57 protein-coding genes (1 of these 57 cut by a window edge) are annotated in these 54577 nt (G+C 67.6%); 25 read left to right on the top strand and 32 right to left on the bottom strand.

Annotated features, from left to right (window positions below; all coding sequences use genetic code 11):
* Both uvrA and FBZ88_RS28895 read left to right on the top strand, forming a co-directional pair.
* Positions 1-1773, top strand: the 3' portion of a protein-coding gene (gene uvrA / locus FBZ88_RS28900) for an excinuclease ABC subunit UvrA (protein ID WP_145620444.1). It extends 1110 nt beyond the left edge of the window; 1773 of the gene's 2883 nt are visible here — the last part of the coding sequence; its start codon lies beyond the left edge, outside the window; its stop codon occupies positions 1771-1773.
* Positions 1770-2477: an alpha/beta fold hydrolase gene (locus FBZ88_RS28895; protein ID WP_145620442.1), complete on the top strand. Its 708-nt coding sequence runs from the start codon at positions 1770-1772 to the stop codon at positions 2475-2477. Before uvrA ends, FBZ88_RS28895 begins: the two co-directional genes overlap by 4 nt.
* 19 nt (positions 2478-2496) lie before the next feature.
* Here the strand turns inward: FBZ88_RS28895 and FBZ88_RS28890 are convergent, their stop codons facing one another.
* The 4 genes from FBZ88_RS28890 to FBZ88_RS28875 form a co-directional block, all read right to left on the bottom strand.
* The gene (locus tag FBZ88_RS28890; protein ID WP_145620441.1) at positions 2497-2877 is read right to left on the bottom strand and encodes a type II toxin-antitoxin system VapC family toxin; all 381 of its coding nucleotides are present in this window, start codon (positions 2875-2877) and stop codon (positions 2497-2499) included.
* 10 nt (positions 2878-2887) lie between these two features.
* A complete protein-coding gene (locus FBZ88_RS28885; RefSeq protein WP_211102842.1) occupies positions 2888-3148 on the bottom strand; it encodes an AbrB/MazE/SpoVT family DNA-binding domain-containing protein in 261 nt (86 codons plus the stop codon).
* A gap of 68 nt (positions 3149-3216) precedes the next feature.
* Positions 3217-3858: an NrsF family protein gene (locus FBZ88_RS28880; protein WP_145620439.1), complete on the bottom strand. Its 642-nt coding sequence runs from the start codon at positions 3856-3858 to the stop codon at positions 3217-3219.
* Entirely contained in the window at positions 3855-4439 is a 585-nt protein-coding gene (locus FBZ88_RS28875; protein WP_145620438.1) for a sigma-70 family RNA polymerase sigma factor, read from the bottom strand. The genes FBZ88_RS28880 and FBZ88_RS28875 overlap by 4 nt, the downstream gene beginning before the upstream one ends.
* Positions 4440-4602: 163 nt before the next feature.
* On the opposite strand from FBZ88_RS28875, the gene FBZ88_RS28870 reads away from it, so the two are divergent.
* Positions 4603-5376, top strand: a complete 774-nt coding sequence (locus FBZ88_RS28870) for an alpha/beta hydrolase (protein ID WP_145620437.1) — start codon at positions 4603-4605, stop codon at positions 5374-5376.
* 18 nt (positions 5377-5394) lie between these two features.
* Here the strand turns inward: FBZ88_RS28870 and FBZ88_RS28865 are convergent, their stop codons facing one another.
* The 4 genes from FBZ88_RS28865 to FBZ88_RS28850 form a co-directional block, all read right to left on the bottom strand.
* The gene (locus FBZ88_RS28865) at positions 5395-5625 is read right to left on the bottom strand and encodes a hypothetical protein (RefSeq protein ID WP_145620435.1); all 231 of its coding nucleotides are present in this window, start codon (positions 5623-5625) and stop codon (positions 5395-5397) included.
* A 72-nt stretch (positions 5626-5697) separates the two neighbouring features.
* Positions 5698-6384, bottom strand: a complete 687-nt coding sequence (gene plsY, locus FBZ88_RS28860) for a glycerol-3-phosphate 1-O-acyltransferase PlsY (RefSeq protein ID WP_246138905.1) — start codon at positions 6382-6384, stop codon at positions 5698-5700.
* Positions 6384-7682, bottom strand: coding sequence for a dihydroorotase (gene pyrC, locus FBZ88_RS28855; RefSeq protein WP_145620434.1), 1299 nt, complete (start codon positions 7680-7682; stop codon positions 6384-6386). The genes plsY and pyrC overlap by 1 nt, the downstream gene beginning before the upstream one ends.
* A 56-nt stretch (positions 7683-7738) precedes the next feature.
* Positions 7739-8677 carry an aspartate carbamoyltransferase catalytic subunit gene (locus FBZ88_RS28850; protein ID WP_145609962.1) on the bottom strand — a complete coding sequence of 313 codons (939 nt, stop codon included), beginning with the start codon at positions 8675-8677 and terminating at the stop codon, positions 7739-7741.
* Positions 8678-9163: 486 nt separating this feature from the next.
* Here FBZ88_RS28850 and FBZ88_RS28845 point away from each other — a divergent pair, with 486 nt between their 5' ends.
* Entirely contained in the window at positions 9164-10324 is a 1161-nt protein-coding gene (locus FBZ88_RS28845) for a hypothetical protein (RefSeq protein ID WP_145620433.1), read from the top strand.
* A gap of 32 nt (positions 10325-10356) precedes the next feature.
* Here FBZ88_RS28845 and gor read toward each other — a convergent pair whose 3' ends face one another.
* The gene (gene gor, locus FBZ88_RS28840; RefSeq protein WP_145620432.1) at positions 10357-11721 is read right to left on the bottom strand and encodes a glutathione-disulfide reductase; all 1365 of its coding nucleotides are present in this window, start codon (positions 11719-11721) and stop codon (positions 10357-10359) included.
* A 195-nt stretch (positions 11722-11916) separates the two neighbouring features.
* Between gor and FBZ88_RS28835 the strand changes: the two genes are divergently transcribed.
* Genes FBZ88_RS28835 through FBZ88_RS28825 form a run of 3 tightly spaced genes read left to right on the top strand, consistent with a single transcriptional unit; the run spans position 11917 to position 15077 of the window.
* Complete coding sequence (locus tag FBZ88_RS28835; RefSeq protein WP_145620431.1) at positions 11917-13026, top strand: branched-chain amino acid ABC transporter substrate-binding protein; 1110 nt, start codon at positions 11917-11919, stop codon at positions 13024-13026.
* Positions 13027-13065: 39 nt separating this feature from the next.
* Positions 13066-14181, top strand: a complete 1116-nt coding sequence (locus FBZ88_RS28830; protein ID WP_145620429.1) for a branched-chain amino acid ABC transporter substrate-binding protein — start codon at positions 13066-13068, stop codon at positions 14179-14181.
* Positions 14182-14210: 29 nt separating this feature from the next.
* Positions 14211-15077, top strand: a complete 867-nt coding sequence (locus tag FBZ88_RS28825) for a serine hydrolase domain-containing protein (RefSeq protein WP_246138906.1) — start codon at positions 14211-14213, stop codon at positions 15075-15077.
* Between the two features lie 46 nt (positions 15078-15123).
* Here FBZ88_RS28825 and FBZ88_RS28820 read toward each other — a convergent pair whose 3' ends face one another.
* Entirely contained in the window at positions 15124-15795 is a 672-nt protein-coding gene (locus FBZ88_RS28820) for an SCO family protein (RefSeq protein WP_186464651.1), read from the bottom strand.
* Positions 15796-15948: 153 nt separating this feature from the next.
* Between FBZ88_RS28820 and FBZ88_RS28815 the strand changes: the two genes are divergently transcribed.
* Positions 15949-16413, top strand: a complete 465-nt coding sequence (locus tag FBZ88_RS28815; protein WP_145620426.1) for a HEAT repeat domain-containing protein — start codon at positions 15949-15951, stop codon at positions 16411-16413.
* Between the two features lie 23 nt (positions 16414-16436).
* Here the strand turns inward: FBZ88_RS28815 and FBZ88_RS28810 are convergent, their stop codons facing one another.
* Complete coding sequence (locus tag FBZ88_RS28810) at positions 16437-16727, bottom strand: DUF1330 domain-containing protein (RefSeq protein ID WP_145609954.1); 291 nt, start codon at positions 16725-16727, stop codon at positions 16437-16439.
* A gap of 65 nt (positions 16728-16792) precedes the next feature.
* Between FBZ88_RS28810 and FBZ88_RS28805 the strand changes: the two genes are divergently transcribed.
* On the top strand, positions 16793-17284 hold the full coding sequence (locus FBZ88_RS28805; protein WP_186464650.1) for a MarR family winged helix-turn-helix transcriptional regulator: 492 nt from the start codon (positions 16793-16795) through the stop codon (positions 17282-17284).
* On the opposite strand, the gene scpB is transcribed toward FBZ88_RS28805, so the two are convergent.
* The 8 genes from scpB to dgt all read right to left on the bottom strand — a co-directional run bounded on the left by scpB (position 17281) and on the right by dgt (position 25348).
* A complete protein-coding gene (gene scpB / locus FBZ88_RS28800; protein ID WP_246138904.1) occupies positions 17281-17934 on the bottom strand; it encodes an SMC-Scp complex subunit ScpB in 654 nt (217 codons plus the stop codon). The genes FBZ88_RS28805 and scpB overlap by 4 nt on opposite strands.
* A complete protein-coding gene (locus FBZ88_RS28795; protein WP_145620423.1) occupies positions 17931-18782 on the bottom strand; it encodes a segregation and condensation protein A in 852 nt (283 codons plus the stop codon). Before FBZ88_RS28795 ends, scpB begins: the two co-directional genes overlap by 4 nt.
* Complete coding sequence (locus tag FBZ88_RS28790) at positions 18782-19474, bottom strand: site-2 protease family protein (protein ID WP_145620422.1); 693 nt, start codon at positions 19472-19474, stop codon at positions 18782-18784. The genes FBZ88_RS28795 and FBZ88_RS28790 overlap by 1 nt, the downstream gene beginning before the upstream one ends.
* Before the next feature lie 5 nt (positions 19475-19479).
* Positions 19480-20514 (bottom strand): beta-N-acetylhexosaminidase, encoded by a 1035-nt coding sequence (nagZ, locus tag FBZ88_RS28785; protein ID WP_145620420.1) that lies wholly within the window; start codon positions 20512-20514, stop codon positions 19480-19482.
* 13 nt (positions 20515-20527) lie between these two features.
* Positions 20528-21442 carry an SPOR domain-containing protein gene (locus FBZ88_RS28780; RefSeq protein ID WP_145620419.1) on the bottom strand — a complete coding sequence of 305 codons (915 nt, stop codon included), beginning with the start codon at positions 21440-21442 and terminating at the stop codon, positions 20528-20530.
* A gap of 4 nt (positions 21443-21446) precedes the next feature.
* Positions 21447-23201 (bottom strand): arginine--tRNA ligase, encoded by a 1755-nt coding sequence (gene argS, locus FBZ88_RS28775; RefSeq protein ID WP_145620417.1) that lies wholly within the window; start codon positions 23199-23201, stop codon positions 21447-21449.
* A 151-nt stretch (positions 23202-23352) separates the two neighbouring features.
* Positions 23353-23901, bottom strand: coding sequence for a DUF805 domain-containing protein (locus tag FBZ88_RS28770; protein ID WP_145620416.1), 549 nt, complete (start codon positions 23899-23901; stop codon positions 23353-23355).
* Between the two features lie 79 nt (positions 23902-23980).
* The gene (gene dgt, locus FBZ88_RS28765) at positions 23981-25348 is read right to left on the bottom strand and encodes a dGTP triphosphohydrolase (RefSeq protein ID WP_145620414.1); all 1368 of its coding nucleotides are present in this window, start codon (positions 25346-25348) and stop codon (positions 23981-23983) included.
* Positions 25349-25513: 165 nt separating this feature from the next.
* Here dgt and erpA point away from each other — a divergent pair, with 165 nt between their 5' ends.
* Positions 25514-25885, top strand: coding sequence for an iron-sulfur cluster insertion protein ErpA (gene erpA / locus FBZ88_RS28760; protein WP_145620412.1), 372 nt, complete (start codon positions 25514-25516; stop codon positions 25883-25885).
* A 199-nt stretch (positions 25886-26084) separates the two neighbouring features.
* Positions 26085-26858 carry an exodeoxyribonuclease III gene (gene xth / locus FBZ88_RS28755; protein ID WP_145620410.1) on the top strand — a complete coding sequence of 258 codons (774 nt, stop codon included), beginning with the start codon at positions 26085-26087 and terminating at the stop codon, positions 26856-26858.
* Positions 26859-26928: 70 nt separating this feature from the next.
* Here xth and FBZ88_RS28750 read toward each other — a convergent pair whose 3' ends face one another.
* Positions 26929-28029 (bottom strand): sterol desaturase family protein, encoded by a 1101-nt coding sequence (locus tag FBZ88_RS28750; protein WP_145620455.1) that lies wholly within the window; start codon positions 28027-28029, stop codon positions 26929-26931.
* Between the two features lie 285 nt (positions 28030-28314).
* On the opposite strand from FBZ88_RS28750, the gene FBZ88_RS28745 reads away from it, so the two are divergent.
* A complete protein-coding gene (locus FBZ88_RS28745; protein WP_145620409.1) occupies positions 28315-28875 on the top strand; it encodes an isochorismatase family protein in 561 nt (186 codons plus the stop codon).
* Positions 28872-29873: a GlxA family transcriptional regulator gene (locus tag FBZ88_RS28740; RefSeq protein ID WP_145620407.1), complete on the top strand. Its 1002-nt coding sequence runs from the start codon at positions 28872-28874 to the stop codon at positions 29871-29873. The genes FBZ88_RS28745 and FBZ88_RS28740 overlap by 4 nt, the downstream gene beginning before the upstream one ends.
* Positions 29874-29901: 28 nt before the next feature.
* Here the strand turns inward: FBZ88_RS28740 and FBZ88_RS28735 are convergent, their stop codons facing one another.
* The 6 genes from FBZ88_RS28735 to lptF all read right to left on the bottom strand — a co-directional run bounded on the left by FBZ88_RS28735 (position 29902) and on the right by lptF (position 36040).
* Positions 29902-30189, bottom strand: a complete 288-nt coding sequence (locus FBZ88_RS28735; protein WP_088873375.1) for a hypothetical protein — start codon at positions 30187-30189, stop codon at positions 29902-29904.
* Positions 30190-30354: 165 nt separating this feature from the next.
* Positions 30355-31203, bottom strand: a complete 849-nt coding sequence (gene rsmA / locus FBZ88_RS28730) for a 16S rRNA (adenine(1518)-N(6)/adenine(1519)-N(6))-dimethyltransferase RsmA (RefSeq protein WP_145620406.1) — start codon at positions 31201-31203, stop codon at positions 30355-30357.
* Between the two features lie 23 nt (positions 31204-31226).
* Complete coding sequence (gene pdxA, locus FBZ88_RS28725) at positions 31227-32249, bottom strand: 4-hydroxythreonine-4-phosphate dehydrogenase PdxA (RefSeq protein WP_145620405.1); 1023 nt, start codon at positions 32247-32249, stop codon at positions 31227-31229.
* 33 nt (positions 32250-32282) lie between these two features.
* Positions 32283-33635, bottom strand: a complete 1353-nt coding sequence (locus FBZ88_RS28720; RefSeq protein WP_145620403.1) for a peptidylprolyl isomerase — start codon at positions 33633-33635, stop codon at positions 32283-32285.
* A 130-nt stretch (positions 33636-33765) separates the two neighbouring features.
* Entirely contained in the window at positions 33766-34872 is a 1107-nt protein-coding gene (gene lptG, locus FBZ88_RS28715) for an LPS export ABC transporter permease LptG (RefSeq protein ID WP_145620402.1), read from the bottom strand.
* A gap of 4 nt (positions 34873-34876) precedes the next feature.
* A complete protein-coding gene (gene lptF, locus FBZ88_RS28710) occupies positions 34877-36040 on the bottom strand; it encodes an LPS export ABC transporter permease LptF (protein WP_145620400.1) in 1164 nt (387 codons plus the stop codon).
* Positions 36041-36439: 399 nt separating this feature from the next.
* On the opposite strand from lptF, the gene FBZ88_RS28705 reads away from it, so the two are divergent.
* The 9 genes from FBZ88_RS28705 (at position 36440) to FBZ88_RS28665 (ending at position 45828) form a co-directional block, all read left to right on the top strand.
* Positions 36440-37933, top strand: a complete 1494-nt coding sequence (locus FBZ88_RS28705) for a leucyl aminopeptidase (RefSeq protein WP_145620398.1) — start codon at positions 36440-36442, stop codon at positions 37931-37933.
* A 215-nt stretch (positions 37934-38148) separates the two neighbouring features.
* Complete coding sequence (locus FBZ88_RS28700) at positions 38149-38595, top strand: DNA polymerase III subunit chi (protein ID WP_145609935.1); 447 nt, start codon at positions 38149-38151, stop codon at positions 38593-38595.
* 92 nt (positions 38596-38687) lie between these two features.
* Positions 38688-39413: a response regulator transcription factor gene (locus FBZ88_RS28695; protein ID WP_145620397.1), complete on the top strand. Its 726-nt coding sequence runs from the start codon at positions 38688-38690 to the stop codon at positions 39411-39413.
* Positions 39410-40786, top strand: a complete 1377-nt coding sequence (locus tag FBZ88_RS28690) for an ATP-binding protein (protein WP_145620396.1) — start codon at positions 39410-39412, stop codon at positions 40784-40786. Before FBZ88_RS28695 ends, FBZ88_RS28690 begins: the two co-directional genes overlap by 4 nt.
* A 128-nt stretch (positions 40787-40914) precedes the next feature.
* Positions 40915-41631 (top strand): carbonic anhydrase, encoded by a 717-nt coding sequence (locus tag FBZ88_RS28685; protein WP_145620394.1) that lies wholly within the window; start codon positions 40915-40917, stop codon positions 41629-41631.
* A 9-nt stretch (positions 41632-41640) separates the two neighbouring features.
* On the top strand, positions 41641-43173 hold the full coding sequence (locus tag FBZ88_RS28680; RefSeq protein ID WP_145620393.1) for a SulP family inorganic anion transporter: 1533 nt from the start codon (positions 41641-41643) through the stop codon (positions 43171-43173).
* Positions 43174-43210: 37 nt separating this feature from the next.
* Positions 43211-43588: a hypothetical protein gene (locus tag FBZ88_RS28675; RefSeq protein ID WP_145620392.1), complete on the top strand. Its 378-nt coding sequence runs from the start codon at positions 43211-43213 to the stop codon at positions 43586-43588.
* Between the two features lie 272 nt (positions 43589-43860).
* Positions 43861-44541, top strand: a complete 681-nt coding sequence (locus tag FBZ88_RS28670; RefSeq protein ID WP_145620391.1) for an HPP family protein — start codon at positions 43861-43863, stop codon at positions 44539-44541.
* A 57-nt stretch (positions 44542-44598) separates the two neighbouring features.
* Positions 44599-45828 (top strand): PDDEXK family nuclease, encoded by a 1230-nt coding sequence (locus tag FBZ88_RS28665; protein WP_145620390.1) that lies wholly within the window; start codon positions 44599-44601, stop codon positions 45826-45828.
* On the opposite strand, the gene mltG is transcribed toward FBZ88_RS28665, so the two are convergent.
* The 6 genes from mltG to FBZ88_RS28635 form a co-directional block, all read right to left on the bottom strand.
* Positions 45825-46811: an endolytic transglycosylase MltG gene (gene mltG / locus FBZ88_RS28660; RefSeq protein ID WP_246138903.1), complete on the bottom strand. Its 987-nt coding sequence runs from the start codon at positions 46809-46811 to the stop codon at positions 45825-45827. The two genes, FBZ88_RS28665 and mltG, sit on opposite strands and share 4 nt — an antisense overlap.
* A 47-nt stretch (positions 46812-46858) precedes the next feature.
* Positions 46859-48130, bottom strand: coding sequence for a beta-ketoacyl-ACP synthase II (gene fabF, locus FBZ88_RS28655; RefSeq protein ID WP_145620388.1), 1272 nt, complete (start codon positions 48128-48130; stop codon positions 46859-46861).
* Positions 48131-48309: 179 nt separating this feature from the next.
* Positions 48310-48546 carry an acyl carrier protein gene (locus FBZ88_RS28650; RefSeq protein ID WP_004272228.1) on the bottom strand — a complete coding sequence of 79 codons (237 nt, stop codon included), beginning with the start codon at positions 48544-48546 and terminating at the stop codon, positions 48310-48312.
* 242 nt (positions 48547-48788) lie between these two features.
* Positions 48789-49526 (bottom strand): 3-oxoacyl-[acyl-carrier-protein] reductase, encoded by a 738-nt coding sequence (fabG, locus tag FBZ88_RS28645; protein ID WP_145620387.1) that lies wholly within the window; start codon positions 49524-49526, stop codon positions 48789-48791.
* Between the two features lie 37 nt (positions 49527-49563).
* Positions 49564-50502, bottom strand: a complete 939-nt coding sequence (fabD, locus tag FBZ88_RS28640; protein WP_145620386.1) for an ACP S-malonyltransferase — start codon at positions 50500-50502, stop codon at positions 49564-49566.
* A 206-nt stretch (positions 50503-50708) separates the two neighbouring features.
* Positions 50709-51689 (bottom strand): LysR family transcriptional regulator, encoded by a 981-nt coding sequence (locus tag FBZ88_RS28635; RefSeq protein WP_145620453.1) that lies wholly within the window; start codon positions 51687-51689, stop codon positions 50709-50711.
* 93 nt (positions 51690-51782) lie between these two features.
* Here FBZ88_RS28635 and FBZ88_RS28630 point away from each other — a divergent pair, with 93 nt between their 5' ends.
* The 3 genes from FBZ88_RS28630 to FBZ88_RS28620 all read left to right on the top strand — a co-directional run bounded on the left by FBZ88_RS28630 (position 51783) and on the right by FBZ88_RS28620 (position 54456).
* A complete protein-coding gene (locus tag FBZ88_RS28630) occupies positions 51783-52724 on the top strand; it encodes a DMT family transporter (RefSeq protein WP_145620385.1) in 942 nt (313 codons plus the stop codon).
* A 140-nt stretch (positions 52725-52864) separates the two neighbouring features.
* On the top strand, positions 52865-54199 hold the full coding sequence (locus FBZ88_RS30615) for a polymorphic toxin type 46 domain-containing protein (protein ID WP_211102840.1): 1335 nt from the start codon (positions 52865-52867) through the stop codon (positions 54197-54199).
* Entirely contained in the window at positions 54196-54456 is a 261-nt protein-coding gene (locus FBZ88_RS28620; protein WP_145620384.1) for an immunity protein Tsi6 family protein, read from the top strand. Before FBZ88_RS30615 ends, FBZ88_RS28620 begins: the two co-directional genes overlap by 4 nt.
* The last annotated feature ends 121 nt before the right edge of the window (positions 54457-54577 follow it).

Genomic DNA, 54577 nt, shown 5'->3' with positions numbered 1-54577 from the left:
AAGGCCTTCGAGGGCGTGGTGCGCAATCTGGAGCGCCGCTGGAAGGAGACGGAAAGCAACTTCATGCGGGAAGAGCTTTCCAAATACCAGTCGGCCCAGCCTTGCGAGGCCTGCGGCGGCGCGCGCCTGAAGCCGGAGGCGCTGGCCGTCAAGATCAACGGCCTGAACGTGGCCCAGGTCAGCCGCATGTCCATTCAGGAGGCGGGCGCCTGGTTCTTGGGTCTGGACGCGCACCTGACCCAGAAGCAGAAGGACATCGCCGGCCGCATCCTGAAAGAGATCAACGAGCGGTTGGGCTTCCTCAACAATGTCGGGCTGGAATACCTGGCCATGGACCGCGCCTCCGGCACCCTGTCGGGCGGCGAGAGCCAGCGCATCCGCCTGGCCTCCCAGATCGGCAGCGGCCTGACCGGCGTGCTCTATGTGCTGGACGAGCCATCCATCGGCCTGCATCAGCGCGACAACGACCGCCTGCTGGCCACGCTGAAGCGCCTGCGGGATCTCGGCAACACCGTGCTGGTGGTGGAGCATGACGAGGACGCCATCCGCACCGCCGACTATCTGGTCGACATGGGGCCTGGCGCCGGCGTCCATGGCGGCACCGTGGTGGCCGCCGGCACCCCGGCGGAGGTCATGGCCAACCCGGCCAGCGTCACCGGCGACTACCTGACCGGCCGGCGCCGCATCGCCCTGCCGGACCGCCGCCGCGCCGGCCACAAGGGCCAGTTCCTGGAGGTCATCGGCGCGCGCTCCAACAACCTGAAGGACGTGCACGCCCGCATCCCCATGGGCACCTTCACCTGCGTCACCGGCGTGTCGGGCGGCGGCAAGTCCACCCTGATCGTCGAGACGCTGTACAAGGCCCTGGCCAAGCGCCTGAACGGCGCGCGCGAGCATCCGGGCGCCCATGATGACATCCTGGGCCTGCAGCACCTGGACAAGATCATCGACATCGACCAGTCGCCCATCGGCCGCACGCCGCGGTCCAATCCCGCGACCTACACCGGCGCCTTCACGCCCATCCGTGACTGGTTCGCGGGGTTGCCGGAGGCCAAGGCTCGCGGCTACGGCGCGGGCCGCTTCAGCTTCAACGTCAAGGGCGGCCGCTGCGAGGCCTGCCAGGGCGACGGCGTCATCAAGATCGAGATGCATTTCCTGCCCGACGTCTACGTCACCTGCGACGTCTGTCACGGCAAGCGCTACAACCGCGAGACGCTGGAGGTCCTGTACAAGGACAAGAGCATCGCCGACGTGCTGGACATGACGGTGGAGGAGGCCGCCGGCTTCTTCCAGGCCGTCCCCGCGATCCGTGACCGCATGGAAACGCTGAACGAGGTCGGGCTGGGCTATATCCATGTCGGCCAGGCGGCGACGACCCTGTCGGGCGGTGAGGCCCAGCGCGTAAAGCTGGCCAAGGAACTGTCCCGCCGCGCCACCGGCCGCACCCTGTACATCCTGGACGAACCCACGACCGGCCTGCACTTCGAGGACGTGCGCAAGCTGTTGGAGGTGCTGCACGCCCTGGTGGACCAGGGCAATACCGTGCTGGTGATCGAGCACAATCTGGAGGTCATCAAGACCGCCGACTGGATCATCGACATGGGGCCGGAGGGCGGCGCCGGCGGCGGCCGCATCGTGGCCGAGGGCACGCCAGAGCATGTAGCCAGGGTGCCGGAAAGCCACACCGGCTACTACCTGAAGCCCTACCTGTCAGAGGTCCCCCCTGCGGTGGAGGCCGTGGTGCCCAAGAAGCGCAAGGCCAAGGGGGCATGACGCCCATCGTCCTGATCCCCGGCCTGCTGTGCACGGCGGAGGTGTTCGCCCCGCAGGTCGCGGCGCTGTGGCCCCATGGCCCAATCACCGTGGCCAACACCCTGGCGGGGGAGACGATGGCGGACATGGCGGCCGCCATCCTGGCCCAGGCCCCGCCCCGCTTTGCCTTGGCGGGCCTGTCCATGGGTGGCTACGTCGCCCTGGAGATCGTGCGCCAGGCGCCGGAACGGGTGGTGAAGCTGGCGCTGATCAGCACCCAGGCGCTGCCCGATACACCGGAGCAGTCAGAGCAGCGCCGGACCTTTGTCGCCCTGGCGCGCAAGGCCAAGTTCGCCACCGTGCTGCGCCATGCCACGGCCACCATACTGCATCCCGACCGCCGGGATGATGCGGACCTGGCGGCGGTGAACCTGCGCATGGGCCTGACGGTCGGGGTGGAGGGGTTGGCGCGCCAGACGGCGGCCATCATCGGCCGCCCCGACAGCCGCCCCACCCTGCCTACCATCCATGTGCCCACCCTGGTGCTGGTGGGGGATAGCGACCCCCTGATGCCGCCGGAGCGGTCTCATGACATGGCCGCCGCCATCCCCGGCGCCCGGCTGGTGGTCGTGCCCCAGTGCGGCCACGCCTCCACCCTGGAACAGCCGGCGGCGGTGAACCAGGCGCTGGTGGAGTGGATGGCTGATGAAGTGGATGGGGGCTGAAGTCTAGACAGCGCGAGTTCTATAATAAAGTCGCTTTCGATAGCGACGCGAATGTCCGGTCGAATGTCATCAACGTGTCGGCGCGCGCTGCATCGGCTTCCGCCAAGATGACACCATCGGCAAAATCACCACCTTGGCTCAGCAATGAGAGGCCGGTTTCCAATGCAGGTCGGTTCACCTGGACGTTCCTAGCCTCGGTCACCGTCCGTAGGGCTGCTGCGATTTCGTGATCGCCATACCGATAAAGCCGTCTCAAAACCCATACCGTCTCGCACAATACCTGTAGGGGAATGATCAGTGTTTCCGCACCTTCGATGGCGACTGCCGCCTTTTGGGCCTGCGCCTCGTCATCCCAGGTCAGATAGCGGACCAGCACATTGGTATCGATAGCGACCTTCACGCCTTGGCGCTCATGCTTTGACGGCGCGACCGGCCTCCGCCTCGATCGCCTCCTGCATTTCCTCCAGCGAAATCACGCGCTGTCCTGGCCGTTGGAGCATGCCGCGTGCACGGACAATACTGGGACGTAACGCGGCCGGCTGAAGTTCAATACGTCCGTTAGGCAGAAAAACGACGCCGACCTTTTGGCCGGGGCCGAGGCCGAGATGGTCAAGCACAGCCTGTTTCAGCGTGACTTGGCCCTTGGCGGTAATGGTCAGTTCCAATGCCATGGCACCCATCATCAGTAAGGCTACAGCTACCTTACATTAGTCTCTCTGTAGACTTTGACAAGGGCCCCCTACCACCGCAATGCCATCCGCCCCGCCACGGCGCCCACCGCCGCCATGATGGCGATGGCGGCGCTGTACCACAGCAGCACGAAGGTGCCGGCGTCGTTCTCGCAGGCCAGGGCGTAGGCCATCGCGCCCAGAGCCCCGGCCAGGCCACCAGCCACGGCGGCGGCGCGCACCGGCTCCGTGGGCGCGCCGTGGCGCAACAGCAGGATCAGGGCGGCCAGGGCCGGCAGGGAGGCCGCGATGATGATGCTCATGCACGTCACCACGGAATAGGTGTGCAGGCCCAGGTAGGAGAGGCCGGAGCGGTCGGTGGCTGCCCGGAAAGTCATGATCAGGAAACCGGGCAGCAAAGGGGCCAGGCGCGGTAGTCCCCGACCCGGCGCCGCCGACCGCAGCACCAGCCAGGCGCCGGCCAGTGCCAAGGCGCCGGTGCCGGCCACCTTGAACAGGAAGGGCGCCTGCGTCGCCGCCGTGCCAATGTCCGGCCGCACCCCCGCCAAGGCCAGAACCACGGCGATGGCGATGGCCAGCGACAGGGTCAGCGCCAGGACCAGCACGGCGGGGAAGGCCTCCATGCGCAAGCCGGAACGGCGCCCCGCCTGCCCCGACAGTTGCGCGATCAAGGTCTCGGTCGAGCGGTTCATGGCTTCCTCCCTCTCTCATTCCCAGCGGGCGGATCGGCGGCGTTCCACAGGGCCTTCAGGGCGCGGTGGAACAGCACGCGGACGGAGCCTTCGCTGAGGTCCAGCCGCCGGGCCGTGGCCTGGGGTGAGAGCCCCTCCACGGCCAGGGCCCGTACCACGCCGCGCTGGCCGGCCGGCAACTGGGCGATGTGACGATCCACGTCCACCAGGGCGCGCTCCCGCTCCTCCTCCGGCGCCGCCAGGGCGTCGGCCAGGTCGTCGATGGTGAGGTCGGCGGTGCCCGACGCCTCCCGCCGCAGCTTGCGGGCAGCGTCCAGGAACTTGTAGCGGGCGATGCCGTGCAGCCAGGGCATGAGGGGCCGGCCAGGGTCCCAGGTGTGCCGCTTGGTATGCAGGCCGATCAGGATTTCCTGCACGATGTCTTCCGTCTCCGCCGTGCCCAGGCCGAAGCGGCCCAGGCGGTTATGGACCACCCGCCGGAACAGCGTCGCCGCCTCGGCCAGGAAGCGCTGATAGGCGGCGGCATCGCCACGCCGTTCCGCGCGCATCGCCGCCGCCCACCGGTCTTCCAACGGGTCCATATCCATCCTTCGCCAGCGGGGGCCAGGTTGTTACGCGGCGGCTCGAAAAAAGATTCTCAAAAAATTTCGCGGGCGCTGTTACGCCCAGGGCCGGGCCGCCGAAGACAGGAAAGAAGCCGCTGCGCTTCCCCTCCCTGTCCGATCCCATGCTAGGAGACCCGCCATGTTTCGCAAGCTGTCCTTTGTTGCCGCCCTCGCCCTGACCGCGGCCACCGTCGCCCTGCCCGCGGCCGCCGCCACGACCCCGGCAGCCCCGGCCCCGGTCCATAACGTCGTGCTGGTGCACGGCGCCTGGGCCGATGGATCCAGTTGGAATGAGGTCATCAAGATCCTGCAGGCGAAGGGACTACATGTCACGGCCGTGCAGAACCCGCTGACCTCATTAGCTGAGTCGGATGCCGCCACCCGCGCCGTACTGGCGCAACAGGACGGTCCGACCGTGCTGGTGGCCCATTCCTGGGGCGGCACGGTGATCAGCGACGTGGGCACCGACCCCAAGGTCACGGCCCTGGTCTATGTCGCCGCCCGGGCCCCGGACGCGAACGAGGATTTCGTGGCCCTGTCGGCCAAGTTCCCCACCATGCCCGTGCGGGCGGAGGTGCAGAACCATGACGGCATGACCGTCATCTCGGAGAAGGGCTTCCTGGACTACTTCGCCAACGGTGTCGCCCCGGCGCAGGCCAAGGCGCTGTACGCCGAACAGGGCCCGACGGCCGCCAGCATCTTCGCCGGTCGCACCACTGCCGCCGCCTGGCATGACAAGCCCAGCTACTATGCCGTGTCCAAGCAGGACCTGACCATCTCTCCCGACCTGGAGCGTTTCCTGGCCAAGCGCATGAACGCGGACACCATCGAGGTCGATGGCGGCCATCTGACCCTGGTGTCGCACGCGCAGGAAATCGCCGGCCTGATCCTGAAGGCGGCCGGCCAGAGCTGAGACATGGACGCCGCGAGGCTAGCGGCTGTGATGCCCCGGCGCATCCGGCCGCTTCCTCGGGGACTCACGTTCTTCTTCCCGCTTGTCCACCGCCGGGGCGCCTTCAGGCTGAGGCACCTCGTGCGGGATGGGCGGGAAGATGTCCGGCGTGGGGGAGCGCGCCTCTTCGATCGCCTCCACCACCTCTTCCAGGATGATGTTGCCCAGGATACTGCCGGTATCGGCGTCCTTGTCCGTCTTCTTGCTCATCACCGTTCCTCCTCAAGGGGACACCCTTGACATAAGGATGGGCGTCCCGGGGTTCAAAGGGGCTGAGCTGGGTCAGCCTTCCTTCTTTTTCCCCTGCCCAATGCGGGGTTCCGTCCCTGCCAGCAGACGGCGGATGTTGGCGTGGTGGCGAATCCACACCAGCACGGCGATGGCCAGCGCCAGGGCGGCTTCCGCCCCGCCGGCGCCGAAGTCGGCGGCGTCCGGCCACACCGCCGGCAGGAACCAGGCGACCAGCGGCGCCAAGGCCAAGGCCACCAAGGCGGAAAGGGAGGAGATGCGGAACAGGACGGCCATCAGCAACCAGGTCAGGCAGGCGATGACGCCCACCGGCCAGCAGGTGGCCAGCAGCACGCCCAGGGCGGTCGCGACCCCCTTGCCGCCCTTGAAGCCCAGCCACACCGGGAAGGTGTGGCCCAGCATGGCCCCACCGCCCGCCACCAGGGCGGCCAAGTGCGGCGCGTCGGGCGACGGCAGGAAGCTCATGGCCAGGCAGTGGGCGATGCCCACGGCGATGGCGCCCTTGCCGCTGTCCAGCACCAGGGTGGCGGCGGCCAAGGGCTTGTTGCCCGTGCGCAGAACGTTGGTGGCGCCGATGTTGCCGGAGCCGATCTTGCGGATGTCGCCATAGCCGCCGAGATAGGCCAGCACCAGGCCGAAGGGGATGGAGCCCAGCAGATAGCCGCCAGCCAGCGCCAGCAGCAAGGGCATCAGGGGCAGCGCCGCCGTGTCCATGGGCATCAGGCCGCCAGGTTGAAGACGGTGCGGCCGTCCACCAGGGTGCGCAGCACGCGGCCCTGCACCGGGTGCTTGTCGAAGCAGCTGTTCTTGGATTTGCTGTGCAACGCCTCCGCATCCACGCGCCAGGGCCGTTCGGCATCGAAGATGACCAGATCGGCGGCGGCACCGGTGCGCAGGCGGCCCAGATTCAGGCCCAGCACGGCGGCCGGCTTGATCGTGACGGTGGCCAGGGCGTCCAGCAGGCTCAAGTGTCCCTTGTGCACCAGATCCAGCGTCAGGGGCAGCAGCGTCTCCAGGCCCACCGAACCGAAAGCCGCCTGGGCAAAGGGCACACGCTTGGCGTCCTGGTTCCAGGGCAGATGGTCGCTGGTGATGCAGTCGATGGTGCCGTCGGCCAGCCCTTCCACGATCGCCTGGCGGTCGTCCTCGGTACGCAGCGGCGGCGACAGCTTGAAGAAGGTGCGGTAGTCGCCGACGTCCCGCTCCGTCAGGGTGAAGTACGGCGGGGCGGTGTCGCAGGTGACCTTCAGGCCCTTGCGCTTGGCGGCACGGATGACGGCCACGGATTCGGCGGTGGAAATGTCTGCGGCGTGGTAGCGGCCGCCCGTGGCCTCCACCAGGCGCAGGTCACGCTCCAGCATGATGACCTCGGCCACGGCGGGAATGCCGGACAGGCCCAGCCGGGTGGCGATCTCGCCCGAATTCATGGCACCGGTGGCCAGCCGCGGTTCCTGCGGGTGCTGCAGGATGGGGCGGCCCCAGATGCTGGCGTAGGCCAGCGCCCGCTGCATGACCAGGGCGTCGGCCACCGCCTTGCCGCCGTCGGTGAAGCCCACGGCACCGGCCTCGGCCAGCAGGCCCATCTCCGTCAGTTCCTTGCCGCCCAGGTCGCGGGTGACGCCGGCATAGGCGAAAACCTTCACCAGCTTCACTTCCCGCGCGCGGCGGGCGATGAATTCCAGGCCCGCCACATCGTCGATGACCGGGTCGGTGTCGGGCAGGCAGGCCAGGGCGGTGACGCCGCCGGCCGCCGCCGCCTGGCTGGCGGTCTTCAGCGTCTCATTATCCTCGTGCCCCGGCTCACCCACCTGGGCGCGCAGGTCGACCAGGCCGGGGGCGACGCAGGCGCCTTCCGCGTCGATGATCTCGATACCCTCCGGCACACCATCCCGGAACAGGCCGGGGCCGTGGTCGGCGATCTTGCCCCCGTCGATCAGCAGGGAACCGCGCTGGTCCAGGCGGCTGTCCGGATCCAGCAGGCGGGCGTTCAGGATGGCGGTGCGGGCGTGTGTGGCCATGGGGATGGTCCCGGAAGGTCGAGAGGCGGTGAGGCGGGGCGGAGACGGGGGACGCGTCAGGCCGGGTCGTTGCGGCCATGCCGGGTCAGGAGATCCAGGCAGGCCATGCGCACGGCCACCCCCAGCTCCACCTGTTGCAGGATGACGCTGCGGTTGATGTCGTCGGCCACCAGGCTGTCGATCTCCACGCCGCGGTTCATCGGACCGGGATGCATGATCAGGGCATCCGGCTTGGCCGCCGCCAGCTTCTCATAATCCAGGCCGAAGAAGCGGTAGTACTCCCGCACCGAGGGCACGAACTGGCCCTGCATGCGCTCCAGTTGCAGGCGCAGCATCATGACGATGTCGGCGTCCTTCAGGCCGGTGGCCATGTCGTGGTGCACCTCCACGCTCAATTCGCCGATGGCGCGGGGCAGCAGGGTGGGCGGCGCCACCACGCGCACGCGGGCCCCCATGATGTTCAGGAGCTGTATGTTGGACCGCGCGACGCGGCTGTGCAGGATGTCGCCGCAGATGGTCACCGTCAGGCCATCCAGCCGCCCCTTGTTGCGGCGGATGGTCAGCGCGTCCAGCAGCGCTTGGGTCGGATGCTCGTGCGCGCCGTCGCCGCCGGAGATAACGGCACAGTTCACCTTGTCGGCCAGCAGCTTCACCGCGCCCGACTCCGGATGGCGCACCACCAGCACGTCCAGGTGCATGGCGTTCAGCGTGGTGGCGGTGTCCAGCAGGGTCTCGCCCTTCTTCACGCTGGAGCCGTCGACCGACATATTGATGGCGTCGCCCCCCAGCCGCTTGGCCGCCAGCTCGAAGCTGGTGCGGGTGCGGGTGGAGTTCTCGAAGAACAGGTTCACCACGGTCTTGCCGCGCAGCACGTCCGACTTCTTGTTGGGGCTGCGGTTCTGTTCGACGTAGGTGTCGGCCAGATCCAGGATGGTGTTGATCTGGGCCTGGCTCAGGCCTTCGATGCCAAGCAGGTGCCGGTGCGGAAAGCGCATGGGATCCCTAGGGCGGTCAGAGGGGGACGGATACGCCCCCCGTACGGGTGGCGCCGCCGTATCGGGGCCGGACTATGGCCCCGCCGCCGCCCGCAGGCAAGAACGGGATGGCTGCCCGGCGGCGGACGCGGGGCGCGACCGCGTGGCGGCTTGGCCATTGTCTTTGATCACCGGCCCGTTCGTCCACATGAGGCGTCCCTTCCCCTATGGAAAATGATGAATTGTGACGAATAGTTATATTGGATTTGATGTAATTATTGCCGTCGACACTAAAAATGGAGCAAACGCATGCCCCACTCGCCTCGCCCCTCCAGTTAGTACTTTACTAGTACTCAATTGGATTTATGCTGATCGACGGGAACAGGATGGCAGCCCTGCTCCGCCCCTTCTCATCGGCCGTCCAATTCGGGTGACGGACCGCATTACGGCTTTCAGGACGACCATATGCCGCTTGCAGTCCACGATGCGTCGCCAGGCGCCGACCCCATGGCTTCGCCGCCGCCCCCCGCCCTGTCCCGGGTTATGCCGCTGCGCCCGCTCACGCTGGAGCCGCCCCGCGCCGACGGCATCTCCCACGCCGCCGCCGATCGTCCCGTTCGTGACACCGCGGCCTGGTCGGATGAAACCGACGCCTTGCATCTACTGCCGCTGCACCTGCTGCCCTTGACCGTCAGCGGGTTGAAGCGCGCGCGCCTGGTGAAGACGGCGCGGCTGGAAACGATGGTGGAACTCTTCCGCGACGCCCGCGCCGGCACCGGCCTGATCCAGATCGAGGGCCTGGGGCGGGAGTTCGCGGCCGACAAGATGTCGCTGGATCGCGACATGGCCCTGCTGCTGAAGCTGGGCGCCGTAGCGTCGTTCGATGTCTATTCCCTGCGCATCGAGCTGCGAGCCCTGGGCATCGCGGTCGATGAGCACCAGCATTTGGTGCTGTCCCCGGAAAAGCAGGAAGAGCTGACCCAATACATGCAGGGATTCACCCGCCCCCTGCTGCGCCGCGTCTATGGCGAGCAGGCGGCGCGAGTGGAGAACATGGGCGACCTGACCGCCCTGCTCTCCAGCCCCGACCGGGCGGAGACGCTGGCCAACCTGCGCCACATCGCCGGGCGGCTGGGCCTGAAGCTGACCGAGATTCCCGAATTCCTTGCGCAGTATGGCGACATCTTCCTGTCGGTCGCCTATTTCCGCAGCTGCCGCGACGGCGCCCATGCCCTGCTGGAGGAGTTCGGCCGCTGGCTGGTGGATCTGAAACGCGCGCCCCTGGTGCAAAGCGACAGCGCCGCCCAGCGCCTGATCACCACGGTGGATACCAGCCTGGACATCATCATGGCCCAGCTGGAGGGATGCTTCCGCAGCTTCGACCGCATGACGCGACAGCTGTGGGACGACCTGTCCGCCGAAGGCTTCCAGGCCATGCGGCGTGAGATCGAGGCACATCACACCAGCGTCGGCGCCCTATGCTGCGGCCTGGCGGTGAAACTGGGCGGCTGGAAGCGCGCCTTCCCCACCGCCGGCCGGGGCGCCCCGGGGCAGAAGCTGGACTGGCTGCGGCAGGAAATGGTGCCGGGCCTGGCCCAGCTGGTGGAAACCGGCCTGGCCGCCAACGGCCGGCGTGTGCCCGTGGCGGCTCAGGCCCGCCCGGCCTGAGGTCAGGCCGGGTCACGACGCTGCGCCGTCCCTCAAACCGGGTCCGGCACCTTGGTCCGCAGGGTCACATACTCCTCCGCCGCCGTCGGGTGCAGGCCGATGGTGCTGTCGAACACGGCCTTGGTGGCGCCGGCGTTCATGGCCACGGCCACGCCCTGGATCATCTCCGGCGTATCGTCGCCCACCAGGTGGCAGCCCACCACCCGGTCGCTGGCGCGTTCCACCACCAGCTTCATCAGCATGCGCTGGTCCCGGCCGGAGATGGTGTGCTTCATGGGCTTGAAGTTGGTGCGGTAGATGTCCACCGCCGGATAGACGGCGCGGGCCTGTTCCTCCGTCATGCCGCAAGTGGCGACAGGGGGGATGGAGAAAACGGCGGTCGGGATGTTGTGGTAGTTCACGCTGCGCGGCTTGTTGCCGTACAGGGTGTCGGCCAGCACATGACCCTCCGCCGTGGCGACTGGCGTCAGGTTCACGCGGTCGGTCACGTCGCCCAGGGCATAGATGTTGGGCACGGTGGTGCGATACTGGTCGTCCACCTTGATGGCACCGCGCTCGTTCAGTTCCACGCCCACGCGCTCCAAGCCCAGGCCGCGCACATTGGGACGGCGTCCGGTGGCGTAAAGCACGGCGTCCAGTTCCAGGGTGGTGCCATCCGACAAGGTGGCGACCAGGCAGCGGCCTGCCTTCTCCAGGCGCTCGATGGTGGTGCCGGGGCGCAGATCGACGCCGGCCTTGACCATCTCCGCGCCGAGGAAATCCCGCACATCCTCGTCAAAGCCGCGCAGCAGCTTGTCGCCCCGATAGATTTGCGTGGTGCGGGACCCCAGACCGTTGAACACGCCAGCGAATTCCGTGGCGATATAGCCCGCGCCGACGATGGCGATGTGCTCGGGGCGCTTGTCCAGGTGGAACACCTCGTTGGAGGTGATGGCATAGTCGCGCACACCGGGCTTCTCCGGCAGCTCCGGCCAGCCGCCGGTGGCGATCAGGATGCGCTCCGCCGTGACGCGCTTGCCGCCCACGTCCACCGTGTGCTCATCCACGATGGTGGCGCGCGCCTCGAATATGGTGGCGCCGGAATTCTCCAGCAGGCGGCGGTAGATGCCATTCAGGCGGGTGATCTCCGCATCCTTGTTGGCGATCAGGCGTTGCCAGTCATGGTCCCGCACTTCGACGTCCCAGCCATAGCCGGCGGCATCCTGAAAACCGGCGGAGTACTGGGCGGCGTAGACCAGGAACTTCTTGGGCACGCAGCCGACATTCACGCAGGTGCCGCCCAGGTACCGTTCCTCCGCCACCGCCACGCGGGCGCCGTAACCGGCCGCGATTCGGCTGGCGCGCACCCCGCCGGAGCCGGCGCCGATGGTGAAAAGGTCGTAGTCATAGGCGGCCATGGCCGAATTCCCTGTGCTGGAAAGGGGGGATAGGACGAACGGGTGTGCCCAGATGTCGTATCTTTTCCCATTCCGCGCAAGGGATGGCGATGCGCTGGAATTGTGGCGCCGGACGCGTGCTACCCTCGGTTCCGAACCGGGCGGGTCCATCGTTGGCATGGGGGCCGCCGGCATCGGGAATGGGGGAATGGTGGCATGGTGCGCATGAAGGTCCGCGTCGCGGCGATCGCGATCATGGTGGCGGCTGGCCTGGGGGCGGGCGCCGCCCACGCCGAGATCAAGCTGGGGCTGGCCGGCCCGCTGACCGGTCCTAACGCCGTGGTGGGTGAGCAGATGCGCCGCGGCACGGAACAGGCAATCGCCGACATCAACGCCAAGGGCGGCGTGCTGGGCGAGAAGCTGGTGCTGTCCAAAGGCGACGACGCCAGCAATCCCAGCCAGGGGGTGTCCGTGGCCAACAAGCTGGTGACCGAGGGCGTGGTCGCCGTGTTCGGCCATTACAACTCCGCCGTCTCCATCGCCGCCGCCAAGGTCTATGCCGAGGAAGGCGTCATCCAGATCTCCCCCAACTCCACCAACCCGCGCCTGACGGAGATGGGCTACGCCACCACCTTCCGCACCTGCGGGCGTGACGACCAGCAGGGCCAGGTGGCGGCCGCCTACATCGCGCGCGTTTTCCCCAAGGCCCGCATCGCCATCGTCCAGGACCAGACGACCTACGGCAAGGGCCTGGCCGATGCCACGCGCGACGCCTTGAACAAGCTGGGCAAGAAGGAAGTGCTGTATGAGGCGGTGACCGTGGGCGACCGCGACATGTCCGCCATCATCACCCGCATGAAAGACGCCCAGATCGACGTGGTGTTCTTCGGCGGCGTCCACACCGAGGGGGGCCTGCTGGTGCGCCAGATGGCCGACAAGGGCCTGAAGGCCCAGTTCGTGGGCGGCGACGGCATCATCTCCAACGAGTTCTGGGGCATCACCGGGCCCAGCGGCAACGGCGTGCTGAACACCTTCGGCCCTGATTACCGGCTGCGGCCCCAAGCCGCCGACGTGGTGAAGAAGTTCCGCGATGGCGGATACGAGCCCGAGGCCTACACCCTTTATTCCTACGCCGCCGTGCAGGCCTGGGCACAGGCCGCGACGGAGGCGAAGACCACCGATCCCACCAAGGTGGCGGCCGTCCTGCACAAATCCACCTTCCAGACTGTGATCGGCCCCCTGGCCTTCGATGCAAAAGGAGATCGCACCACTGCTGATTACACAGTTTACCAGTGGCGCGATGGATCCTATACCGAGGTCAAGTAGTGTGAATTAGCTTTCCCTCGGTTCAGGAATCACAGTTCGATGCGTGTCCCTTCCTTCGTGCGTGCCGCCGTCTTCGCCCTGCCCCTGCTGTCGATCAGCCTTCCCGCCCTGGCGGATATCAAGATCGGTGTCGGCGTCCCCTTGAGCGGCCGCCTGGCCGCCGTGGGTACCCAGCTGCGCCGGGGCGCGGACCAGGCCGTGGCCGACATCAACGCCAAGGGCGGCGTGCTGGGCCAGAAGCTGGTGGTGGATGCGGTGGATGACGGGGGGGAGCCGACGCAGTCGGTCGCCGCCGCCAACCGCCTGGTGACGGACCGCGTCGCCATGGTCATGGGCCACATGACCACCGGCACCACCATGCCGGCCGCCCAGGTCTATGCCGATGAGGGCGTCATCGTCATCACCCCCAGCTCCACCAGTCCGGAGCTGACGGCCCAGGGGTGGGACACCCTGTTCCGCACCTGCGGCCGCGACGACCAGCAAGGCCAAGTCATCGGCGCCTATCTCGCCGAGCATTACAAGGGCGGCAAGATCGCCATCGTCGATGACCAGACCACCTACGGAAAGGGCCTGGCCGACGCCGTGCGCGCCACGCTGAAGGCCAAGGGTGTGGCCGTGGCCCTGAACGGCACCCTGACGGCCGGCGAGAAAGACTTCAGCAGCATGGTCACCCGCCTGAAGTCGGCGGACGTGGACGCTGTGTTCTACGGTGGCCTGTATCCCGAGGCCGGGTTGCTGGTGCGCCAGTCGCGCACCGCCGGCCTGAAGGCGGCTTTCCTGGCCGGCGACACCCTGGCCAGCGATGAATTCTGGACCACCGCCGGTGCCATGGGCGAAGGGGTCATGATGGCCTACAACGCCGATGTGCGGCAAAGCCCGGCCGCCAAGGAGGCGCTGGACAGTTTCCGCAAGAACGGTGGGGAGCCCAACATCTTCTCGCTCTACTCCTACGCCGCCGTCCAGGTCTGGGCCCAGGCCGCCGCCAAGGCGGGCAGCGCCGATCCCAAGAAGGTGGCGGCCGTCCTGCACAGCGGCCAGGAGTTCATGACCGCCGTCGGTCCCGTCTCCTACGACGCCAAGGGCGACCGCAAGCAGAACGACTACGTCATCTACGCCTGGCACAACGGCGCCTACGCCCCGCTGGCCAAGCCGTAAATCCAGCGCAGAAAGCCAGGGTGGACAACATGGAGTCTGTTGCCCTTGTCGATGCGGATGGAACCGTCACGGTAAGCGGCACACTGGATCCCGTGCCGTGGTGGAGCGTCACCAAAACCGTCCTGGCGATTGCGGCATTGCGCCTGGTTGAGGATGGCTCGCTTTCCTTGAATGGAAAAGTCGCCGGAGAGCCGTACACATTGGCGCACCTCCTGCGGCACGAGGCCGGGCTTCCCGACTATGGTGGTCTGGCCCGTTATCATGAGGATGTCCAGGCCGGCAAATCGCCATGGCCGGTCGGGCGCCTACTCCAGGCCCTCGATGTGAAGCGACCACGCTACCAACCTGGAAACGGCTGGGCATATTCGAACATCGGCTATCTTAAGGTACGGCAATTGATTGAGGAGGCTACCGGCCTATCTCTGGCCGACGCCCTCGATCGTCTGGTGTTCACGCCGGCGGGATTGACGACGGCGCGGTTGGCCACCCAACCGGCGGATCTGCACGACGTTGAGATGGGGCCCGCCAGGGCGGATTATCATCCGGGTTGGGTCTATCATGGCCTCGTCACTGGAACCGTCGCGGATGCGGCCAGACTGCTGAAGGGTTTAGCGGCGGGCGGCCTGCTGCGACCCGCAACATTTGCGTCGATGCTTGACCATCGCGCCCTTCCGGAACACCGGAATGAGATTTTCAAGGACCCGGCGTACGGGCTCGGCCTCATGTTGACCGCGGGTACGCCGCTGGACCACCCCATAGGACACCGGGGGGCCGGTCCCGGCAGCACTGTCGCGGCCTACGCCTACGGTCAAAGGGCGTGCGCCATCTGGCATGCATCGACCCAGAATCCCGACTTGGTGGTCGATATGGTCTTCCGGCGCCTGACACAGGGATAAAAGGTTCCCCGGCCGGTTTGGCCGACTGAACCGGGACGGGTGGGGCTCAGTCAGCCGCCACCGGCAACCCCAGCGCGTGCCGCACCTTGCCCTCCGCCGTGGTGGGCGGTTCGAAGGGGTTGATGGTGCTTCTAAGGTGGCCGTTGGGGTCCATCAGGAAAATGGCCGCGTTGTGGTCCATGCCGTAGTCCGCCGGGTGGGCGTCGGGGGCCAAGGGCGTGCCGTCGGTCGAGACCTTGCGGTATTCCACCTTGTAGCTGGCGGCGGCTTGGGCGATCTGCTCGGCTGTGCCGGTCAAGGCCGCGATGTGCGGGTTGAAATTGGCCATGTAGTCCTTCAGCACCGCCGTGGTGTCACGCGCCGGATCGACGGTGATGAACAGGCCCTGGACCCGGTCGGCATCCGGCCCCAGGCCATCCAGGATGACGCTCATGGACGCCAGGCCCGTGGGGCAGACGTCGGGGCAGTTGGTGTAGCCGAACATGACCATCAGGATTTTGCCGGCATAGGTCCTGTCCGTGACCGCCCTGCCGTCCTGGTCGGTCAGGGCGAAGGGGCCGCCGATGGCGGCCAGACTGGTCACACCGTCCGGCTTGGGCGTCGTCAGCGGCCGGCCGATGACGCCCCAGGCACCGATGGCGACGGCCCCCAGCACCAGGACGGGGCCCGCCCAACGCAGGACGGCGAAGCGGCGGGACGGTTCGGTCGGGCGGGACATGGCAGGCTCAAGGCAACCCAGGGGCCGCGCCATTTGGAACCCGGCCGGGCGCCAGGTCAAGGTTCTCCGCCTTTCCCGCGCCACCGTTGCGCCCTTTACAAGGTCGATCCACCCGACTATCCCCAACGGCGCACGTTGAGAAAGGACACGCGAATGGCCAAGGATTACATGCCGCCGTCGGACTTCCTGCGGGATCTGATCGACGAGGATGTGGAGATCGAGGCGGACGACACGGCCACGGTCAAGCGCCTGCTGTCCTTCTTCAAGGACCCCGATGCCGCCAACCGCGACTGGGCGGTTTTCCTCCTGGGCCAGTCGGAGGTGGACACCAAGGCCGTCCGCGACGCCCTGGTCCAGGCGCTGGACGATGAGGACGACAGCGTGCGTGCCGAGGCGCTGGTGGCCTTGGCCCAGCGCGATGGCGACCTTGCCCGCCCCCACGTGCTGGAGGCGCTGAGCGCCGAGGGCGTCTACCCCACCGTGTTCGAGGCGGCGGCGCTGTGCGCCCATCCAGACCTGATCAAGCCCCTGCGCGGCTGGCTGAAGGCCACCGGCGACAAGGAGGTGGACCAGATGGTGGCGGAAGCCGTGGCGGCCTGCGAGGCGAGCGCGAAGTAAGGAGGGGCGCGCCGAGCAGGGGCTCAGGCGGTCTCGACGACGAACATCGTCGCCTGCTGGGCCTCCCGGCGTTCCGCCTTGATGGGGGCGTAAGCCTCGGACTCGTAGAACGCCAGCGCCTGGGCCAGCGTCGGAAACTCCAGCACGCCCGCCATCGGCAGCGGCATGTTATCGCCTTCCAGCACCTGCGCGACACGACCGAAGTACAGGATCCGTCCGCCAGCCTCCTGCAAGGCGGTCTGGAAGCGGGGGGCGAGAGCCGCCTGCTTGGCGGGATCGATGATCCGTAAATTGATATGCACGTAGGCGGGCATGGCGTGTCTCCTAATGATGCATATACATTATATGGCGATGCGCGATTGTACAGGGGTCATTGGGGATGAGCGACATCGACCGGGACACCTTCCGGACCATCGCGGCGGAATGTCCGGGCTTCCAGGCGCGGGCGACGGCGCGGGCGATCACGCGCTATCACAACGCCTGCTTCAGGCCCCTGGGGCTGACGGCCGAGCAATTCAGCCTGATGCTGGGAATCGGCGCCGCCGAGGGCGTCCCATTGGTTGAACTCGCGCTCAGCGCGGGGGTCGATACGACAACCCTCAGCCGGAATATCCAGAACCTGGAAAAGCGGGGCTGGGTCTGCGCCGATGGCGGGCGCGGCCGTGCGGGAAAGCGCCTCAGCCTGACGGCCCTGGGACATCATCTGCTGGCGGAGGCCATTCCGGTATGGCGGCAGGCCCAAGAGCAGCTGTCGCGGCGCCTGGGCAATGACCACCTTCAATTGGTGAGGCGGGCGATGGTGGAACTGGCCGTTGCCGCGGAGCCCTTATCGCCCGACGCTCCCGAGGGCGCTGAACAGCCCGTGTCCTAATCCTCCGCGCTGTCCTCCACCGCCCGGGGCAGCGCCGCGTCGTCGCCCCGCGAGAACAGGGTGGTGATGGCGGGGCGGGCGTCCAGCAGGCCCGCGGCGCGCAGATCGTCCACGCCCGGCAGGTCGCGCAACGATTCCAAACCGAAATGATCCAGGAAGGCCGGCGTTGTCAGCCAAGTGAGCGGCCGGCCCGGCGTCTCGCGTCGGCGGCCGGGCTTGATCCAGCCCGCTTCCATCAGGATGTCCAGCGTGCCCTTGCTGGTGGCCACGCCACGGATACTTTCGATCTCGGCCCGCGTCACCGGCTGGTGGTAGGCTATGATGGACAGCGTTTCCACCGCGGCGCGGGACAGGCGGGAGGTCACCTCCGTCTCCCGCTGCAGCAGGGGCGCCAGATCCGGCGCCGTACGGAAGGCCCAGCGGCCGGCCGCCGCCACCAGATGCACACCGCGATGGCTGTAATGGACCTGCAATTCGTCCAGGATGCCGCGCAGGTCGGCGCCCTCGCCCAGCCGGGCGGCCAGGGCGGCCTCCTCCACCGGCTCGGCCGAGGCGAACAGCACCGCCTCAACCAGGCGCACCTGTTCGGCGCGGCGGTCGAAGCCCTCTTCCAACTCGGCGGGCGCCTCTGTGACGGTTTCGGCGGTCATGGCTCTTTATCCGGGATCGGCGGTGCGGCGGGCGTATCGGTGCGGCGAACGTACAGGGGGCCGAAGGTTCCATCCTGCCGCACCTCCAGCTGGCCGGCCTTGGCCAGCTCCAAGGTGGCGACGAAGGTCGCCGCCAGGGCGGACCGGGCCTTCAGCTTGTCCTCCCGGCTGGTGCCGCCGCCGCGCCAGTCCGGCGGCAGGAAACGGTCCAGGCGGGTCCAGTCCGGCAGGCGGCCCAGCATGGCCTCCACCCGGCGGATGGCGTCCTCGATGGTGAACAGGTCCACCGGCGGCAGGTGCAGCGGACCGGTCTTCTGCTGCCGGCGCTTGATGTCGCCATAGGCCCGCAGCAGGTCGTAGAGCGTCACTTCGGTGACCCGGCGTTCGAACACCGGCAGATCTTCGGGTGCGCCCCGGGGAAAGATGTCGCGGCCCAGGCGCGGCCGGGCCATCAGGCGGGCGGCCGCGTTCTGCATGGCCTCCAGACGCTGCAGCTGGAAGGCCAGGGCCTGCGCCAGCTCCTCACCCGTCGGCTCCTCCGTCTCGGGCGTGGGCAGCAGCAGGCGGGATTTGAGATAGGCCAGCCAGGCGGCGGTCACCAGATAATCGGCCGCCACCTCCAGCCGCAGGCGCCGCGCCTCCTCCACGAAGGCCAGGTACTGTTCGGCCAGGGCCAGGATGGAGATGCGGGTGAGGTCGACCTTCTGGTCGCGCGCCAGGGTCAGCAGCAGGTCGATGGGGCCTTCGAATTCCCCGAGGTCGACCAGCAGCGCGGGCTCCCCCTCCCCCACCGGTTCAAGGGCGGGGGCGGCGCTCCAATCCTCATCCGGGCCCCGCGCATCGGCCATCAGCTCAGTCCCGTCACCGTGGCGATCACGTTCCACAAGCCGCTGGTCGGCCACCGCACCAGCCACATATAAGGGTCGTAGGCCGACAGGCCCATCTTACTGAAAAGATAGGGCAGCAGGAAAAAGATCGTCAGCAGGATCATGTTGCCCCGCACCTCCTGCGCCGCAAACCACTGCGCCTGGCGATAGGGCAGAATCTGCTCGATGACCTTGCCACCGTCCAGCGACGGGAAGGGCAGCATGTTCAGCACGCCCAGCATCAGGTTGATCTGGATGCCCGCCACGAAGTTCTGCCCCACCCAGTCCGCCACCGAGGCCGGCAGCAGGAAGAGGGTGTGCAGCAGCAGGGCGAAGACGATGGCCAGCAGGAAGTTCATGCCGGGCCCGGACAGCGCCACCAGCGCCATGTCGCGGCGCGGGCGGCGCAGCCGGCTCTGGGTGATGGGCGCAGGCTTGGCCCAGCCGAAGACGAAGCCGGTGAACAGGAACAGCGTCGCCGGCATCAGGATCGTGCCGATGGGGTCGATGTGCTTGCCCGGGTTGAAGCTGACCCGCCCTTGGGAATAGGCGGTGTCGTCGCCCAGCTTCCACGCCACCCAGGCGTGGGCTGCCTCATGCAGGGTGATGGCCAGCACCATGGGGATGGCCATCACGGAAAGGCGGACGATCAATTCCTGAATCGAGGTGTCCAAAGGGGTCAGTCCCAGTTGCCGGCAAGGTCGGTAAGGCGCGCGCGCCAGGCGGCGACGGTGGCCGCGTCGGCGGCGGTCGATGCCGGTCGGCGGGCCTGGGCCCGGGCCCAGCGTTCCTGCGCCTGTTGCGACAGGCGGGGCACCACGGCGGCCACGGCGGCCATTTCCTCCACCGTGCCGTTGCAGTGCAGGGCCACGTCGCAGCAGCCATCGGCCACCACGGCGGCCGCACGCTCCGCCACCGTGCCCGACAGGGCCTGCATGTCCAGGTCGTCGCTGAACAGCAGGCCGTCGAAGCCGATCAGCCCGCGCACGATCTTGGTGATGACCAGTGCCGAGGTGCTGGAGGGATGCTGGGCATCCACCGCGGTGAACAGGATGTGGGCCACCATGCCCGCGGGCAGGTCGGCCATGGCCTTGAAGGGGGCGAAGTCCACCGCCTCCAGCGTCGCCAGGTCCGCCGTCACCGTCGGCAGCTCCTTATGGCTGTCGGCCGTGGCGCGGCCGTGGCCGGGCAGATGCTTCACGATGGGCAGCACGCCGCCGGCCAGCAGGCCGTCCGCCTGCGCGCCCGCCAGCAGGGCCACCCGGGCCGGGTCGCGACTGAAGGCGCGGTCGCCGATGACGTCATGGGCGCCCGCCTGCGGCACATCGGCCACCGGGGCGCAGTCCATATCGATGCCTAGCGGCGCCAGGGTGGCGGCCAGCAGGCGGCCGTGCAGCCAGGCCGCCTCCTTGGCCAGGTCATCGTCGGCGATGGCGCCGATGCGGCCGGCCGGCGGCAGGGACGGCCAGTGCGGCGGGCGCAGGCGGGCCACGCGCCCGCCCTCCTGGTCGATCATGATGGGCGCATCAGGCCGGCCCACGCTGTCACGCAGGGCCGCCGTCAGGGCCATCACCTGTTCCGGCGTATCGCAATTGCGCTTGAACAGGATGAAGCCCAGGGGATTGGCCGCCGCGAACAGCGCCCGCTCCGCCTCGGTCAGGACGGGACCGGTGCAGCCGAAGATGACGGCCGCTGGAACGTTGGGGGTGGTCATCGCAGGCAACGCCTTAATGTACGGGGATGCAGCCGTCCTTGGCCGCCTTCACCGCCTCGCAGATGCGCTTGGCCTGGGCCTCGTCGATGGGGCCCGCCTGGACGCGGTAATAGATGCCCTTGGCGCCCAGATCGGCCTTGACCAGGCGCAGGCTGAGCCCGCCCAGGACGCTGGCATGCTTGCGCTGGATGCGCTGCATCTCGGCTTCCGCCTGCGGTTCCGACGGAATGGAGGCGAACTGTAGTTTCACCGACCCGCCGCCAGTGGTGGCGGGTGCGGCGGCGGCCGGTGCCACGGGTTTTTCCACCGGCTTGGGTGCCGGCGTGACCGGGGCGGCGGCGACAGGCTTAGGCGCGGCCGGCTGCGGGGCCGGCGTCACCGGCTTCGCGGCGGTGGTGCCGGCCGCCGTCGGGGGCAGCACGGTGGGCGGCAGGACGGTCGGGGCCGCCGGCTGGGCGGCCGGGGCTTGCGCCGGCGCCTGGGCAGGAGCTTGGGCAGCGGCCTGGGGCGCCTGCTGTGGCGCTGACTGCTGGACTGCGGCCGGCGGCGGGGCCGTAGGCCGTTCCATGGGCGCTTCCGGCGGCGGCAGCAGGCGCTCAACGCCCGGATCCGTCTTGGTGTCGGCGCGCAGGCGATCGTAGATCAGCCTATCCTGGTTGGGCACGTCCATCCCGCCCGGCGTTTCCGGCTTCACCTTCGTCGGCCCGGGATCGGCGTGGATGATGGGGGCCACCGCCTCCGTCCCCGCCCGCTGGCCCTGGGTGTAGACGAAGTAGATCAGCCCGCCGAAGCTGCCGACGGCGACCACCACCACGCCCAGGCTCAGCAGCCCGCGCCGGCGGGGCGCCGGCTGGCGCCGCCCCTGCCAGTCATAGCCGGGATCGTAGTCGTAGTCGGGGTCGCCGTGATGGTCGTGCATGTCGCTCATGGGATCAGCGCAACTCCTCGGCCGGCACCACGCCCATGATGGCGAGGCCGGACGCGATGACCAGGGATACCGCCGTCACCAGAGCCAGGCGGGCCCGGGTCAGGGCGTCGTCCCCCTCGATGATGAAGCGCAGGGTGGCGTCGTCCTTGCCCTGGTTCCAGAACCCGTGGAAGGCGGCGGCCAGATCCTGCAGGTAGTAGGCGACGCGGTGCGGCTCATGCGCCTCCGCCGCCGACTCCACCGTGCGTGGCCAGTTCAGCATCAGGCGGATGAGATCGACCTCGGCCGTGGACGCCAGGCCGTCGAAAGACACGGCCGACAGCGCTTCACGCGACAGATCCCAGTCGGCGTGCAGACTGGCGGCCTGGCGCAGGACGGAGCGGCAGCGGGCGTGGGCGTATTGCACGTAGAAGACGGGGTTGTCCTTGGACTGCTCCGTCACCTTGGCGTAGTCGAACTCCAGCGTCTGGTCGTTGCGGCGCGTCAGCATGATAAAGCGCACGACGTCGCGGCCCACGGCGTCCATGACGTCACGCAGGGTAACGAAGGTGCCGGCGCGCTTGGACATCTTCACCGGCTCGCCGTTCTGCAGCAGGTGCACCAGTTGGCACAGCTTCACATCCAGCGCGGCCTTGCCGTCGGAGATGGCCTTGGTCGCCGCCGCCATGCGCTTCACATAGCCGCCATGGTCGGCACCCCACACGTCGATCAGCACGGGGCAGCCGCGCCGGTATTTGTCGTAGTGATAGGCGATGTCGTTGGCGAAATAGGTCCAGGACCCGTCGGACTTCTTCAGCGGGCGGTCGACGTCGTCGCCGAACTGGGTGGCCTTGAACAGGGTCTGGGGCCGCGGCTCCCAGTCATCGGGCTTCTTGCCCTTGGGCGGCTCCAGCACACCGACATAGATCAGGCCGGCATCCTCCAGGGCCTTGAACGCCTGGTCCACCGCCCCGTTGTCCACCAGCGCGCGCTCGCTGCTGAACAGGTCATGGTGGATGTTCAGGGAGGCCAAATCCTCCTTGATGCCGGCCATCATCTGGTCGATGGCGAAGGCGCGCACCGGGGCCAGCCACTCCTCCTCCGGCAGGTCGCGCCACTTGGCACCGTCCCGTGCGGCCAGGGCCTGGCCCACGTCCTTCAGGTACTCGCCCGGGTACATGCCGGCCGGGATCTCGATACCCGTCTCGCCCAGCGCCTCACGGTAGCGCAGGTGGGTGGAGCGGGCCAGGACATCCACCTGGGCGCCGGCGTCGTTGATGTAGTACTCGCGCGTGACGTCGTAGCCGGCCTTTTCCAGCAGGGCGGCCAGCGCGTCACCCACCACCGCGCCACGGGCGTGCGCCGCGTGCAGCGGGCCGGTGGGGTTGGCGGAGACGTATTCCACGTTCACACGGGTGCCGTTGCCGATGGTGCTGGCGCCGAAGCCCACGCCGGCGGTCAGGACGTCGGCCAGGCGGGCGCGCCAATAGCTGGGCGCCACGCGAAGGTTGACGAAGCCGGGACCGGCGATGGAGACCTCGGTCACGTCCGGCAGGGCCCGCAGGTGCGGGGCCAAGGCCTCGGCGATGGCGCGCGGCGGCTTGCCGGCAGGCTTGGCCAGCACCATGGCGGCGTTGGTGGAGATGTCGCCATGCGCCGCCTCGCGCGGCGGCTCCACCGTCACGCGGGAGAGGTCCAGCCCGGCGGGAATGCCGCCGTCAGCCGCCAGGGCCTCCAGCGCGCGGCGGACCAGGGCTTCGAATTCCTTGTAAACGTTCATGGCGATAGAACCGGCACAATCCAAAAGAGTCGCATTCGCCGGCCCATGGTGACCGGCGGCGGCGCACCTTACAAGGTTCCTGCGGTGCAGGTCACGGGCGGAGTTGGGAAGGCTGGTGTCCAAAGCTGCCGCAGCCCGCTGCTTCCAGCACTCAGGCCATGGGATCGGCCCCGAAGCGGTTGGCGCCGCGCTTGCCTGGCAGGAAGCCCACTTGGGCGGCTACCCAGTATTCCCCCAGGATGGGGATGACGCCCAACAGGATGAACCAGCCGCTGAAGCCCCGGTCATGCAGCCGCTTCACCTGCACGGCGATGCCCGTCCAGAGCGAAATGATGAACATCAGAACCAGCGTCCAGCCGGCCACGGCGTTGTGGCCGGTGGAATCGGCCGTCAGGCTGCTGGCGATCACGACCAGCAGAATCATGCTCAACAGCGGAAGGGTGTATTTCAGCCAGTACTCCCGCCGACTGACCCTCCCTTGGATCGAGAACAGGAACCAGAGCCAACTGAAGGCGGGGCGCGGCTGAAAGGATATGACGCTCAGATCCGCTCCGCCGCCCAGGATCTCGACGGCCATGCCCGCGACCGGTAGACCGGTGCCCCGCCACTGCGCGGCGGTGAAGAAATGGGACAAACCCTCCACGTCCACGGCCTCACCCGCACCGGCGACCTCGTCAAACGCGACAACCGTTCCCCGCATCCCGTTCCCCACCCCACATGCGCAACAGCCTCAATCTTGTGGGGTGTCAGGAATTTTGCAACCTCAAGACGCCGGTGCCTCACCCCGCGATCAGCTGCGCCTGGCGGATGGCGAAGCGGTCGGTCATGCCGGCGACGTAGTCCAGCAGGCCGCGCACCCAGCCCGCGCGCTCATAGGGCAGCTGGCGCGACTCCGGCATGGTTTCCAGCAGGGAGGCCCAGCGGCGGGGCAGCTTGGCCCCGGGGCCCAGCTTCTCCCGGTCCAGCAGCGCCTCGCCATAGGCGTCCAGCAGGGTGGTGATGGTGCGGGCGGCGATGATGTCGGTCTCGCAGCGCTGCTGGCCGCGGTAGATGCGCTCGTGGCTCACCTGCTCGATCCTGCGCAAGGCGGGCGCACGGGCCGACAGGGTCAGCAGGGGGTGGCAGAACTCCCCGGCCATCAATTGCGGCAAGCGCTCCAGGAAAATTTCCGCCGCATCGCGCACCAGCCGGTCGATGGCCTGGGCGCGCAAGAAGATCAGCTTGCGGTCCTCATCCTCCAGCGTCTTGTAGTCCGCCTCCCAGTCCTTGCCCGTGGCCGTGTCAGGCTTGTCGTCGCGGATAAAGGCTAGCAACAGGTCCTCGGCATGCTCGAAGCTCAGCATGCGCATCTTGGCCGCGTCCTCGATGTCCACCACGTGGTAGCAGGCGTCGTCCGCCGCCTCTACCAGGTAAGCCAGCGGGTGGCGGCACCAGGCGCCCGGCCCCTTTTCCACCAGGCCCACCTCCGTCGCCACCTCGGCGAACACATCCTGCTCGCATCCGAAGAAGCCGTACTTGCGCTTGTGCGGGCGCTTGAGGGGACCGTTCGGCACCTCCACCCCCCAGGGGTATTTGGCCCCGGCGCCCAACGTCGCCGCCGTCAGCTGCAGGCCGCCCACGCCGCGCCATCCCTGCAGCCGGGTCAGCACGCGGAAGCCCTGGGCGTTCGCCTCGAACTTGCACAGCTCCGCCTGCTCGACATCGCTCAGGCCCGCGCGTATGCGCTGGCCGATGGCGCTGTCGGCGAACCAGTCGGAGATCACATCCTCGCCCGTGTGGGCGAAGCAGGGGGTGCCGACGTCATGGGCCAGCGAGGCGGCGGCCACCACATGGCCGATGTCCGCCGGCGTCGCCTTCACCTCATAGTCGACGCTGCGCAGGATGGCGGGCCCCACCCACATGCCCAGCGAGCGTCCCACCCGCGCCGCCTCCATGGAGTGCGTCAGGCGGGAACGGACGTAGTCCGACCCGCCGATGCCGTGCACCTGCTGCTTGTCCGCCAGGCGGCGGAAGCTGGTGGTGAAGGTGATGCGGTCGATGTCGATCTCATAGGCGCTGCGGTGCGGCAATTCCGGATCGGCCGTCGTCTTGGCCAGCCGCTTGCGCGACAGCAGACTGTTCCAGTTCATCATCGCCGCATACCTCATGCCAGATCCGTGCGGGCGCCGAATGGTTCCTGGTCCTTTGACGGAACCGTTTGGAGCGCCTACATACTATGGGCGTTACAGAGGAACGCCGCCCCTGTCCAGTCGCCTTTTCAAGCGCTACGTGGGGCTGAGCCTGGCGTTCCGCAACTGGAAAGACATCCGTCGATGACCATCACCGACATCGCCGCCGATACCGCCCCCCCTCCCCCGCGTGCCATGAGCCTGAGCGCCAGCGCCGCCAAGCGCGTGCGCAAGCTGGCGGAAATGGAGGGCGGGCCTGACATCATGATGCGCCTGTCCGTGTCCGGCGGCGGCTGCTCCGGCTTCCAGTACGGCTTCAGCTTCGACGCCACCACCAACGAGGACGACCACGTGTTCGAGCGCGACGGCGCCCGGCTGGTGGTGGACGATACCTCGCTGGACCTGCTGGCTGGCGCCGAGGTGGACTTCGTCGAGGAATTGGCCGGATCCTACTTCAAGGTCAATAACCCCAACGCCAGCTCCTCCTGCGGCTGCGGGCAGAGTTTTTCTCTGTAAGGTTTCCCTCAGGCGCCGGCGTCCGCCGGCTTGGCTTGTCCTCGATTTCCGGTCCGCCTTCGGCTCCCCAAAAATCTCCGGCGGACGCGGTCGCGTCCTATAGCGGCATTGGCGTGCCGGCTGATTACTGAGACTTCTCGCCTTGGGCTTGGCTTCACTCTAAGGTGCGCGCGAACCGCCGCCTGATGAGAGCCTTCCCATGCGCATCGCCACCTGGAACGTGAACTCGGTCAAAGCCCGCTTGGGGAACGTTACCGAGTGGCTGGACAGCGCCAAGCCGGACGTCGTGCTGTTCCAGGAAATCAAGTGCGAGACGGCCGCCTTCCCCCTGCAGGCCTTCCAGGATCTGGGCTACCACTGCGCCGTGGTGGGGCAGAAGGCCTACAACGGCGTGGCGCTGCTGTCGCGGGAAGAGCCGACGGACATCATCACCCGCTTGCCGGGCGAGCCGGAGGATGAGCAGGCCCGTTATGTCGAGGCCACGGTCGGCGGAATCCGCATCGCCAGCCTGTACCTGCCCAACGGCAGCCCGGTGGGCACGGAGAAATATCCCTACAAACTGCGCTGGATGGACCGGCTGAAGGCCCATGCCGCCAGCCTGCTGGCCCAGGAAATCCCTTTCGTGCTGGGCGGCGACTACAACGTCATCCCCGAGGCGCGCGACGTCTACGACCCCGCCGCCTGGATCACCGATGCCCTGTTCCGGCCCGAGACCCGCGCCAAGTTCCGCGAGATCACCCACCTGGGCTTGGTCGAGGCCTTCCGCGCGGTGCATCCCGACGCCGATCGCGCCTTCACCTTCTGGGACTACCAGGCCGGCGCCTGGCCGCGCGACAACGGCCTGCGCATCGACCATTTCCTGCTGTCCCCCCAGGCCGCCGACCGCCTGGTGGGCTGCGCCATCGACAAGGGCCCGCGCGGCAAGGAAAAGGCGTCTGACCATACGCCGGTGGTGCTGGAACTGGCGGCTTGAGTCTTTAAGGACGCCCTCAAACGCCGGGCGGCCGCAGTCGCGGCCTGCAAAGGCATGAGTATCCTTGGCATTACCCTTCCCGCTTGCCGGTCAGCAGTTCCACGGGGCCGCTGAAGGGATAGAGGAATTGCTGGACGAAGCCGCCAGGGATGGGCTTCACCGTGCCGTACTTCTCCGGCCAGCGGTCCTTGGGCTGATGATAGGTGCGGAACACCAAGTCCCAGAAAGGGGTGTGGGCGCAGTAGTTGCGGTCCAGCGCCTCCACGTCCGAGGCATGGTGCCAATGGTGGAACTGCGGCGTCACGATGACGTAGCGCAGCCAGCCCAGATCCATGGCGATGTTGGAATGGATCAGCACCGCCTGGATGGACACGAAGATCAGATAGGCAAACACCGTGTCCTGCGGAAAGCCCAGCAGGAAGATGGGCACCAGGATCAGCGACCGGGTGATCAGCACCTCCAGCACATGCAGGCGGGAGCCGGACAGCCAATCCATATGCTGGGGCGAGTGGTGGACGGCATGAAGGCGCCACAGCCAGGGGATCTCGTGATAGGCGCGGTGGCTGGCATACTCCACGGCATCGGCCGCCAGGATGACCAGCAGGAAGCGCACAAATCCGGGCAGCGCCGCGACCTGCGCCTGCAGCCAGCCATTGACAGCCCAACCGAAGACATCATGGGCGAAATGGTTGGAGGTCAGCAGAAAGGCGCCAATCAGCAAATGGTTCACGGTGAAGTAGCTGAGATCCAGCCGCCAACCCTCGCGCAGCACGGGCTGGCCTGGGGCCACGCGGGGCAGCAGGCGTTCCAACAGGATGAAGGCGCTGCCGGTGAAGAACAGGTCCAACACCAGCCAGTCCAGCCCCACCCAGGTTCGGGCCTGGTCGAAATCCTCATACGGCACATAGGGCCCGCCCAGCAGTAGGGCCAACACCACGCCGCTGATGCCGATGACGCCCGCGCGCCGGCGCCGGTTCAGGACACACGCCCCCAGCCCCAGGAACACCCCCACGCCCATAGACAGCGCCAGAATCAGGCGCAACAGGTCCATGTCGTAATGCGGTCGCAGTTCCGGCGTGGTCAGCCAGGCGGGATACCGTAGGCACAGCACCGCGCCAATGCTGAGCAGGCCGATGGCTAGCGAAATCGTGCCCGCGGCTTGGCTGGACATCAGCCGGTGCCAGAGCCCGGACGATGGCGCGGCAGGGACGGTTGTTTCGATGCCCTGGCTATCTGCTGGGGCCATGCTCCCCTCCTTAGGCCGTTGAACCATGCATCACAAATCAATCAAGAACACAGCCCGGCCGCAACCGTCATGGTGTAAACGGCGGATATCACCGTTAAATAGGAATGGCGTGAATTGTCCCATCTTTGTCCGCCAGCCTCATTATCCCGTGCTATGCTGCGGGCTAGCATCCATGCCATCACCCCCTTATCGATGGCAGGAGATAGCCCCATGAGCACCGCGACCGCCGCCCCCCAGACCACCGCCCTGATCGTTATCGACGCTCAGGAGTCCTTCCGTCACCGCCCGTATTGGGTGGATGCGGAGTATGAGGCCTACCGCCCGGCGCAGCAGGTGCTGGTGAATGAAGCCAGAGCGCGCGGCATTCCGGTCATCCAGATCTTTCATGTGGATGGCGAGGCACCGTTCACCCATGAGTCCGGCACCATCCGCACGCTGACGGGATTAGACATCACGCCGGACGCCACCTTCCACAAGGCGCGGCACAGCGCGCTGGTGGGCAGCGGGCTGGATGTCTGGCTGATTAGCCATGGCATCCGCCGCGTCGTCATCTCCGGCGTGCGGACGGAGCAGTGCTGTGAAACGACGACCCGCCATGCCTCCGACCTGGGCTTCGACGTCACCTACGTGACGGAGGCGACGCTGACCTTCCCCATGACCGATGCACACGGGCGCATTTGGCCTACAGCGGAGATCAAGGCCGCCACCGAGTTGGTGCTGGACGGCCGCTTCGCCCGCATCGCCACCGTCGCCACGGCGTTCGACGCATGACGAAGGCCGGCCCCCGCGTCCTGCCTGTCTATGTGGTGCTGCCGCCCCGGACGCTGCTGCTGGACGTGGCGGGGCCGGTGGAGGTGTTGCGCCGGGCCAATGTGGAACAGGACGGGCTGCGTTTTGCCGTCCGCTACATTGGTCCGGCAGCGTCGCTGGTCACGTCCATCGGACTGACTGTAACGGGCATCGAGCCCCTGCCCCAGGCATTGCCAGACGAGGCCATGGTCATGGTCGTGGGTTCGGTGGAGCAGATGCTGGGGGATAGCGGACCGGACGCGGCGGAGGCGGAAGACGGCAACCAAGCTATCGTCGACTGGCTGCGGCGCAGCGTCGGGCCAGGCCACCGGCTGGTCAGCATCTGTGCCGGCGCCTTGCTGGCGGGCCGCGCCGGCCTGCTGGACGGCCGGCCCTGCACCACCCACTACAGCGATTGTGAAACCCTGGCGCGCCTGGCGCCCCGGGCGCGGGTCCTGGAGAACCGGCTGTATGTCGAGGATGGCCCGGTGGCGACCAGCGCCGGTGTCACCGCCGGCATCGACCTGATGCTGCACCTGGTGGCGGAGATGGTGGGGCCAGCGGTGGCCGTGGCCGCGGCGCGTGCCCTGGTGGTCTATCTGCGGCGCGCGGGCGGTGATCCGCAGCTGTCAGCCTGGCTGGAGGGACGCAACCACGTGCATCCGGCGGTTCACCGCGTACAGGACGCCATCGCCGCCGACCCGGCCCAACCCTGGACGCAAGAGTCCCTGGCCGACGTGGCGGGCGCCAGCCCCCGCCATCTGTCGCGGCTGTTCAACGAGCATACGGGCATGACCCTGCCGGACTATGTGAACCGGCTGCGGGTGGCGCTGGCGGCCCAGTTGCTGAGCCATACGCGGCTGGACATGGAAAGCGTGGCGGAGCGGGCGGGCTTCGCGTCCACCCGCCAGATGCGGCGCGTCTGGCGGGTGTATCACCCCACGTCGCCCAAGGCGGCGCGGGGATTGGGGAACGCCTAATTCAACACCGGAACGACGGACACCGATCTCAGAAGCTGTGAATACGGGCCACGGCCACTTGATCGTTGGCGTAGGCCTGGCGGGTGGCCAGGCAGGCGTTCAGGTGATCGGCGCGCAGGGCGCCCTGCTCAACCCCCGGATAGAGGTCGAAGGCCGACTGGGAGCAGCTGGAAAAGGCGGGGTTCTCGTCGGCCACCTGGACGTAGTCATGGTCCGGGGCGCCACTGCAGGCGGCGATGGGCAGCAGCACGCCCAGGGTGGGCAACAGGCGGGCGGGTAGCAGGCGGCGCACCCAGTGATTGATCTGCTTGGTCATGACGTCATCCCCAAATTTCAGCGTCGTTCCGTATCGCAAAGCTAGCGAAGCGAGACGCGAGCGGGAGTGACGGGCGTCATAAACGCGTCATTACTCAGGCATGGACCGCCTGCGTGCGCCGCATAACAGGCAGAACCGGAAAACAACCTAACCGTGGAAAGTTTATTAAAACTGCGTGTCCTGGTGCGCCCGCCAGGCGTGGGCCAGGCGCACGAAGCCTGCCACGTCCACCTCCTCCGCCCGGGACGTGGGGAGGATGCCGGCGGCTTCCAGCAGGGGTTCGGGCTGGGCCACCAGGCCCTTCAGCCCGGCACGCAGCATCTTGCGCCGCTGATTGAAGGCGGCCGCCACCACCCGCTCCATATCCTTGAACGACGGGGCGTCGGCCGGCAGGATGCGCGGGGTGATGTGCACCACCGCCGACATGACCTTGGGCGGTGGGGAAAAGGCCTGCGGCGGGATGTCGAACACCAGCCGCGCGTCGGCCAGCCACTGGCTCATGACCGCCAGGCGGCCGTAATCCTTGGTGCGTGGCTTGGCGACGATGCGGTCCACCACTTCCTTCTGGAACATCAGCGTCAGGCTGCGGAATTCCTGGATCTGGCGCAGCCAGCCCACCAGCATGGGCGTGCCCACATTGTAGGGCAGGTTGGCGACGATGGCGCGCGGCGCCGGGGCGATGGCGGTCATGTCAACCTCCAGCGCGTCGCCCTCCACGATGGTCAGACGGCCGGCGGCGGCGGCCACCACATCGGCCAGGGCCGCGACGAAACGGCTGTCCCGCTCCACCGCCACCACGGCCTTGGCGTCGCTCTCCACCAGGGCGCGGGTCAAGCCGCCGGGGCCGGGCCCCACCTCGATGACGGTGACGCCGGCCAGGTCGCCGGCCGCCGCGGCCACCCGCGCCGTCAGGTTCAAATCCAGCAGGAAATGCTGGCCCAGCGCCTTGCGGGCGCCCAGGTCGAAACGGGCGATGACGTCGCGCAACGGCGGCAGGTGGGCGAGGCTGGTCATGGGACGGTCTTGATAAGAGAAAGTCAGGCGGCGGCGCGCTGCCGCGCCAGGCGGTCGGCCGACAGCAGGGCCGCGACCAGGCTGGACGGGCTGGCCTGGGCCGTGCCGGCCAGGGACAGGGCGGTGCCGTGGTCGGGGGAGGTGCGGATGAAGGGCAGGCCCAGGGTGATGTTGACGCCCGTGTCGAAGTCCAGGGTCTTCAGCGGGATCAGCCCCTGGTCATGATACTGGCAGATGACGGCGTCATAGGTCGCGCGCGCGCCGGCATGGAACAGGGTATCGGCCGGCAGCGGGCCGGCGACGTTCATCCCCTCTTCCCGCAAGGTCGCCACGGCGGGGGCGATGATCTCGATCTCCTCCCGCCCCATGGCACCGCCCTCACCGGCATGCGGGTTCAGGGCGGCCACGGCCAGGCGCGGCTGACTGAGGCCGAAGTCGCGGCGCAGCGCCTGGTGGGTAACCCGCGCGGTGTGCAGCAGCACCTCGCGCGTCAGCTGACCGGCCACATCCTTCAGCGCCACATGGATGGTGGCCAGGGCCACCCGCAGGCCGCCCCCCTCCAGCAGCATGACAGGCTCCTCACTCATCCCCGCCAGGTGGGCCAGATATTCGGTGTGGCCCGGGTGGCGGAAGCCGGCGGCGTAGAGGCTGCTTTTCTGGATGGGGTTGGTCACCACGGCCGCCGCCTGGCCCGCCCGCACCAGGGCCACGGCCCGGTCTATGCTGGCGATGACGGCGGCGCCGTTGGCCGGATCCGGCTGGCCCGGGAGCACGGGGGCAGCCAGATCCTGGCGCAACACCGGCAGGGCCTCATCGAAGACAGTGACGGTTTCCGCCGGATCGGCGATCTCCCGCACCGCGGCATCGAGGCCGGTGGCGTGGGCCAGGGCCGCCAGGCGGTCCGGACTGTCGATCAGGAAAAAGGGCGGCAGGCCCCGGTCACGCCGCAGCCGCCAGGCCATCAAGGCGATCTCGCCGCCGATGCCGGCCGGTTCGCCCATGGTCAGGGCCAGGGGCAAGAGGGACGAAGAAAGCGGCGCGGTCATGAAACGGATCGGGGGGCTATCGCCCCCCGCCCCTCAGCTACGGATGTCGATGGTGGCGGCGCGCCGCAGGTCGCGCAGGTTGCGCCGCTGCAGCATGTCCATACGCTCGCCACCGATCATGTTGGCCACCTGGTCACGCGGCGGGGCGCTGCCCTCCGGCACCTTGCGATCGCAGACCATCAGCAGCATCAGGCCGGCCTGGGTTTCCAGCGGGTCGGTGGCCTGGCCCACGCCCAGGCGGCCGATCAGCTTGGCCAACTCGCCCGGGATGTCGCCCAGGCGTGTCATGGGCTGCGCGCGGGTGGTGGAGCCCGGCAGGTTGGCCTTGGCGGCGGCGGCCAGGGCCTCACAGCTATGCGACGTGTCGCCGATCTTCTTCACGGTCTGGCCCAGGGTCTGGACGTCGGCGCCCGGCGGCACCGGCACCACCACCTGGCCCACCGACACCTGGATGTCGGCGGGATCGCCACCGGTCACCGTGCGTTCGTCCCGGACCAGGAAGATGTAGTAGCCACCGGCGCCACGCAGCGGCACCGAGACCTGGCCCGTGGGCAGGCGCTGCAAGGCGCGGTCCAGCGCCGGCTCAAGCTGCCCCTGCTGCACCCAGCCCATGTCGCCGCCGGCCGCGGCCGTGGCGCTCTGCGAGAACTGCTGGGCCACGGCGGCGAAGTTGGCGCCGTGGGTGATCTCACCGACCAGCTTGTCGGCCAGCTGGTGGGCGTCCTGGTCCAGCTTGGGATTGTCGACGGAGATGAAGATTTCCGTCAGCAGGTACTCGGGCTTGCCCGCGTTGGCGATGATGCGCGAGGTACGGCTGTCGATTTCCTCGTCGCTGACCTGGATGGTGGGACGGATGCGGCGCTGCACCACCTTGTTCCAGGCGATGTTGGCGCGCATCTGGTCCTTCAGGGCAGCGACGGGCACGCCTTCGCGTTCCAGGTTGGCGGCGAAGCTTTCCGGCGAGGGGGCCTTGTTCTGCTTGGCCAAGCGGGCGAACTCACGGTCCACCTCCTCGTCCGTCACCACCAGGTTCTGCTTCTTGGCTTCCTGCAGCTCCAGCTTCTCGTCGATCAGCAGGCGCAGCACCTGAGGCTTCAGCTTCTGTTCCACGTCCGGCGTGTCGGGCAGGCCGGTGTTGACGATGGCCAGGCGCATGCGGCCGGCCAGGTCGGTCTGGGAGATAGCCTCGTCATTCACCACGGCGACGATGCGCTCTTCCTGCTGGCCCTGCTGGGCCGCGACGCGCGGGCCCAGGGCCATGCCGTTGGTGGCGGCGGCCGTCCGGGGACCGGCCAGCTGCGCCAGCGCGGGCGTGGCCAGGCTCGTGCCCAGGGTCAGGCCGAAGGCGAGCACGGCAGCGGCGGAACGGCGGGAAAGTTGGATCATCTGACCTTACCGGAAAAGCGGGGACCGGGAAAACGGGAACCGGGGAGAAACGAAGAACGGAACTTATAGAGCCAAGGGGGGGCGAAGGCAAACGGCCCCGGCAACCAGGGGTACGGCGCGCGGATGGCGCTCAGCCATCTTCCAGGTGCAGCAAGGCGGCCGTTCCCAGCATCAGGCAGACGCCGGCCGGCGCCCAGGCGGCAAGGAAGACCGGCAGCACGCCGCTGCGGCCCAGCGCCAGGATGATGTTCTGGCTGACGAACAGCACCAGCGCCGTCACCAGGCCGGTGCCCAGCATCTGCAAGGTACCGCCCCGGCGGGCATGGCGCAGGGAGAAGGTGCCGGCCAGGAAGACCATGGCGCAGAAGAAGGCGGGCACAGCCAACATCGACTCGTAGTACATGCGGTGTCGCACCGACGACAGTCCCGCCTGCTCCAGCGTCTGGATGAAGCTCGGCAATTCCCAGAACGACAGCGTGTCGGGCGGGGCGAAGCTTTCCTGGATGCGGGCTTCCGTCAGGTCGGTCGGTAGGGCCATGCCGTCGACATGCTGGGTTGGGCGGCCCGGCCGGTTCAGCCAGGCGTTGCGCAGCACCCACTGGCCCTTCTGCAGCTCCGCCGTTTCGGAATCGAGGCGGCCCACCGGGATCTGGTCGCTGCCATTGAACAGCAGGATGGTGACGGTGCGCAGGTTCACCGGCTTGCCCGGCCCCACGGATTCGGCGTGGATCAGGTAGTTGCCGTTATCCCCCTCCTGCACCTGGCGCAGCCAGACGCCGGAGCGCGCCACGTCCAACGAACTCTGTTGGCCGCGCAAATAGCGGCTTTCCAACTGCTCATACCGCGCCAGCATGGTGGCGAACACGGGACTGAGCAGCGTGATGTTCAGGATGCCGACCACCAGGGATGTCAGCAGCACCGGCGTCATGAACTGCCAGACGGAAATGCCGGCGGCGCGAACCACCACCAGCTCCGCGCTGCGGGTCATGCGGAAGAAGGTGTACATGGCGCCGAACAGCACGCCGAAGGGGAAGATCTGCTGGCCGATCTCCGGCAGCTTCAGCAGCGCCATGCTCAGCACGATCTGGAAGGTGGCGTCCGTCTTCGCGGCGGCCCGGCGCAGCAGCTCCACCGTGTCCAGCAGCAGGACGAGCGCCAGCATGCCCCCGAGGATGATCAGGAACCAGAACACGAACTGGCGGGTGATGTAGACGGACAGCGTGGGCGAGATGCGCATGATTTCAGGCCGCCTTTCCGCCCAAAGGTCCCGTGGCGGGTGGCCCCGCCGGCGGGGTGCCGGACCGGCCCGCCCCTCCCCGGCTCAGACGCCGCCAGTTCTCCAGATACCAATAGCCCATGGCGACCGGCAGGATGCCCACCACGTACAGAATGGCGTTGAAGGCCTGGGTCTTCACCGCCAGGTTGGAGATGCCCAGCATCATCGCCTGCAGCAGCATGCCGAAGACCACGGCCAAGGCGATGCGGCGGGCCTGCCCCCGGCGCGAGAATTCACCGGACATCAGCGCCGTCAACGCGATCATGGCGAAGGCCGGCGCCAGCAGGGGCGTCGCGAAACGCTGATGCAGCTCCTGGTTCAGGCGCGGGCGCAGCTGGGTGTCGGTCGGGTTGCCGGTGTCGAACAGCAGGTCGCTGAGGGTCCGTTCGCGCGGGTCGGGCCAGCGCGGGGCTTCCCCGGCGTTCAGCACCTTGAGGTCCACCGTATAGCGCTTGAATTCCAGGTTGGAGGCGTGGCCGGTGTCGCGGTCGTATTCCTGGCGCACGCCGTCATAGACGATGACGCGGGGGCCGGCTTCGGCCGTCACCAGGATGCCATGGTCGGCGATGGTCATCACCGGGCGCTGCGGCTTGCTGTTGTCGTAGATGATCAGGCCATTCAGCATGCCCTCGGCCCCGCGCTGGCGGACATAGACGGTCTTGCCCTCGCCCACGTCGTTGAACGTGCCCTCGCGCAGCAGGACGGAAGAATAGTCGGTGCGGATCTCCTCGCGCAGGCGCACGAACTCACGCTGCGCCGCCGGCGCCAGGAACAGGTTCAGCAGCAGGCAGAGGAACAGCACAATGGCCGACAGCTGCAGCGCCGGCCGGGCCAGCGTCAGCGGCCCCATGCCGGCGGCGCGCATGACCACCAGCTCACTGTCCAGCGTCAGGCGGTTGTAAGTGAACAGCGTGGCGATCAGCACGCCCCAGGGCATGACCAGCGCCAGGAAGGTCGGCAGGGTGGAGAACGCCAGACGCAGGAACATGCTGATCGGCGCCCCGCCCTCGACCACCAGCTGGATCAGGCGCAGGGATTGCGTCATCCAGATGGTCGAGGACAACCCGGCCGTGATGAAAATCATCGCCACGACAAGGTTGCGCGACAAATACCGGCCGATCAGCTTCATCGTGCTCCACAACACACAAGGCGGGACCGGCGCCCGCCACAACGGCGCCCGCGCATCCCGCCAATCCGACCACCGCAGCGCCCCACATGAGGCACCGGCGGCCCGGCCACTATAGGGCCCCACAATTTGGCGAAACCAGGGCGCGACACCCCGCCGCCAAGCCGACGACAGCCGGCATGGAACCCCGCCCGACTAGGCTTGGCACGCAGTTCTTATCGCCTCCCGTCGCCGGAAACAACCGCCTGGGACAAAAGGTCTGGATTTCGAGCGTTGACGTACAACATTCAGAAATCCTGTATAGGACTTCCAACGCCATAAGGCGAAGCCATCCGGACGGGTACAGGCGCCAAGAGGCGCCGCCGTTCCAAGGATCCCAAGGGACCGACCAAGAGAGGCAAGATGAAGATCGCTTACGCCCAGAACGCCCTGCCGCAATCCGGCGTCCTGGCCATCACGGTGTCGCAGGGCCGCGGCCTGGGCACCCTGGGCGCCGAGTTGGACCAGAAGACCGGCGGCGCCCTGGCCCGCGCCATGGAGGCCGGGCGCTACACCGGCAAGGCGGATGAGACGCTGACCCTGCTGGCGCCCGGCGGCACCGACTATGCGCGCATCCTGCTGGTGGGCATCGGCGCCGCCGAGAAGGTGACGGACCTGACGGCCCAGTCGCTGGGCGGCACCGTGGCCGCCAGCCTGGCCCGCGCCGGCGACCCCGACGCCACACTGGTGCTGGACGGCCATGACGGCCTGGTGCTGTCGCCGGCCACCTTCGCCGCCAACGTCGGCTACGGCGCCCGCCTGCGCTCCTACCGTTTCGACAAGTACCGGACCAAGGAGCCGAAGGACCAGAAGCCGACGCTGAAGAAGCTGACCCTGGCCACGGCCGAGCATACCGCCGCCAAGAAGGCTTACGGCAAGCTGGAGAAGATCGCCGACGGCGTCTTCCTCACCCGCGACGTGGTGTCGGAGCCGCCGAACGTCATCTACCCCGAGACCCTGGCCGAACGCTGCCAGGCCCTGACCGAGCTGGGCGTGAAGGTCGAGGTGCTGGACGAGAAGCAGATGAAGAAGCTGGGCATGGGCGCGCTGCTGGGCGTGGGCCAGGGCTCGGCCAAGCCGCCGCGGCTGGTCATCATGCGCTGGGACGGCGGTGAGAAGGGTGCCGCCCCCCTGGCGTTCGTGGGCAAGGGCGTCACCTTCGACACCGGCGGCATCTCCATCAAGCCGTCTGCCGGGATGGAGGACATGAAGTGGGACATGGCGGGCTCCGGCGCCGTCATCGGCCTGATGGCCGCCCTCGCCGGCCGCAAGGCCAAGGCCAACGTCGTCGGCGTGGTCGCCCTGGTGGAGAACATGCCCGACGGCAACGCCCAGCGCCCGGGCGACGTCGTCACCAGCATGTCCGGCCAGACGATCGAGGTGCTGAACACCGACGCCGAGGGCCGCCTGATCCTGGCCGACGCCCTGTGGTACACCCAGGCGACGTTCAAGCCGCGTTTCATGGTCGACCTGGCGACGCTGACCGGCGCCATCATCGTCTCGCTGGGCAATGAGCACGCCGGCCTGTTCTCCAACAACGACGAGCTGTCGCAGCGCCTGACCGATGCCGGCCTCAAGACGGGCGAGACGCTGTGGCGCCTGCCCCTGGGGGCCGCCTACGACAAGGACATCGACTGCGATGTCGCCGACATGAAGAACATCGGCAGCCCGGGCAAGGCCGGCAGCATCATCGGCGCCGTGTTCCTGCAGCGCTTCGTCAACGATGTGCCGTGGGCCCACCTGGACATCGCCGGCACCGCCTGGACCAAGAAGGACGGCGCCACCGTGCCCAAGGGCGCCTCGGGCTACGGCGTCCGCCTGCTGGACCGGCTGGTCGCGGACTATTACGAGGACTGACACCAGCGGCATGAGTTTTGACTCATGCCGCTGCAGGCCCCGACGGGGGCCGCCGGAGCCTTTCGGGAAACGAAGTGGACTGAAAGGCGAGGAAGCCAAGCCCGCGGATGCGGGCGCCCGGCGATTGAGGGCTGACACCAACCTTCGCAGTCAGGGTAAGATCGGGGCGGCTCGGGTTTCGGGCCGCCCCTTTTCTTTTGCCGCCGGACGCATGCATGACCGAGGTCAACTTCTACCACCTGCAGCGCAGCAGCCTGGAGCAGACCCTGCCCGACCTGCTGGAACGGTCGCTGGCGCGCGGCTGGCGGGCGGTGGTGCTGTCGACGGTGGAGGAGCGGGCGGAGCAGTTGGCCCAGCACCTGTGGACCTGGCGGCCGGACAGCTTTCTGCCCCACGGCACGGCCAAGGACGGCCACGCCGCCGACCAGCCCATTTGGTTGACGGCGGTGGATGAGCGGCCCAACGATGCCCAGGTGCTGTTCCTGACCGACGGCGCCACCAGCGCCCGCATGGCCGAATACACCCGCGTCTGCGACATCTTCGACGGCATCGACCCCGACGCGGTGGCCGCCGCCCGCCAGCGCTGGAAGGCTGCCAAGGAGGCGGGGCTGGACCTCACCTACTGGCAGCAGACCGACAAGGGTTGGGAGAAGAAGGCCTGAGACGGTCCTTCCCCTGTACCTTCTGTGCATATGCAGCATGGACGGCGACCGCGCCCCTGGAAAGGTGGCGCACGGCCCTTATCTAAAGGCCGATGAACAGCCTATCCATCGCGCGCATCCTGCTGGTCGAGGACGATCCGGCCATGCGCACCCTGATCCTGCGCGTGCTCAAGGAAAACGGGTTCGAGCCCACCGGCGTGCGTGACGGCCGAGAGATGGCGGACGCGCTGAGCCAGGGCAGCTTCGACCTGGTGTTGCTGGACGTCATGCTGCCGGGCCAGAGCGGGCTGGACATCTGCCGGGATCTGCGGCGCGCCAGCCAGGTGCCCATCATCATGGTCAGCGCCCATGGCGAGGAGATCGACATGGTGCTGGGGCTGGAGATGGGCGCCGACGACTATGTGCCCAAGCCCTTTCGCGCCAAGGAACTGCTGGCCCGCATCCGCGCCCTGCTGCGCCGCGCTGCGAATAATGGCCCCAGCGCCGGGTCCATCGGCTCGACCCCGCAGGACGTCATGGTTTTCGCCGGCTGGCGCCTGGACCGGCGCCGGCGCGAGTTGACCGACCCCGACGGCGTGGCGGTGGACCTGTCGGGGGCGGAGCATGACTTGCTGGTCAGCTTCCTGGAGAATCGTCAGCGCGTGATCGGGCGCGAGCGCCTGCTGGAACTGTCCCGCGCCCGCCTGGGTGAGGTGAACGACCGCAGCGTCGACGTGCTGGTCAGCCGCCTGCGGCGCAAGCTGGGCGATGAGAACCGCCTGATCCGCACCATACGCGGCGTCGGCTACATCTTCACGGCCGACGTGGCGACGCTGTGACCCGGCTCGGCATTCACCGCTGGGGCCATCTCTGGCCGCGCAGCCTGATCGGCCGGCTGGGCCTGGTGCTCTTCGGCGCGGTGCTGCTGGCCGTCATCGGCAACGCCATCGTGCTGGGCCAGGCGGAGCAGCATTACGGCGACGAGACCCAGACCTGGCACATCGCGGAACAGGTGGAGACGGCGGGCCATGTCCTATCCGCCATCGATCCCGCGCGGCGGGAGAATGTCGCGTCCTCCCTCTCCTCCCCCTACCTGACTTTCACCTGGGTGGATGCGTCCCAGGCACGCGAGGCGCAAGGCGACAATCCCGCCAGTTGGCTGCTGCGCCACGAGATGATCGAGCACCGGGCCGCCCTGGCCGGCATGGACCTGCGCCTGCGCACGGGGCCCGGGACGCCGGTGAAGGCGTTTGACGGCGACGTGCGCCTTCTGGACGGCAGCACGCTGCGCTTCGGCGTCACCGACCTGCCTTCCACCGTGCCGGTCATCTATGCCCAGTTGGGCTCCATCGCCCTGCTGTCCATCGGTGTGCTGCTGATGGCCCTGTTCCTGGTGCAGACCCTGGCAACTCCCCTGAAGATGCTGGTCAAGGCGGCGGACGCGGTGGGCAACGGCCCGCCGGTCTTCATCCCCACGCGGGGCCCGCAGGAGATCCGGCACGTCGCCCAGGCCTTCAACGCCATGCAGCGGCGCATCGACCGCCTGATCACCAGCCGGGCGGAAGCCCTGGCTGCCGTCTCCCACGACCTGCGCACGCCCATCGGCCGCCTGCGCCTGCGCGCCGGCTTCCTGCCCAATGCCGAGGACCGTGCCGCCTTCGACGGCGACCTGGATGAGATGGAAGGCATGGTCAATGACCTGCTGGACTATCTGGGCGGTGAGGAGGATCCGGAAAAGCCGCGCCGCACCGACCTGCCGGCCTTGCTGTCCACCCTTGTGGACAACGCCACCGACGCCGGCCATGTCGCCAGCTATGAGGGGCCGGAGCGCCTACCCCTGACCCTGCGGCCGCTGGGCGTGCGCCGGGCCTTTTCCAACATCATCAATAATGCCATCGCCTATGGCGGCACGGCCCGGGTCACGGTGCGGGACACGGGCAAAAGCGCCGTCATCACCATCAGCGATGATGGCCCGGGCATCCCCGAAGCGCAGTTCGAGACGGTGTTCGAACCCTTCCACCGGCTGGAGGAATCCCGCAACCGGGGGACCGGTGGCACCGGCCTGGGCCTGACCATCGCCCGCCAGGCGGTGACGCGCGAGGGCGGCACCATCACCCTGAACAATCGGGCGGAGGGCGGGCTTTCGGTCGTCATTACGATTCCGAAACGGGATGACCCGGCACAAAAGGTCGGCAGACACACTTTGTCATAATCGAAACGTATCCGGGAAAAACTCAGGCCTTAAGTCTTGATGGCCCCCAACGGGGACGGTGGTTCCAGGCGCCCTTCGCCCCCACCGTCCGGCCGGGGATCATCGACTTGAACGTGAGGGTTTCCATCATGGACAGCATCATCGACGGCGTGTCGCACTTCCGATCTGTTGTCTTCCCCGAACAGCGGTCGCTGTACCGCAAGCTGGCCCACCACGGGCAGCAGCCCAAGGCGCTGGTGATCTCCTGCGCCGATAGTCGCGTGGTGCCTGAGATCATTACCCAGAGCGGCCCGGGTGAGATGTTCGTCTGCCGCAACGCCGGCAACATCGTCCCGCCCTTCAGCCAGGTGAACGGCGGCGTCTCCTCCGCCATCGAATACGCGGTGGTGGGTCTGGGCGTGAACGACATCGTCGTCTGCGGCCATTCCGACTGCGGCGCCATGAAGGCCCTGCTGAAGCCCGAGGCGCTTAAGGACATGCCCAACGTGGCCGCCTGGCTGCGCCACGCCGAAAGCGCCCGCCATGTTCTGCGCGAGGCCTACAGCCTGCTGCCGGAGGCGGAGGCTGCCCGCGTGCTGGCCATGGAGAATGTGGTGGCGCAGCTGAACCACCTGCGCAGCCATCCCTCCGTCGCCGCCAAGCTCGCCGCCGGGCAGCTGAACCTGCACGGCTGGTTCTTCGACCTGGAGAACGGCCACATCCTGGCCCTGGACGGCGAGACGGGGAAGTTCCTGCCCGTGGGCGACAAGAACCAGACCCTTCAGGTGGCCGTGCGCGGCATGCGCCGCGTGGTGGCCGATCCCTGCTGCGCCCAGCACGCCCATCACGTCACCGCGGCCGAATAAGGGAGCGTGATGATGCAGCGTTTTTTTCCCGCCACGCTGGCGCGGGACCTCCCCGCGTCCATCGTGGTCTTCCTGGTGGCCATGCCGCTGTGCATGGGCATCGCCATCGCCTCCGGCGCGCCGCCTGAAAAGGGGCTGATCACCGGCATCATCGGCGGCATCGTCGTTGGCCTGCTGGCGGGATCGCCCCTGCAGGTCAGCGGCCCCGCCGCCGGCCTGGCGGTCATCGTCTTCGAACTGATCCGCGATGCCGGCATCGGCGCCCTGGGCCCCGTGCTGATCATGGCCGGCCTGATCCAGATGGCGGCCGGCATGCTGAAGCTGGGACAGTGGTTCCGCGCCATCTCCCCCGCCGTGGTGCACGGCATGCTGGCCGGCATCGGCGTGCTGATCGTGGCGGGCCAGCTGCACGTCATGCTGGACGCGAAGCCACAGGCTGGCGGCTTGGCCAACATCCTGGCCGCGCCCGCCGCCTATTTCGGCCTGTTCCCCTTCAGCGGCGACGCGGCCGAGGCGGCGCTGGGCATCGGCCTGCTGACCATCGCCACCATGCTGGTATGGGAATGGGTGCGGCCCCAGCGCCTGCGCCTGGTGCCGGGCGCCCTGGTGGGCGTTGTCGCCGCCACCCTGGCCGCCACGCTGCTGAACCTGCCTGTGGCCAAGGTGGCGGTGCCGGAAAGCCTGTGGGCCGCCATCCAGCCGCCCGACTTCGCCAACGGCTTCGGCCTGCTTGAGCCCAAGCTGATCGTCATGGCGGTGGCCATCGCCTTCATCGCCAGTGCCGAAACCCTGCTGTCGGCGGCGGCGGTGGACCGCATGCACGACGGCGTGCGCACCAACTATAACCGCGAACTGACGGCTCAGGGCGTGGGCAACCTGCTCTGCGGCCTGGCCGGCGCCCTGCCCATGACCGGCGTCATCGTGCGCAGTTCCGCCAACGTGCAGGCCGGCGGCGCCACCCGCGCCTCCACCATCCTGCACGGCGTGTGGATCCTGGGCGCCGTCGCCCTGCTGCCCTGGCTGCTGCGGGCCATCCCCATGTCAGCCTTGGCCGGCGTGCTGGTGGTCACCGGTTATCGCTTGGTCAGCGTGGCCCACGCCCGTCACCTGTTCGAACGCTACGGCGCCCTGCCGGCCGCCATCTGGGCCGCCACCCTGGTCACCGTGGTCGCCACCGACCTGCTGACCGGCGTGCTGGTGGGCCTGGGTCTCAGCCTCATCGAGTTGCTGCCCCAGGTGCGCCGCCTGCGACTGCTGGTGGTCACCCGCGAAAGGGAGGCGGGCGAGTGGGAGGTGGTGCTGTCCGGCTCCGCCAGCCTGGTGCAGCTTCCCCACCTGGCCAAGGCGCTGGAAAGCCTGCCCCCCGCCCAGCGCGTCACCCTCCGCCTGCGTTCCCTGTGGTTCATGGACCATACCTGCGCCGAGCTGATCAGCGGCTGGATGGACCGACGGCGGGGGCAGGGCGAACGGGTGGTCATCGACGACGGCGACGTTGCCCGCCACCAGGAATTCGCCGCCAAGCTTCAGGTCAGCCACGGCTGATCCCCAACCCGACATCATTTATCACAAGGAGGAAAACATGCGCTTTACCAAGACCCTGGCCCTGATCCCCGTGCTGGCCGCCCTGGCCATTCCTCTGGGCGCCGCCCAAGCGTCCGGCACCGCCACGGCAGGCACCGCCGCAGCAGGCACACAAGTGCCCGCCATCACCATCACGGCCGCCCAGACCGACGCCGCGCGCCGCGTGTGCCGCGACACGCTGGGCCTGGCCCCGGCCAACGTGGACTACGCGGCCTGCGTCGACAGCCTGAAGACCCAGGCCGCCGCCGCCCAGCAGCCGGTGCCGGAGGCCCGCGCCTGCGCCGAAATGGGCCATACCCCCGGCGGCACCGACCACCGCCACTGCGTCGCCCACCTGGCGTCAGCAGTCAGCCATGCCCAGACGCCGCTGAACTGAGCGGCGTCCGCGTCATCCCTTCATCTCAACCTTGAAATCGGGCGGCGTCCTTGACTGCCCGGGTGCGGCTCCCATCCACCCGGTCCCTACCCTAGCGTCCGCCCGTGCCCATCCCCCTTCCCCGGGGATGGGCTTTTTTCTTTCAAGTCACGACTGGCCTGCGCGGTCCGGTGACAGCCGGCTTTGCGGTTCGCGGTGGCCGTGCTATTAGGGCACCGTAAGATGGATAATATCTACATCTTTATCCGCGTAATTGCCGGCTGTACCGCCTCATGCATCCCTACCTGCGTTCCTTTCGTCCCACCCAGCCGGCGCTGCCGGCGTTGGGTCGGGCCCGAATCTTCATCGGCGCCCTGCTGGGCATCCTGCTGACCACATTGGTCAGTCGGTGGTGGCTGGGCGGGAACACAGCTGGCCTGCCCTATCTAGTCGCCCCCATCGGCGCCTCCAGCGTGCTGGTGTTTGCGGCTCCCGCCACCCCGCTGGCCCAGCCCTGGGCAGTGTTCGGCGGCAACGTGGTCTCGGGCCTGGCAGGAGTCTTGTGCGCCAGGCTGATCCCAGACCCGGTGCTGGCGGGGGCCGGCGCCGTGGCTCTGGCCATCCTGACCATGTCCTGCCTGCGCTGCCTGCATCCGCCGGGTGGCGCCGTGGCCCTGACGGCCGTGCTGGGCGGCCCGGCCATCCAGGCGGCGGGCTTCGGTTTCGTCGCCGCCCCCGTGGCGGTGAACACGCTCCTCCTCATCGCCATGGGGCTGGCCTTCAACAACCTCACCCGCCATCGCTATCCCCACGTCGCCCCCGCCCAGCCGCAGGTCGCCCGCAACAGCGCCGGCTATACCGGCGCGCACGAGGCCATGGTGGTGGACGAGGCCGGTCGCCTGATGGGCATGATAACCACCGCCGACCTGCTGTCGGCGCTCTACGGCAATGAAGCCGTCGCGCTGGCTGGATAAGGACGCTTGCCCCTGGGCCATTGCAACCTATGATGGGTAAAAATCATGAGGGATGCGATGACCAGACAATTCGGCCAGCCATTCTTGCTGACGGCCCTAGATCAGGACAGTCCAGCCAGCCCACTATATCCAGTCAAGCGTGAGGCGGCGACCGGCAGTCCGGGATTATACAATGAGCTTTGGCTGCAGAACCTGATCGCTCGCCATCCCGAAATCCTGCCGCTGGCGGACGTTGAACCTCTGTTCGCTGACGCCCGCTCCATATGCACGGAATTGCCTGTAGCCGGAGGCTATGCCGACAACCTGTTGGTTACGCCGGACGGTGACATCTCCCTGGTGGAGTGCAAACTGTGGAAGAATCCACAGGCGCGTCGGGAGGTAATCGGCCAGATTCTCGACTATGCCGCCACGTTGGCCCGCTGGGACTATGAGCAGCTGGATAAGGCGGTGCGTCTGGCTCTTCCCGGTCCAAGCTATGTCAAGAACATACCTCTTTACGATCGCCTCAAGTCGGAAAGCGAGTTGAGTGAAGCCGCTTTCATCGACGCTGTCAGCCGGAACTTACGCCAAGGCCGCTTCCTCTTGCTGATTGCCGGCGATGGCATCCGTGAAGGGCTTGAGACCATGGCCGACTATTTGCAGCGGCACGTGGGACTGCATTTTACCCTGGCGCTGGTGGAACTCGCAATTTTCAGCCATCCCGCCGGTGGATATTTCGTTCAACCACGCACCCTTGCCCGCACGGTCGAAATCAAGCGGGACGTCATAACGCTTGCACCAGCGGCCTACCCGCCGCCATTAGTCGTCGGCGGACCGCCTGTAGAGACGGTCGGTCAGCGTGGCATGACCCTGACGGAAGAGGAAATGTATCGCCAACTGGATGCGCTAGAGCCGGGATTGTCCGCGCGGCTGCGCACATTTTTAACCTCGCTGGAGCCCCTAGGTATTTCCCAGGAATTTTCAGACAAGACCATCAAGATTGTAGGCTTAATCAACGATGAGGTCTGGCCCTTGGGAGCTATTTACCCCTCCTTCTATGGTAAGCTTTCCTTTGAGACTCTAATTTCCAAAGCGCGCAAGAAAGGCGATGATCGTCATGCGCAGACCTTCTACCGGCGCTTGGTTGAACTAATCGCCGATCCCGAGAGCCGCGCCGCCGCCTTGAAACAGGGAACCAAGACGGGAACACGCATGCTGCCGCTTCAGGACTTGCTTGCCGCTTCACCAAAATGGACTGACGCACTGGTCGATTTTCTGCGAACCCAGGCGCAGGAAGAGCAGACTTAACGCTGCGCCTTTTCCCGCAGGTCGCGCCATTTGTCGACGTTGCGGTTGTGTTCGGCCAGGGATGCGGCGAAGGCGTGGCCGCCGCTGCCATTGGCGACGAAATAGAGGTCGTCGCTGGTCATCGGGTTGGCCACGGCGCGCAGGGCCTCGCGGCCCGGGTTGGCGATGGGGCCGGGCGGCAGGCCGGCCACAGCATAGGTGTTGTAGGGTGACGCCACCGCCAGGTCGGCGTGAGTCAGCGTCCGGCCCAGGGGCCCGGCGCCATTGGTCAGGATGTAGATGACCGTGGGGTCGGACTGAAGGCGCATGCCCAAGCGCAGGCGGTTGTAGAAGACGGCAGCGATGTGCGGCCGCTCCGCCGGCACGCCCGTCTCCTTCTCCACCAGCGAGGCCATGGTGACCATCTCCTCCGGCGACTTCAGGGCGACACCCGGCGCGCGGCCGGCCCAGATCTCGTCCACCGCCTTGCGCATCGCGGCCTGCATGCGCTCCACCATCTGGGCGCGGCCGTAGTTCAGCCCGAAAAAATATGTTTCGGGCAACAGGCTGCCTTCCGCCGGCTTTTCCGTGATGGTGCCGGAGAAGGCGGGCTCCGCCTCGATCAGCGCCACGATCTGGGCGGAGGTCAGGCCCTCGGGTATGGTCAGGCGATGCACCACGGTCTTGCCGCTGCGCAGCAGGGCAACCGTGTCCTTTAGCGAGACATGGGCCGGAAAGGCGTATTCGCCGGGCTTCAGCACCTGACTGCCCACGCCCAGCACGCTGCCGACGCGCACGGCCGCGACGAAGTCGATGTCGCCCCGCACCACACCAGCCTCTGCCAGCGTTTGCCCCATGGCCTGCAAGCCGCCGCGAGAGGACACGACGACGATGCGATCCTGCGTCAGCGGGCCGGGATCGACATAGCGGTGATAGCCGACCCAGGCCAACGCGGCCGACACCAGAACGACCAGGGCCGCCGCCTGAAACAGACGGCGGCCCAAGGAAGATGCAGGCCGGGATTTGGGTCCCGGGGCCGGAACCTTGTCGGTCACGAGCCGGTGTATTCCTTGACGATCAGCGAGGCGTTGGTGCCGCCGAACCCGAAGGAGTTCGACAGGGCGGCCCGCACGCGGCGCTTCTTGGACTTGTGCGGCACCAGATCGACACCGGCGCACTCGTCGGACGGGTTGTCCAGGTTCAGCGTGGGCGGCACTTGCTGGTCACGGATGGCGAGCACCGAGAAGATCGCCTCGATGGCGCCCGCCGCCCCCAGCAGGTGACCGGTGGCCGACTTGGTGGAGGACATGGAAGCGCCGCTCAGGTCGTCGCCGAACAGGCGCTTCACGGCGCCCAGCTCGATCAGGTCGCCCAGGGGGGTGGACGTACCGTGGGCGTTGACGTAGTCGATGTCGGCCGGGGTCATGCCGGCGCGCTTCAGCGCCATGGCCATGGAGCGGTAGCCGCCGTTGCCGTCATCCGCCGGGGCGGTGATGTGGTGGGCGTCGCCCGACAGGCCGTAGCCCACGACCTCGGCGTAAATCTTGGCGCCGCGGGCCTTGGCGTGCTCCAGCTCCTCCAGGACGACGACGCCGGCGCCCTCGCCCATGACGAAGCCGTCACGGTCCTTGTCATAGGGGCGCGAGGCCCTCTCGGGCGTCTCGTTGAAGCCCGTAGACAGCGCGCGGGCGGCGGCGAAGCCGGCCACGCCCAGGCGGTTGATCGCGGCCTCGGCGCCGCCGGCGACCATCACGTCGCAGTCGTCCCACATGATCAGGCGGGCGGCGTCGCCGATGGCGTGCGCACCGGTGGAGCAGGCGGTGACGGCCGAATGGTTGGGGCCCTTGAAGCCGTGGATGATCGACACGTGGCCGGAGACCAGGTTGATCAGGGCCGACGGGATGAAGAAGGGAGAGATGCGGCGCGGGCCCTTTTCGGCCAGCAGCAGCGACGTTTCGTAAATGGAGGACAGGCCGCCGATGCCGGAGCCGATCATGACGCCGGTGCGCTCACGATCTTCTTCGGTCTGCGGTTCCCAACCGCTGTCCTTCACCGCCTCGGCCGCCGCGGCGACGCCGTAGATGATGAAGTCATCCATCTTCTTCTGGTCCTTGGTCGGGACCGTCAGATCGGGGTTGAAGGTGCCGTTGGTGCCGTCGCCCCGGGGAACCATGCCGCCGATCTTGGCCGGCAGGTCGGACACGTCGAAGGTGTCGATGGCGCGGATACCCGACTTGCCGTTGAGCAGCTGTTTCCACGAGTGCTCAACGCCCGTTCCCAGAGGGGTAACCAACCCGAGACCGGTGATGACGACGCGACGCATGGGTCAGACCTGTACCTAGTTCCAGAAGAATATTGGGCCTGGAATCGGACTCGAGGAGAATCCCGAATATCCGGTGTTCACCTAGGCCCCGCAAAAACCAGCAAGGGCTTTTCCGGTTCCAGACGCCACGCCAGCGCGGTATCGGCGGCGCGGCGCCTGAAGCCCGGGAAAGTAGGGGATCAGCCCTGCTTGCTGGAAATGAAGTCGATGGCGTCCTTCACGGTCAGGATCTTCTCCGCCGCGTCGTCCGGGATCTCGATCCCGAACTCTTCCTCGAAGGCCATGACGAGTTCAACGGTGTCGAGGCTGTCGGCACCCAGATCGTCGATGAAGCTGGCGGTGTCGGTGACCTTGCCCTCTTCCACACCCAGGTGCTCGACGACGATCTTCTTCACCCGTTCGGCGATGTCGCTCATTTCCTATACCTTCCCGAATTTCAAAGTTGGGGTTGTTTGACTGACTTGTTCTGATCGGCGTGGGCACGTCCGGCAGGACGAATTCGAGCGCCCATCCTTTGGAAAAGTGCCGTCAGATACCACAGCTAGGCGCATCTTGCCTAGCGCCCGCAGGCACTGGGACACCTTGTTAAGGCTGGGCCCCGCCGATACTTAGGGGCATCCCGCGAAAGGACAAGCCCCCAAGCCCCACGGGAACCCGATCAGATCATGGCCATGCCGCCGTTGACGTGCAGCGTCTGGCCGGTGACGTAGCCGGCCTCGGTGGAGGCCAGGTAGAGCACGGCGGACGCGATTTCGTCCGGCGTGCCCAGGCGACCGGCCGGCACGCCGGCGGTCAGCTTTTCCTTCTGCGCGTCGGGCAGCACATCGGTCATCGCGGTGGCGATGAAGCCGGGCGCCACGCAGTTGGCGGTGATGTTGCGCGAGGCGACCTCGGCGGCCAGCGCCTTGGTCATGCCGATCATGCCGGCCTTGCTGGCGGCGTAGTTGACCTGGCCGGGGTTGCCGGTGACGCCGACGATGGAGGTGATGCCGATGATGCGGCCCCAGCGGCGCTTCATCATGCCCTTCACCAGCGCGCGCGAGAGGCGAAAGGCCGCGGTCAGGTTCACGTCGATGACGGACGCCCAGTCCTCATCCTTCATGCGCAGGATCAGGCCGTCGCGGGTCAGGCCGGCGTTGTTCACCAGGATGTCCACCTGGCCCAGCTTGGCCTCCGCCTCCTTGGCCAGGGCCTCCACGGCCTCCGGATCGGACAGGTTGGCGGGCACGACCACGGCGCGATCGCCCAGTTCGGCGGCCAGGGCCTCCAGGGCCTCGACCTTGGTGCCGGACAGGGCCACGGTGGCGCCGGCCTGGTGCAGGGTGCGGGCGATGGCGGCGCCGATGCCACCCGAGGCGCCGGTGACGAGCGCGGTCTTGCCGGTCAAATCGAACATGGGATGGTCCCTATCGTTCTCTATGAAAGGTTCAGGCTCAGGCCTTGAGGAAGGATTCGATGTCGGCGGGCAGGCCCAGCGACACGGCCGTCATGTCCTTGTCGATGCGCTTGGCCATGCCGGCCAGCACCTTGCCGGCGCCCAGCTCCACCAACTGCTCCACGCCCTGTTCCTTCATGAACAGCACGCTCTCGCGCCAGCGGACGGAACCGGTGACCTGCTCCACCAGCAGGCGGCGGATCTCGGCGGGGTCGGTGACGGTGCTGGCGATGACGTTGGCCACCAGCGGCACGCGCGGCGCCTGGATGGCGGTGCCGGCCAGGGCCTCGGCCATGGCGTCGGCCGCCGGCTGCATCAGCGGGCAATGGAAGGGGGCGGACACCGGCAGCAGCACGGCGCGCTTGAACCCGCGCTCGGCCGCGATGGCGATGGCGCGCTCCACGGCCGACTTATGGCCGCTGATGACCACCTGGCCGGGGGCGTTGTCATTGGCGGCTGTGCAAACCTCACCCTGGGCGGCATCCTGGGCGATGGCGCGGGCGGCCTCGAAATCGGCGCCGATGATGGCGGCCATGGCGCCCACGCCCACCGGCACGGCGCGCTGCATGCTCTGCCCGCGCAGCTTCAGCAGGCGGGCGGTGTCGGCCAGGGTCAGGGCCCCGGCGGCGCACAGCGCGGAGTATTCGCCCAGGGAGTGGCCGGCGACGAAGCGGGCGGCCTTGGCCAGGTCCAGCCCGCCGTCCTTCTCCAGCACCCGGGCCACGGCCACGGACACGGCCATCAGGGCCGGCTGGGCGTTTTCGGTTAGGGTCAGCTCGTCCAGCGGGCCCTCGAACATCAGGGCGGACAGCTTCTGCTTCAGCGCCTCATCCACCTCGCCGAACACATCGCGGGCGGTGGCGAAGGCGTCGGCCAAGTCCCGGCCCATACCCACGGCCTGGCTGCCCTGGCCGGGAAACACGAAAGCGCGAATCATGTGCGAATACCCTGGAAGCTCAATTCCGGTGCGATGCCCTGTGCCCCATACACGGGCCACGGTGGGAAACCCCGCCGCAGCCTGATGCCGGCACCGCAAGTCGCGCCATGCATACCGCCTGCAATCAATCTGTCAATCATCATTGCAGGAGGCTACCCCGGGTTTACGTGGGCTGCGCCTGGGGTTTTGGCCTATCCGGACAGCATTCAGGCCGCCGTCCAGGGTATGAAAGGCCTGCCATGCCCCTCCGGTGTCTCGGGATTGAGGAAGGTCTCCAACGCCTCCGCCGGCACCTCGGCCTCCGCGGCGATGCGGCGGGCCAATTCCGCGGCGGCGTTGCGCATGCGTCCCGGCGGGCGGTCCAGCCAATAGCTGGTGGGGTTCAGCGCCGTGCGCGGGTCCACCGGCACCACCCGGCCGCTGCGCAGCTTGGACCGCACCAGCGGGGGCCGGGCCAAAGCGATGCCCAATCCGCAGACGCAGGCGTCCAGCACCAGGTTGTAGTCCTCGAACCGCCGGTCCTGCGGGCGCGGCTTGTAGTCCAGGCCATGGGCAGCGAACCAGGTGCGCCAGCCCGATGCGTCGGAGTCGTGGATCAAGGGGAAGGCCAGCAGGCGTTCCGGATCGCCCTCGCCGATCTCGACCGCCAAGCCGGGAGCGGCCAGGGGATAGCACCATTCCTCGAACAGCTTCAGTGAGACGCGGGCCGGCATGGCGCCCCAGCCGCAACGGATGGCCAGGTCCATGCCCTCATCCGCCAAATCCAGTGCGCGGTGGTCCACCGACAGCAAGATTCGGAGTGCGCCGCCGGGGTCCGCCTCCCTACCCTCCAGGTCTGCGAGCCGGGGCATGAGCCACAGCCCGCAGATCGAGGGCAGCGAGGTCAGCCGCACCACCGCCGTCCCCCGGGGTTCCGTCCAACGGTTGGAGGTGTCGGCGATGAGGGCGAAGGCCTCACTGGTGCGTTGGAACAGACGCTGGCCGTCCGGCGTCACCACCACGCCCCGCGCCTGGCGGTGGAACAGGCGCAGGCCCAGCCATTGCTCCAGCTTGGCGATCTGCCGGCTGACGGCGCCATGGGTAACGTTCAGGGACTCCGCCGCGGCGGAGAAACTGCCCGTGCGGGCCGCAGCCTCGAACGCGCGCAGCGCGTCCAGGGGCGGCAAGGGGTGGGAGCTGTGATCCATGCTCACAGTTGGCTGCCGATTTCATCGATTGTCAATCAGCTGCGCCCGGGGCGTACTGATGCCGTGTCACCTTCCCCTCCTGGATTCGCGCCCATGTCCGCCACCCCGCTCGCCCCCACCTGTGACTCCGCCGCAACCGTCGGCCTTGCGCCCTTCAAAGGGAACCGGTTGGATGGCGGCACCCTGGCCATCGTGGTGGTCACCATCGTCATCTGGGCCTCGGCCTTCGCCGCCATCCGCGCCGGCCTCAAGGCCTTCGGTCCGCTGGAACTGGGGGCAGCGCGGTTCTCTATAGCGGCGGTGCCGGCGGCCCTGTACCTGCTCATCAGCCGGCCTGCCCTGCCGCGCCTGGGCGAGGTGTGGCGCTTCGCCACCGGCGGCCTGCTGTTCGTGGCGCTGTACACCGCCCTGCTGAACATGGGGGAGCGCACGGTGTCCTCCGGTGCGGCCGCCTTCATCATCAACATCAACCCCATCCTCACCGCCGTCTTCGCCTCCTTCCTGCTGGGGGAGCGATTCGGCCGCTGGGGGTGGATCGGCACCGCCGTGTCCTTCAGCGGCATCGGCCTGATTGCCCTCAATGAGGCGGTGGGCGGCGGCACCGGCCTGCAGCTGGGCTGGGGCGCCCTATTGGTGCTGGGGGCAGCCCTGTGCAACTCCGTCACCACCGTGGTGCAGAAGCCGCTGTTCGCCCGGCACAAGCCGTTGACCGTGTCGGCCAGCAACATGGTGATCGGCGCCCTGGCCCTGTCGCCCTGGCTACCCGGCGCCTATGCCCAGGCCCAGACCGCCCCCTTGCCCGGCCTGATGGCGGCCCTGTACCTGGGCGTCATGCCCAGCCTGGTCGCCTACGCCACCTGGACCATCGTGCTGTCGCGCATGCCCGCCGCCCGCGCCAGCAACTTCCTCTACTGCGCGCCGCCCCTGGCCATGCTGCTGGGCTATGTCTGGCTGGGCGAGGTGCCGACCGTGATGGGCATCATCGGCGGCCTGATGGCGCTGGGCGGTGTGGCCATCGTGAACCTCAAGCGTTGAGACAGCGCGCTTGACCGCCGGCCCTGGGCCAGGCCATGGACTATGGCCTGTTGGGATATGCCCCTTTCCCGTGCAGGCGATCGTTTTAATTCATCCCCTGGGCCGTGCGGTGGTCCGGCTTGAACGCAGGGGAAGGGACGGTGCCTGACAGTTTCATCAGCGGCGGCGGCGCGGCTGGCCTGTCCATGGCGGACTGGATGGATGCCGAGATTCCCGAGGGCCGCCTGCTGATCGGCCCCACACGTGCCATTCCCGCTGGCATGCGGCGCTATGCCCTGGGCGGGCCGACCTGCAGCCCCATTTGGCGGGACGCCCGCGTCATCAAATACCTGCATGGCCTGGACACCATCGGGCGCCTGCGCCTGCGCCGGGTGGTGCAGGGGGTGGACTTCCGCGTCAGCGACATGCAACTCATCGACCAGGCGATGCGCGACCTGGCCATGGGCAGCCTCAGCGCCTTCCTCATCCCCCGCGCCATCGCCCCGCTTTCGCCCCCACCCGTGGACCCGCCCCGGCACGACCAGGGGGACGAGGATCCGCCGGGCCAGCCGGCGCAATGGTCGGTGACCGACCGCGTGGTCGCCACCCTGCGCCGCTGCGTGCCCCTGCTGCCGCGCGAGATGCAGCAGGCGGCCAAAAGCCTGTTCACGCGCGAGACGCTGTACTGGCTGGCCGGCTTCCTGGTGGTATGGGCCGGCGGTCACTTGGCGGGATATGGCGAGGCCATCGACGTGATCCTGCTGGGCGTGGGCTATGCCATGGTGGGCTGGTCGGTGTTCCAGGGCCTGAACGACCTGGGCCACGGCATCGCCCTGGCCACCACCGCCAAGACCCAGCACGATTTGGACGAGGCCGCCAAACGCACCGCCGCCGGCCTCACCATCCTGACCATCAACGCAATCATCGCCTTGATCGCCAAGGTGAAGCCGGCGTCGGGCGGCAAGCGCCCGATGGTCGAGGAACCGCCGCCACCGCCAGAACCAGTTCGCCCCCCACCGAGAGAGGGGATTCCGGAGCCCACCGCGCCAGCAAAGGCTGTCGAACCGCCCAGGGAGGGAACCCGCTCCTTAGCCGACCTGATGGCTCAACGAAAAGCGCTAGCGAAGAATTTCTACGAACAGGCGGGCTGGTCAGAGAGGAGGATCGCTGACCACCTCAAGGGCATCGACTTCACCAAGCCTGTCGATGTTGTGACCTTACCCGAGGGAACCAGCGTCGTTCAGCACGTCCTTCCGGGGGGAAAGGTCGGCAATTATTTCGCCCCGCCTGGGACGCCGGCCTCCTCTTTAGGTATCAATCCGGCTAATCGCGTACCGACCATGTTCACGCTATCTCAAGACACCCAGGTTCTAAGAAGTACAGCTGCTCCCGTTCAGGACACATGGACAGTGCCTGGGCAGGTTTTTGATGCTGAGGGCGGTGGAACGCAGTATTTTACGACAAATCCGTCTAACTTCACGCAGGTGGGATTATGATTGATATTGAGTTCATTAACAAAGCGATCGCTCGTTGTGAGCATATGCGTGCCGATTTTCCTGCAATCAGTACCTTTGTGTCCATTCGGAATCAGCTAGAGTACATTAAAGATGTTTTCACTGGAAAAAACACTGACAAATCAAAACTTGGCGAGATAATCATTGGGGTGCAAGCGGCTCGCGAAATTGAGAATATAGACGAGGACTTTGCCGAGATGTTGCATGATATAAGTGCCTGGGTTGATGAAAATAAATAAAGATTCAAGGGCTGTCTGTACGGAGATGGCTATCCTTGTAACTTGAATGAGGCCGCGTCGGGTAAGCTACCAGACGCGGTGGCAGGCAAGAGGCCGCGCTATCCTAGGGCCACCAAGCCCG

Source organism: Nitrospirillum bahiense (genome assembly GCF_007828025.1).
GTDB lineage: Bacteria > Pseudomonadota > Alphaproteobacteria > Azospirillales > Azospirillaceae > Nitrospirillum > Nitrospirillum amazonense.
Note: the sequence above shows the minus strand (reverse complement) of the source record. Positions and strands in the feature narration are given on the sequence as shown.

Excerpts from the sequence above, each read along its gene's own strand:
- FBZ88_RS28895 (WP_145620442.1), top strand. The coding sequence starts at position 1,770 with ATGACGCCCATCGTCCTGATCCCCGGCCTGCTGTGCACGGCGGAGGTG.
- FBZ88_RS28885 (WP_211102842.1), bottom strand. The coding sequence starts at position 3,148 with ATGGCATTGGAACTGACCATTACCGCCAAGGGCCAAGTCACGCTGAAA.
- FBZ88_RS28880 (WP_145620439.1), bottom strand. The coding sequence starts at position 3,858 with ATGAACCGCTCGACCGAGACCTTGATCGCGCAACTGTCGGGGCAGGCG.
- FBZ88_RS28875 (WP_145620438.1), bottom strand. The coding sequence starts at position 4,439 with ATGGACCCGTTGGAAGACCGGTGGGCGGCGGCGATGCGCGCGGAACGG.
- FBZ88_RS28870 (WP_145620437.1), top strand. The coding sequence starts at position 4,603 with ATGTTTCGCAAGCTGTCCTTTGTTGCCGCCCTCGCCCTGACCGCGGCC.
- FBZ88_RS28865 (WP_145620435.1), bottom strand. The coding sequence starts at position 5,625 with ATGAGCAAGAAGACGGACAAGGACGCCGATACCGGCAGTATCCTGGGC.
- plsY (WP_246138905.1), bottom strand. The coding sequence starts at position 6,384 with ATGCCCATGGACACGGCGGCGCTGCCCCTGATGCCCTTGCTGCTGGCG.
- pyrC (WP_145620434.1), bottom strand. The coding sequence starts at position 7,682 with ATGGCCACACACGCCCGCACCGCCATCCTGAACGCCCGCCTGCTGGAT.
- FBZ88_RS28850 (WP_145609962.1), bottom strand. The coding sequence starts at position 8,677 with ATGCGCTTTCCGCACCGGCACCTGCTTGGCATCGAAGGCCTGAGCCAG.
- FBZ88_RS28845 (WP_145620433.1), top strand. The coding sequence starts at position 9,164 with ATGGCTTCGCCGCCGCCCCCCGCCCTGTCCCGGGTTATGCCGCTGCGC.
- gor (WP_145620432.1), bottom strand. The coding sequence starts at position 11,721 with ATGGCCGCCTATGACTACGACCTTTTCACCATCGGCGCCGGCTCCGGC.
- FBZ88_RS28835 (WP_145620431.1), top strand. The coding sequence starts at position 11,917 with ATGGTGCGCATGAAGGTCCGCGTCGCGGCGATCGCGATCATGGTGGCG.
- FBZ88_RS28830 (WP_145620429.1), top strand. The coding sequence starts at position 13,066 with ATGCGTGTCCCTTCCTTCGTGCGTGCCGCCGTCTTCGCCCTGCCCCTG.
- FBZ88_RS28825 (WP_246138906.1), top strand. The coding sequence starts at position 14,211 with ATGGAGTCTGTTGCCCTTGTCGATGCGGATGGAACCGTCACGGTAAGC.
- FBZ88_RS28820 (WP_186464651.1), bottom strand. The coding sequence starts at position 15,795 with ATGTCCCGCCCGACCGAACCGTCCCGCCGCTTCGCCGTCCTGCGTTGG.
- FBZ88_RS28815 (WP_145620426.1), top strand. The coding sequence starts at position 15,949 with ATGGCCAAGGATTACATGCCGCCGTCGGACTTCCTGCGGGATCTGATC.
- FBZ88_RS28810 (WP_145609954.1), bottom strand. The coding sequence starts at position 16,727 with ATGCCCGCCTACGTGCATATCAATTTACGGATCATCGATCCCGCCAAG.
- FBZ88_RS28805 (WP_186464650.1), top strand. The coding sequence starts at position 16,793 with ATGAGCGACATCGACCGGGACACCTTCCGGACCATCGCGGCGGAATGT.
- scpB (WP_246138904.1), bottom strand. The coding sequence starts at position 17,934 with ATGACCGCCGAAACCGTCACAGAGGCGCCCGCCGAGTTGGAAGAGGGC.
- FBZ88_RS28795 (WP_145620423.1), bottom strand. The coding sequence starts at position 18,782 with ATGGCCGATGCGCGGGGCCCGGATGAGGATTGGAGCGCCGCCCCCGCC.
- nagZ (WP_145620420.1), bottom strand. The coding sequence starts at position 20,514 with ATGACCACCCCCAACGTTCCAGCGGCCGTCATCTTCGGCTGCACCGGT.
- FBZ88_RS28780 (WP_145620419.1), bottom strand. The coding sequence starts at position 21,442 with ATGAGCGACATGCACGACCATCACGGCGACCCCGACTACGACTACGAT.
- argS (WP_145620417.1), bottom strand. The coding sequence starts at position 23,201 with ATGAACGTTTACAAGGAATTCGAAGCCCTGGTCCGCCGCGCGCTGGAG.
- FBZ88_RS28770 (WP_145620416.1), bottom strand. The coding sequence starts at position 23,901 with ATGCGGGGAACGGTTGTCGCGTTTGACGAGGTCGCCGGTGCGGGTGAG.
- dgt (WP_145620414.1), bottom strand. The coding sequence starts at position 25,348 with ATGAGGTATGCGGCGATGATGAACTGGAACAGTCTGCTGTCGCGCAAG.
- erpA (WP_145620412.1), top strand. The coding sequence starts at position 25,514 with ATGACCATCACCGACATCGCCGCCGATACCGCCCCCCCTCCCCCGCGT.
- xth (WP_145620410.1), top strand. The coding sequence starts at position 26,085 with ATGCGCATCGCCACCTGGAACGTGAACTCGGTCAAAGCCCGCTTGGGG.
- FBZ88_RS28750 (WP_145620455.1), bottom strand. The coding sequence starts at position 28,029 with ATGTCCAGCCAAGCCGCGGGCACGATTTCGCTAGCCATCGGCCTGCTC.
- FBZ88_RS28745 (WP_145620409.1), top strand. The coding sequence starts at position 28,315 with ATGAGCACCGCGACCGCCGCCCCCCAGACCACCGCCCTGATCGTTATC.
- FBZ88_RS28740 (WP_145620407.1), top strand. The coding sequence starts at position 28,872 with ATGACGAAGGCCGGCCCCCGCGTCCTGCCTGTCTATGTGGTGCTGCCG.
- FBZ88_RS28735 (WP_088873375.1), bottom strand. The coding sequence starts at position 30,189 with ATGACCAAGCAGATCAATCACTGGGTGCGCCGCCTGCTACCCGCCCGC.
- rsmA (WP_145620406.1), bottom strand. The coding sequence starts at position 31,203 with ATGACCAGCCTCGCCCACCTGCCGCCGTTGCGCGACGTCATCGCCCGT.
- pdxA (WP_145620405.1), bottom strand. The coding sequence starts at position 32,249 with ATGACCGCGCCGCTTTCTTCGTCCCTCTTGCCCCTGGCCCTGACCATG.
- FBZ88_RS28720 (WP_145620403.1), bottom strand. The coding sequence starts at position 33,635 with ATGATCCAACTTTCCCGCCGTTCCGCCGCTGCCGTGCTCGCCTTCGGC.
- lptG (WP_145620402.1), bottom strand. The coding sequence starts at position 34,872 with ATGCGCATCTCGCCCACGCTGTCCGTCTACATCACCCGCCAGTTCGTG.
- lptF (WP_145620400.1), bottom strand. The coding sequence starts at position 36,040 with ATGAAGCTGATCGGCCGGTATTTGTCGCGCAACCTTGTCGTGGCGATG.
- FBZ88_RS28705 (WP_145620398.1), top strand. The coding sequence starts at position 36,440 with ATGAAGATCGCTTACGCCCAGAACGCCCTGCCGCAATCCGGCGTCCTG.
- FBZ88_RS28700 (WP_145609935.1), top strand. The coding sequence starts at position 38,149 with ATGACCGAGGTCAACTTCTACCACCTGCAGCGCAGCAGCCTGGAGCAG.
- FBZ88_RS28695 (WP_145620397.1), top strand. The coding sequence starts at position 38,688 with ATGAACAGCCTATCCATCGCGCGCATCCTGCTGGTCGAGGACGATCCG.
- FBZ88_RS28685 (WP_145620394.1), top strand. The coding sequence starts at position 40,915 with ATGGACAGCATCATCGACGGCGTGTCGCACTTCCGATCTGTTGTCTTC.
- FBZ88_RS28680 (WP_145620393.1), top strand. The coding sequence starts at position 41,641 with ATGATGCAGCGTTTTTTTCCCGCCACGCTGGCGCGGGACCTCCCCGCG.
- FBZ88_RS28675 (WP_145620392.1), top strand. The coding sequence starts at position 43,211 with ATGCGCTTTACCAAGACCCTGGCCCTGATCCCCGTGCTGGCCGCCCTG.
- FBZ88_RS28670 (WP_145620391.1), top strand. The coding sequence starts at position 43,861 with ATGCATCCCTACCTGCGTTCCTTTCGTCCCACCCAGCCGGCGCTGCCG.
- FBZ88_RS28665 (WP_145620390.1), top strand. The coding sequence starts at position 44,599 with ATGACCAGACAATTCGGCCAGCCATTCTTGCTGACGGCCCTAGATCAG.
- fabF (WP_145620388.1), bottom strand. The coding sequence starts at position 48,130 with ATGCGTCGCGTCGTCATCACCGGTCTCGGGTTGGTTACCCCTCTGGGA.
- FBZ88_RS28650 (WP_004272228.1), bottom strand. The coding sequence starts at position 48,546 with ATGAGCGACATCGCCGAACGGGTGAAGAAGATCGTCGTCGAGCACCTG.
- fabG (WP_145620387.1), bottom strand. The coding sequence starts at position 49,526 with ATGTTCGATTTGACCGGCAAGACCGCGCTCGTCACCGGCGCCTCGGGT.
- fabD (WP_145620386.1), bottom strand. The coding sequence starts at position 50,502 with ATGATTCGCGCTTTCGTGTTTCCCGGCCAGGGCAGCCAGGCCGTGGGT.
- FBZ88_RS28635 (WP_145620453.1), bottom strand. The coding sequence starts at position 51,689 with ATGGATCACAGCTCCCACCCCTTGCCGCCCCTGGACGCGCTGCGCGCG.
- FBZ88_RS28630 (WP_145620385.1), top strand. The coding sequence starts at position 51,783 with ATGTCCGCCACCCCGCTCGCCCCCACCTGTGACTCCGCCGCAACCGTC.
- FBZ88_RS28620 (WP_145620384.1), top strand. The coding sequence starts at position 54,196 with ATGATTGATATTGAGTTCATTAACAAAGCGATCGCTCGTTGTGAGCAT.